The following is a 55164-nucleotide window of genomic DNA, read 5'->3' as shown; positions in this document are numbered from 1 at the left end:
TCATCCACGAGGCCGACCAGGTCAGCGTGCTTTACGACCTGGTCGATTCCTGCCCCGACGCCGACCTGCTCTTGCTGGACCTGGACATGCCCGGCTCGTCGGGCCTGGGGCCGCTGAAACAGTTGCGCGGCCAACATCCGCAACTGCCGATCGTCATTGTGTCGGCGCATGAAGATCCGCTGCTGATACGGCGGGCGCTGGATCACGGCGCGATGGGCTTCATCCCGAAATCGTCCGATGCGCAAATGCTGCGCGCGGCCCTGATCCACGTGATGGACGGTGGCGCCTGGGTGCCAGGCGCCACCCCTGCCGCCCGGGCGTCGGCGGCACGCGAACCCATGATGGCGGCCAGCGTACGCGAACTGACGCCACAGCAGTTTCGCGTGTTGCAGATGGTGGGCGCCGGGCTGTTGAACAAACAGATCGCACATGAATTGCAGGTGTCCGAAGCCACCATCAAGGCGCACATGACGGCCATCATGCGCAAGCTGCGCGTGTCCAACCGGACGCAGGCGGTATTGATTGCCGAACGCCTGGGGCTGGGCACCTGGCGTTGCGGCATCAAGGTTTGAGCGTGGCCTGAGCGCGCAGTTTTGCGGCCAGGAAGGCGCGCAGCGACGCGGGCTTGACGGGCTTGGCCAGCACCCGATAGCCGCGTAACCGCGCAGCCTGCTTCAAGGCGCTATCGCCGTCCACCGACAGCAACGCGCCTCGTACGGACGGCGCGGCCGCGCGCAGCGCATCCAGGCTGTCCAGGCCGTCAAGGCGGTCGCGCAAGTGATAGTCCACCAGCAGCACGTGCGGTTGATGCCGCATCATCGACAGCGCCTCGTCCAGCGTGGTGGCGCACAGCACGCTGGCCTGCCAGCGGCCCAGCAGCGCCTGCATGCCGCCAAGCACGTCGGGGTCGCTATCCAGGCACAACACACGCAGGCCTTGTAGCGAGCCATGCGACAGCGGGCGTTCCAGGCGCGGCGGCGGCCCTTGCAGGCACGTGTTTGATCGCGGCACGCTGATCGAAAACACACTGCCGCGCCCAACGGCCGATCGCGCGTCCAGCGGATGCCCCAGCAGCGAGGCAAACCGCCGGCAGATGGACAGGCCCAGACCATACCCGCGAAGGGGCTCGTCCTGCTCCGGGGCGTGGCGCTGAAACTCGTCGTAGACGGTGCGTAGCTGATGGGGCGCAATCCCCGGCCCGGTGTCCCAGACCTGCAAGCGCACGTGCCCGCCGCAGGGCCGCGCGCTTAACAGGATGCGGCCGCTGCGTGTGTAGCGCAGCGCATTGGCCAGGAAGTTCTGCAAGATGCGGCGCAACAGGCGCGGGTCGCTGCGCACCGGCAGCGGGCGCCTGGCATGCAGGCGCAATTGCAAGCCCGCCCGCAGCGCGACCAGGCCGTACTGGTCCGCCAGTTGGCGCAGCAGCGGTTCGACGTCGAAGTCGCAAGGCTCTGCCTGCAACATGCCGGCGTTCAGGCGCGACACATCGAGCAAGCCGTCAAGCAGCTCTTCGGCCGCGCGCAGTGACGTGTTGATCCGCCCGGCCAGGTAGCGCTGCGCCTCGGGCTCATGTTCCTCGTTCAGCGCCGACGCAAACAAGCGCGCCGCGTTGATCGGTTGCAGCACATCGTGACTTACCGCCGTCAGAAACTGCGTGCGTGACTGCTGCGCCGCCTCGATCTGGCGGGTGCGCGCGCTGACACGCCGCTCAAAGGTGTCATGAATGTCGCGCAGTTGAAGCTGCACGCGCTTGAAGTCGGTGATGTCGCGGTAGCTGGTGACGTAGCCGCCTCGCGGCAACGGCCGGCCCCGAAGCTCCACCACCCGCCCACACCGCAACGTGCGCTGGCCGCGATAGACGGTGCCCGCCCGCATGAAGCCGACCCGCTTGCGCACGACCGCTTCGATATCCAGCCCAGGTCCCGAGCCAAATTTGCCACGCCGAGCGTTGAAGCGGATCACGTCCGCGACGGGTCGGCCGACTTTGAGCAGGCCGTCCGGATAGTCAAAAAAATGTTGATATTGCCGATTCCACGCCACCAGCCGCATACGGGCATCCACCACGCTGACGCCCTGATCGATGCTGTCCAACGTGGCCAGCAGGTCGGGCACGCGGGGCAGCGCCCCCGCGCCGGGCCGAAAGCGTCCCGCCCACCGAAGCGCGGCAACCGCGAGCGGGGCAAGGGCGAACAAGGCAAGCGCAAGCCAGCCCAGCGTCATGGCGCAAGTCTCCTGCATAGGGCGTGGGCCGAGGGCGCAAGTTGTAATTGTGATGATGCCCGGCGGCGTTGCGCATTATGACGCGGGCGCGGCGGCGAACGCGCTCCGGGCTGACGTCTGGCCTGCAATATCAGACAAGTACGAAGCCGTCGGGCGGGCAAGCCCGCCATACCCTTTGCACCGGCCGCCGCCGGTGGCTGTACGCCGCTGAAGGCCCAAGGCAGTGATAAACTCTGGCCCGGTCGCCACCCCATGCGCGACCCCAGCCTGACCGTCTCGCCGTAGTTAAATGGATATAACCGGCCCCTCCTAAGGGTCAATTGGTGGTTCGATTCCACCCGGCGAGGCCACCCTCCGGCCTCGATTCCCACGCCAATTTGCTTCCCGCCATGCCACGCGTTCAGCCAGATGAGGGTTAATCCGGGCTACGCTCACGCGCCTTGCGCCGGTAGCTTCTCATGTCGCTCCTTGTGACGAATTGAATCTTCGTCAATACGTCACCGATATTTTTTTCGGGCAAGATGGCGAATCGCCTTGCGTGCAACTTGATGTGCTGTTTAAATTCGACGCGTAAGCCCCTAATTCATCTGGACTTTTCCTGAACCGACGTCACGCCGGCTTAAGAAATACTTTTTCACAGACTGACAAGCCTGCTCAACCATGGCATTTTCCTGGAAACGTGCAATTGCGAACGCGGTAGCGCCGGCGGCGCTGGCGCTGTGCGCGCTCCTGCCCCCCGCCGCGCAAGCCGCGAAAAATTCTGACCCTTGCAAGACCAACGCCAAATCGGCGGCTTGCAAGGCGCAACAAGCCAAGAAAGCGCCTGCTCCCAAGGCCAGCGCCGGCAAGACGTCGGCGGGCAAGCAAGCCGCGCCGAAGTCTTCGGCCTCTGCCAAGCAAGCCGCACCCAAATCTTCGTCCACCGCCAAGAAAGCCCCGCCCAAGTCTTCGTCCACCGCCAAGAACGCCGCGCCCAAGGGCGGCAAGCAGGTGGCCGCCAAGGCCACGCCGCCTAAGAAAGGCGCCGCCGCCACGGGCAAGAACGGCAAGCCGAACAAGCCCGGCCGCGCCCAGCGCCTGGCTGCGGCCGGGGCTGCGTCGGCAGCCATGCCGCCGCCAGCCTCGTCGGTACGCGCGGAAGCGGCGGCGCTGCGATCCAGCACCGCCTATGTGCAAGACCTGGAAACCTCGACCGTCCTCTTTGCCAAGAACGAAAACGTGGTGCGCCCCATCGCTTCCATTTCGAAGCTGATGACCGCCGTGGTCGTGGTGGACGCCAACTTGCCGATGGATGAAATGCTTGAGATCACCGACGACGACGTCGATGGCCTGAAGCACACAACGTCGCGTCTGCGCGTGGGCACCAAGCTGTCGCGCGGCGACATGCTGCACCTGGCACTGATGTCTTCCGAGAACCGCGCCGCCAACGCGCTGGGCCGCCATTACCCGGGCGGCCTGCCGGCGTTCGTGGCCGCCATGAACGCCAAGGCGCAATCGTTGGGCATGACCAGCACGCGCTTTATCGAGCCCACCGGCCTGTCCAGCAACAACGTGTCGTCGCCGCACGATCTGGCCCGCCTGCTGCGCGCGGCCTCGCAGCGGCCGTTGATTCACCGCTACTCGACCGACACCGAGTACGAAGTTGAAATCAACAACCGCACGCAAACCTTCCGCAACACCAACCTGCTGGTGCGCAAGCCCGACTGGGACATCAAGGTGTCCAAGACCGGCTACATCAACGAAGCCGGCGAATGCCTGGTGATGCTGGCTCGCATCAATGGCCGCGACCTGGCCATCGTGCTGCTGGATTCGCAGGGCAAGCTGTCACGGATTGGCGATGCGGTGCGCATTCGCCGTATCGTGCAGAACGAAGTGGCGCTGGCGTCGATTCAACCGGGTGGCTGAACGCCTGACCCGCTAAGCGCTGCGCAATGAAAAGGCCCGATCTGATCGGGCCTTTTCTTTTGGATGCGCGGCGCTTGAATGCGCTACGTTCGCCGGCGCAATTCGGTCTTGCTACGCGGCGGCGCGGCGTTTGGCGCGCAGCGGCTCAGCGTCGTACATGGAAGCGGGCAGGCCTTGCAGCACGGCTTGCGGGTTCAGCGATTGGATCGGCACGGCCGCGTCGCGCGGAATCCGGCCATCGGCTTGCAGCAGTTGATAACGCAGGCAGCACACGCGCAGGAACGACGTGAAGTTGGCGGCTTCGCCCCGATATTCGACCAGTTCGTCGTACAGGCGCTCAATCAGTTGCGTAACGCGCATGCCGTCTCGCCCCGCGATTTCTTCCAGGGTTTGCCAGAACAGCCGTTCCAGCCGCAAGCTGGTTGCCACGCCGTGCAGGCGCAAAGACCGGGTTTCGGGCGCGTACGACTGCTCGCTTGCGCGGATGAAGATTTCACACATGGGGGGCTCCTGCAAGGTCGGCGCGCCATGCCAGACGGCGCGCCTGCGGTGGACCACTGTACGACGTTTGGCGCGGCGGCTGCAAGATGCCACGCCGCCGCCATGCGCCGCGCCCTGCCCCGTCCCGTTGACCCTTGAATACGCGGCCCGCGACCCCGGCATTTTGGGGCCAGAGCCTAACGATTCTGCAACGACACGTTTCCTATCGCCTTCCATCAACTACGGGTTGATATAAATCATGGATTAAAAGCTGTCCGCGTTCGAGCATGGTGAAACAGACCTGACTTCGGAGGTAGAGATGGATAAAACCATGAAGGCCGCAGTAGCGCGCGCATTTGGTGAACCCCTGGTGATCGAGGAAGTCGCGGTGCCGCGACCCGGGCCGGGCGAATTGCTGGTCAAGATCGAGGCCTGCGGGGTCTGTCATACCGACCTGCATGCCGTGCAGGGCGACTGGCCCGTCAAACCCAACCCGCCCTTCATTCCCGGCCACGAAGGCGTCGGCCACGTGGTGGCGGTGGGCGCGGGCGTGACCCATGTGAAAGAAGGCGATCGCGTCGGCATCCCGTGGCTGTATTCCGCTTGCGGCCATTGCGAACATTGCCTGGGCGGCTGGGAAACCCTGTGCGAACAGCAACAGAACGCCGGCTACTCCGTTAACGGCGGCTTCGCGCAGTACGCGCTGGCCGCCGCCGACTACGTGGGGCTGCTGCCCAAGAACGTTGGCTTCATCGACATTGCGCCCGTGCTGTGCGCGGGGGTGACCGTCTACAAAGGCTTGAAGATGACGGACACGCGGCCCGGCAACTGGGTCGTGATTTCGGGCGTGGGCGGGCTGGGTCACATGGCCGTGCAATACGCCCGCGCAATGGGCCTGAACGTGGCCGCCGTGGACATCGACGACGCCAAGCTGGATCTGGCTCGCCGCCTGGGCGCCGAAGTCACCGTCAATGCCCGGACGACAGACCCGGCGGCTTACCTGAAGCGTGAAATTGGCGGCGCCCATGGCGCGCTGATCACCGCCGTGTCGCCCAAGGCTTTCGAACAGGCGCTGGGCATGGTGCGGCGCGGCGGCACCGTGGCGCTGAACGGCTTGCCACCGGGCGACTTCCCGCTGTCCATCTTCGACATGGTGCTCAACGGCGTGACCGTGCGCGGTTCCATCGTGGGTTCGCGCTTGGACTTGCAGGAATCGCTGCAATTCGCCGAAGAGGGCAAGGTCCGCGCGACCGTCTCCACGGACCGGCTGGAGAACATCAACAGCGTGTTCGACCGCATGAAGCAAGGGCAGATCGAAGGCCGCGTCGTGCTGGACTTTGCCTGACCCGACCTGACGGAATCGGTTGAACACAAGGGCTTTCGGGGCGTGATCCCGTGATCCCGTGATCCCGTGATCCCGTGATCGCTTGATGGCTTGATGGCTTGAACGCAAAGGCTCCCCGGGGCACTCCCATGCCCCGGGGAGCCGTTGCGCGCTCGTCGCGTCAGTGCGTGATCTTCGTGCCCAGCACCGCCAGGAACTGCGACAGCCATGCCGGATGCGCGGGCCACGCGGGCGCGGTCACCAGGTTGCCGTCGGTATAGGCCTGGTCGATGCCGATCTCGGCATAGGTGCCGCCCGCCAGACGCACTTCCGGTGCGCACGCCGGGTACGCCGAGCAGGTGCGGCCTTTCAGGATGCCGGCAGCGGCCAGCAACTGCGCGCCATGGCACACGGCAGCGATCGGCTTTCCGGCTTGATCGAAATAACGCACGATCTCCAATACCTTTTCGTTCAAGCGCAGGTATTCCGGTGCGCGGCCGCCCGGAATGACCAGGCCGTCATACGACGCCGGTTCGACGCGGGCAAAATCAAAATTCAGCGCAAAGTTGTGGCCGCGCTTTTCGCTGTAGGTTTGGGCGCCTTCGAAGTCGTGGATGGCGGTGGCAATGGTGTCGCCCGCTTTCTTGTCCGGGCAGACCGCGTGCACGGTGTGCCCCACGGCCAGCAGCGTCTGGAACGGCACCATGGTTTCGTAGTCTTCGGCGTAATCGCCGACCAGCATCAACAGTCTTTTGCTCATGGAAGTCTCCTTGGGATGAGGGCAGCCGGTTGCGCGCCCAGCGTGGTGGGGCCCGGTTCTTGATGTTGTAGCGGCCATTGTGCCCCCGCCGCGAAGACGGATGGTGGTAATGGGATACCACGCGCGCGGCAGGCAAGCGTGGCATCCCGCGTGGTGCCGCAAAGGCGTTCAGCGCGGCAGCGATGCGCCGCCGCAGATCGCGATGTCCTGGCCGGTGATGGCCGCCGCCTCGCGCGACATCAGAAAGTGCACCAATGCCGCGATTTCGTCGGGCTGGATCAGCCGGCCGATCGGCGGCATGCGCGGCGCGCTGGCCGCGCGCGCCGGGTCATCCAGCATGGCCGTCTGCGTGGCGGCCGGCGACACCACGTTCACCGTCACGCCCTGCGGCGCCAGTTCGGCGGCCCAGCTGCGCGCCAATGCCACCAGCGCGGCCTTGGACGCGGCGTACTGGCTGCGACCCGGCATGCCCTGCGCCACGCGGCTACCGATCAGCACCACACGGCCATCACCGCGCGCGGCCATCTCGGGCGTCAGGATCTGCGCCAGGCGAACGGCGACATCCACGTGCAGCTTCCACATGCGCTCGCCGTCGGCCGGGTCCATCAGCGCCAGGGGCCCGACCCGCAATATGCCCGCGGCATGAACCAGCGCGCGCGCATCCTTGAGCGTATCCAGCGCGCGCCGCGTTGCCGCCTCGTCGCACAGGTCGACGGTAATGTGGCGATAGGCATCGTGCCGCGCCACGGCCGGCCCGATGTCCAGGCCCGCCACCTGCCACCCCGCCTTCAGCAGATGCTGCACGATGGCAAGCCCGATGCCGCCCGTGGCGCCTGTCACCACGGCCAGGCCGGCGCTGCGTTCATTCGACATGAATGCGCCCCTCTTGCACGATCTTGAGCGAGCGCGCCATGTCGTCTTTCTGGAATTGCGCGAACGCACCGGCGGACCCCGGCGTCAAGGTCACCCCCAGCTGTTCGTACTTAGCCGTCATGCCCGAGGACAGGGCCTTGTTGACCTCGGCGTTCAACTTCTCGACAACGGGGGCGGGCGTGCCGGCCGGCGCCCACAGCCCGTACCAGCTATAGAACTGATAACCCGGCAAGATTTCGCTGACGGTGGGCACGTCGGGCAGGTTGGGCAAGCGCGCCTCGGACGTCACGGCCAGTATCTTCAGCATGCCGCTTTTGTAGTACGACACCGCGCCCAGCACGGGGTCGATGAAGCCGTCGATACGCCCGCCTACCAGGTCTTGCAGCGCGGGCGACGTGCCGCGATACGGGATCACCGTGTAGTCCAGGCCGCCTTGGCGCTTGAGCAGTTCTGTAGCCAGATGGCCGGCCGACCCGATCGAGCCCACGGCAAAAGTCAGGCGGCCCGGGTTCTGCTTGGCATACGCCAGCAGGCCGGCCAGGTCCGTCACCGGCAGGTCTTTTTTCACGGACAGGGACAACGGCGCCTTGCCCGCCAGGGCCACGGGCACAAAGTTCTTGTCGACGTCGTAAGGCACCGACTTCATCGTCATCGGCGCCGTCGTGAAGGTCGACGCGTTAAATAGCAGGGTGTAGCCATCGGCCGGCGACTTGGCCACCACGTCGGCGCCGATGATGCCGTTGCCGCCCGAGCGGTTCTCCACGATGAAGGTTTGCCCCGTCTGCTCGCTGAGCTTCTGGGCCAGATCGCGGCCCAGCATGTCCAGCGTGCCGCCAGGCGGAAAGGGAATCACAAACCGGACCTGATGCGACGGATAGCTGTTCTGGGCCTGGGCCTGCGCCAGACCCTGCACCCCGGCGCCGGCAAGACCAACGCACAGCGCAACCAGGCCGCGCAACACGATTCTTTTTTGCATGATTTGCCTCCTCTTATTGATTATCCGTTGCGGCATCGTGCGGCGGTATGGCCCCAAAGCCATCCGCCTGCTTGCGTGCCGCCACGCGCGCAATCGGTGCTAGCGCGCTAGCAACTTCGCGTTCGACAGCGCCGCGCGCAGTGCGTCCATGTCGGCGTCGCCGGGCGCCTCGGTGGGCGGGCGCACGGTGGCGTTGTCCAGCACTCCGGCCAGGTACATGCCGGCCTTCATGCGGGCATGCGCCTCGCCAGTGGGCTCGCCGCCGCCGTAGACCGCATCTTTCAGCGGCGTGATCAGCGCCTGCACCTGCTGGGCGCGCTTCAGGTCGCCCGCCTTGACGGCTTCCCACAGGTCAATGATGAGTTGCGGGATGAAGGTGGCGAAGCCCACCAGCGCGCCGTCCACGCCTTGCACCATCGAGGCCAGCAGGTATTCGTCGTGGCAGGTCAGGATGGCCTTGGACGCATCCGCGTCGCGCAGCGCCTGGATGTCGCGGGCATATTTGTTCATGTCACGCTGGCCCACCTTGAACGCCTGCACGTAAGGCAGGCGGGCCAGGTCCGCCAGCAGCTGCGACGAATACGAGGCGCGCGTCCACGCGGGATATACGTGGCACACCAGGTCCAGGTCGGGCGCGGCGCGGTGTATGGCGTCGAAATAATCCAGCGCGTGCCCGGGCGTGAAGCCAAAGCGCAGCCAGTGATGAGGCGGCATGACGTCCAATGCGGCGGCGCCCGCTTCCCGCGCGGCGCGGGCATGTTCCGTGGCCTCGGCAATGCCTTCGCACACAATCGACGAAATCACCGGCAGCTTGCCGCGCAGCTCGTCGGCCACGATACGGGTGACCTGCGTGCGTTCGGACGGGGTCAGGGAAAACACCTCGCCGGTGTGGCCGTTGGTCATGACGGCAACCACGCCTTCATGGCCGGCCAGCCACGACGCCAGGCGGCGAAGCGCGGGTTCGTCGATGCGGTGGTCGGCGGTAAAGGGGCAGGAAATTGCCGGGATGATGCCGCGGTAATTCGAGATGGAAGCCATGCTGCGTCTCCGTATCTTGTACGTGTTGGAATGGCTTTATGATCGCGGTAGCCCCTTGCGGCCGTCCAATACTCGAATTGCATAGAATTATTTTTGCTGCGGCGCACACACCTCATGGGACCCGGAAATCGACCTTTGGACATGAATTGGCTGGAGGACTTTTGCGCCCTGGCCGAGACAGGCAGTTTTTCGCGCGCGGCGGAAGCTCGCGCCATCGCACAACCGGCATTCAGCCGACACATTCGCGCGCTGGAAGAATGGGTGGGCGCCGACCTGTTCGACCGCAGCACCCACCCCACCGAGCTGACCGCGGCGGGCCAGAAATTCCTGCCGCTGCTCAAGCAGGTGATGGCCGACCTGGAGGCCGCGCGCATCAAGGCCATGGCCGCCCACGCGCAGCACGGCGCCAGCCTGCGCTTTGCCGCGACGCATCTGCTGGCGTTGTCGTTCTTCCCCAAATGGCTGACGCGGCTGGAAACCAGGATGGAAGTCGGCGCCATCCAGATGATGTCCGACAGTTTCCAGGCCTGCGAAGACCTGATGGCGCAGCGTCGCGTGCAGTTCCTGCTGTGCCACCGTCATCCTCAGGTAGCCAGCCGGCTGGATGAATTCGCCTATCCCAAGGTGTGCCTGGGTACCGACGTGCTGGTGCCCGTCAGCGCGCCGGCCAAAGGCGGCGCGCCGGACCAGCCGGCGCATACGCTGGACGGCGACGGCGCGGTGCCCTTCCTGGCGTATGGCACCACGTCTGGCCTGGGCCGCATCGTGGCCAGCCAGTTGCGGCACCAGCCCGTGGCGGCCGAACGCATCCAGCCAACCTTTGTGGGACCGCATGCCACGCTGCTGCGGTCCATGGCGGTACAGGGCCGGGGCGTTGCCTGGCTGCCCGACATGCTGGTGCGCGACGATTTGCAGCAGGGCATGCTGGTGCGCGCCGGCGGGCCGCAATGGGATATCCCGCTGGAGATCTGCCTGTTTCGGCAGCCGACGGACATGGCGCCGGTGGCCGAAAAGCTATGGGCGCTGGTGCGCGGTTAAACCAAGGCAAGCAGCCGCTACATCAGCAGCTGAATCGCCGGCAACGAGGCATCGGCGTTCAGCAACACCACTTTTTTCATCCGCAATTTGAACGCGCCCGGCCGGCCTTCGACCGCGTGATACGCCGTCGCGGCCAGCATGCGCTGCGCGTCGCCTTGCGTTTCCACGTACAGAAAATTCGTGCGTGTGTGATGGACCGTCGCGCCCGGCTCGCCATCTTCAACCCGCGGCGCTTGCAATATGCGTAGGCCGCGCACGGCCGGATGCAGCGAATGCGCGCGCGGGTTGCGATAGCGTTCGACCCGCAGGCGCAGCAGCAACAGGTCTTCATAGAGCAACGACGGCGACTCGTCCCGCATGGGCTGGTCTGCCGACAGGGGCATCCAGTACAGGCCGTCCGGCGCGTATAGCGACAGCCAGTCGTCATAGCGCTGCGTGTCCAGCAGCATGGCCTCGTGGTACACGAAGGCGCTTAAAGCCGAGTGCAGGGCCGGCTGCATGGCCGCCGGCTCCGGTGGCATCAATGCGGTATTCATGCCGCGTCTCCCATCAGGTTCAGCCAGCCGCGATGCTGGTTGCGGATGACCCATTCGTTATTGCCGCTGTCCATCGAACTTGCGCCCGCCTGGATCTCGCCCTCGCGATAACCGCGATGCAGGCTCAGCCATTCATTGCCGTCGCAGGCCAGGCCGCGCTGCTGGCTTTCGAACAGGTGCACGTCGTCATGCGCCACGATCGACATGGGCGAGAACACCAGCCGGGCGTAGGATGCGGCGCGCTGGCGCAGCCGCGCCGGGGCATTCCGGGGCGCGAACGCCCAAGTTTCAATCAAGGTCTCGTTGACCGACAGCGGGCGTAGCACGCGCAGGATCATGGGCGATGCCTTGGCCGCCAGGCTGGGATACAGCACGGTGTTCTGCGGCGAGAACGCCAGGATCTGTTGCGCGCCCTCTTTGCCATGGCGCGCTTCCAGTTCGGCTTGATAGTCGGGCAGCGGCGCGTAGCCGGTATGGATGCTGAACTTGGTGCCCAGGATGCTGTGGCCGTGCGGCAGCACGCGCGCGCCCATCTCGGAATAAAAGCTGTAGCCCGCGCCAAACGGCAGCAGCTGCTCCATCGCCAAGACGGCGTCGCCGTCTTCGGGCAGGCTTTGCGACACGTGCTTGGCGGCGCTGGCGGCCGACTCGTGCGTCGAGATCGGGTGCACGGTGTCGTTGACGTTTTCCAGATAGAGCTTCCAGTTGCATCCGATCCGGTTGCGCAGCGGCGCGCCCAGCACCGACAACTGGCCGTCCGGGGACCGCGCCACCATGTTGTCCAGCGTGGCCAGCGCCTCGCCGAAATAGCTGGCAAAGTCCGGCCCGTCTTCGCTGATCCGCGCAAAGACAAAGCCCTTGTAGTTGACGCAGCCCCCCGGCGATGCCAGGCCCTTTCCGGACGGGCATGCGGACAGGTTGGTGCCTTCGTAATCGTTCTTCAGCGGGATGGACAACAAGCTTCCGTCCAGCCGGTACGACCACGCGTGATACGGGCAACGCAGCACCTTGCCGCAATTGCCCTGGCGTTCGTGCACCAGCTGGCTACCCTTGTGCGCGCACCGATTCATCAACACGACGACCTCGTCGGCACTGCTGCGCAGCATGATCATCGACTGTCCGGCGATGTCGGTAGTGGTGTAGTCGCCCACGGCGGGCGTCTGGCTTTCATGGCCGACATACACCCAGGCGCGCGTCCACAGCCTCGCCTGCTCGGCGCGATACACCTCGGCGTCCGTGTACAAGTCGCGGTGCACTTGATCCGGCGCGACCAGATGCCCGAACCCTTGTTGAGCGGAATCGTTCGTCATAGCGTCTCCTGCGTTCCGTTGTGCATTTCGGTTTGCATTTCGTTGTGCGTTTCGTTGTGCGTTTCGTTGTGCCGTTCGGCTTTGCGGTCAAGCCGCGGCGGCCTGCGCGGCGTTCGGCTCGCGCATGGCGCCAGCGGGTATCGGCGCCCACGCGCGGCTGGCGGAATCCGGGGGCACCGCCGCGATCAGCGCGCGGGTATAGGCGTGCCGTGGCTGGTCAAAGACGTCGTCAACCGGCCCCTGCTCCACGATGCGCCCTTGGTGCAGCACCAGCACGCGGGTGCACAGGTAGCGCACCACGGCAAGGTCATGCGACACGAACACCAGCGCAATGCCCAACTCTTCTTTCAACCGCAACAGCAGGTTCAGGATCAGCGCCTGCACGGACACGTCCAGGCCCGACACGATTTCGTCCGCCACGATCAGGCGCGGTGTGACGCATAGCGCGCGCGCGATGTTGACGCGCTGCTTCTGACCGCCCGACAGTTGCGAGGGCAAGCGGGTGACGGCGTCCGGCGGCATGCCCACGGATGCCAGCAAGCGCAGCGCGGTATTCAAGCGCGCCGCGCGCCCCGTTTCCGATGTCGCGCCCAGCGGCGCGGCTTCCAATATCTGCGTCACCAGCGACCCGACGGTACGGCGGGGGTTCAGCGCAGAATCCGGGTTCTGAAACACCAGTTGCACATCGCGCGGGTCCGCCAGCGGAACCCGCACGGGCGCGGCGCGGGGGGTACCCGTGGACGCGGCATACGCGATGCGGCCCGACGTGGGCGGAATCATGCCGGCGATCAGCCGCGCAAGGCTGGTCTTGCCGCTACCGCTTTCGCCCACGATGCCCAGGAATTCCCCGTGCGCGACCGACAGCGACAAGGGATGCAGGATTTGCAGCGGCGTGCTGGCGCGGAACAGGCGCGCGCGGCCGGGGTAGCTCAACGCCACGTCGTGTAGCGTCACGACAGGCTCCGCGCGCGTGGCGGGCTTGGCGCGCAAGTGCAGGAATGCCGCGCCGTCCTCGTCGGTGGATGCGCCCAATGGGGGGATGGACGGCAGGCAGCGCGCCGCGCGCTCACCGCCACGGTCCAGCAAGCCGATGGCGCGTTCGCTGCATACCGCTTGCCGCGACGGGCAGCGCGATGCAAACCGGCAGCCGCGCAGCGTGGCAAAGTCCCGCAGGCCGGGCATGAAATCCGGCAAGGTGCGCAGCGGCCGCGTTGGCGCCATCATGCCGGGCGCGGATTCCTTCAGACTGCGCGTGTAGGGATGCAGCGGCTCGTCCAGCACCTGCCGTGCCGACCCGACCTCGACCACCTCGCCCGCGTACAGCACGGCGATGGTGTCGCACACGTGCGCGGCCAGCCGAAGATCATGCGTGACCAGCACGACAGACGTCTTGTGGCGTTGCTGCTGATCGGCCAGCACCCGCATGATCTGCGCCTGCGTGATGACGTCCAGCGCGGTGGTCGGTTCGTCGGCGAAGATCAGCGCCGGGTCGCCGCAAAACGCCATGGCGATCAGGATGCGCTGACACTGCCCGCCCGACATCTGGTGCGGATAGCGGGCCAGCATGGCCGTGGCATCGGCCAGGCCCACTTCCTGCAAGCGCGCGCAGGCATAGGCGTCGCGCTGGGCGGCCGGAATGCCGACATGGCGCAGGTGCTCGAACAACTGCTGGCGCACCGTCAGCGCGGGATTCAGGCCCGACAGCGGCTCTTGCGGAATGAACGCAATCTGCCGCCCCAACATCGCGCGGCGCTGCGCGGGCGGCAGGCGGTTCAAGTCCTGCCCCCGAAAATGAATCGTGCCTTGCGTGATCTTGAAGCCGGGCGGCAAGTTGCCCGCCACCATGCGGCCCACCATGCTTTTTCCCGCGCCGGATTCGCCGACCAGGCCCAGCATGCGGCCTTCGGGAATGTCCAGGTCGATACCGCGCAGCACGGCGGCGGGCAGGCGCTTGCCGTCCACGTCGACGTCCACGGTCAGGGTCAGGTTCTGCAAGCTCAACAGCGACATGAGATCAGTTCCTTGCACGCTTGCGCGGATCCAGCATCTGGCGCATGCCGTCGCTGAGCAAATTGAATCCGAACACCGTCAACACAATGCCGGCAACCGGCGCGATCAGGGTCCAGATGGCTTCCTGCATGGTGCTGCGCGCGTCGGCGATCATCACCCCCCACGCCACCACGTCGGCGGGCACCGACAGCCCGACGAAGCTCAGGATGGCTTCGACAATGATGGCAATGCCGATCTGCAGGCTGAACAACGTCAGGATCAGCGGCACCAGGCCGGGCAGCATCTCGCGCAGCATCACGCGCATATGACCGAAGCCCATCAGCCGCGCCGCCGTCACATAATCGTTGCGGCGGATCTTGAGCGCTTCGGCGCGCACCACGCGGCAGAACCGCGTCCAGTCCACCAGCACAATGGCCAGGATCACGTTGCCCACGCCGGTTCCCAGCCCCACCATCAGGATCAGCGACAGCACCACGGGCGGAAACGACATCCACAGGTCAACCAGATAACCGATGGCCTTGTCCACGCGCCCGCCGAAGTAAGCGGCCACCAGCGCCAGGACACAGCCGACCAGCATCGCGCCCGTGGCCGCGCACAGGCCCACCCACAAGGCCACGCGCGTGCCGAAGATCAACCGCGACAACACGCAGCGGCCCAGGCTGTCGGTGCCCAGCGGGTATTGCGCCAGCCCGTCCGGCGCCCATGCCGGCGGCAGCAAGGGCGACAACAGGTCTTGCGACAGCGGATCGTTAGGCGCGATGGCGGGCGCGAAGATCGCGATGGCCAGCAGCGCCAGCACGATGGCGCCGCCCAGCGCGGCCTTGGGCGATGCGCGCAACGCCGCCCACCAGCCCGACAGGCGGGCAGCGACCGGGGCCGCTTGAATATTCAGCGTCGTCATCAGTGGTCTCTCAGACGGGGGTCGATTACGGCATACAGGCAGTCCACACTGGCATTGATCAGCAGGATCACCGCGCAGAAGACCAGCGAAATACCCTGGATCAGCGGCAAGTCATGGTTGCGTACGGCCTGCACCATCATGTTGCCCATGCCGGGGAACGAGAAGATCATTTCGATCAGCAAGGTGCCACCGAACAGAAAGCCGAACTGCACGCCGATCAGCGTCAGCGTGGGCAGGAACGCATTGCGCAGCATGTGCCGCAGGATGACGCGCCGTTCCGGCTGGCCGCGCAGCCGCGCGACCGCCACGTATTGCTCGTGGCTGGCTTCCAGCAAGCTGGCGCGCAGCACGCGCACGATCAGCGGGCTGAAGCCCAGCGCCAGCGCCAAGGACGGCAGCACCAGGTGCGAGGCCGCGTCCGCCCAGGCGTGCCAGCGCCCCTGCAACAGGAAGTCCATCAGCACGAAGCCGGTGGGCCCTGCCAGCTCCACGTCGGAACTGAAGCGGCCCGAGAATGGCAGTAGCGGCCAATGCACACCGAAGGCCAGCATCAGGAAAATGCCCCACAGGAAGCCGGGAATGGATATGAGCAGCACCAGCCCCGTGTCGGCGACCAGTTCGCCGCGGCGGTCATGCAAGACGTACAACAGCAGACCGCCCGGCACGCTGATGGCCAACGCCATGATCAGCGCCACAATCGATAGTTCCAGCGTGGCGGGCAAGGTGGTGGCGATCAACTGCGTGACCGGCGCCCCCGAACTGATGGACCGCCCCAGATCGCCGTGCAGCACCTGCCCCAGCCAGATGCCGTACTGCACGACCAGCGATCGGTCCAGCCCCATGGTGTGACGCAGGGCATCGACCTCGGCGCTGGTGGCGCTGGGCGGCAGCATCATGCCCAGCGGGTCCGCGGGCAACAGTCGCAGCACCACGAACACGACGACGGACAGCGCCAGCATCGTGGGCACCGCCACGGCCAGGCGGCGCACAAAGTGGGATACCAGCGCTGCCCACATCAGCGGCTCCAGCGGTACGTCGCGGGCAGGATGTAGCCGGTTTGGTAGACCTTCATGTCCACCGACTTCTTGGACGCTACGGTGGCCACCGATTGCAGCAGCGGCAGGCTCCAGGCATGTTCCGTGGCCTGACGCGCCAGATCGCGATAGCCCTGCATGCGTTTGTCAGGGTCGCCCTGGGCGGCCAGCGCGTCGATGGTCTTGGCCAGCTCGGGTTCTTTCCAGGTCGAGAAACGCAAGCGGGGGTCCAGGATCTTGCCCGCGAAGATTTCCGGGTCGCCCGTGGCATTGGCCCAGCTGTACAGCATCACGCCCGGCACTTTCGACGAATGGCTCAGTTCCAGATACTTGGCCAGGGTGATTTCCTGCAAGTTGGCCTGGACGCCGATCTGCGACCACATCTGCACGATGGCGCGCGCCATCTCGTAGTCGCTGGGAAACGTGTTGTTGGTGGACAGGAACTGGATCGTCAAAGGCTTGTCCGGGCCGTATCCCGCCTTGGCCAGCTCGGCCTGCGCGGCCGCCTTGTCGAACGCATAGTTGAAACCGGCCACGTCGCCGGCAGAGCCCGGCGTGGCCAGCACGGAAAGCGGCTTGGCGACGCTGGCGTAGAAGGCCTTGGAAATGGCCTGCTTGTTGATCGCAAGGTGCAAGGCGCGCCGCACGTGCTCATTCTGAAATTCCGGCACGTAGCTGGGAATCTGAAGAATGAAGATTTCGCTATACGGATAAACCTCGGCCTTCAGCGCGGGCTGCTTGTTCAGGCGATTGACCTCGCGCAGTGGAATCTGCACCGCCACGTCGGCGCGGCCCGATTCCAGCATGGCGACGCGCGCGGAAGAATCGGGCACGAATTCAAACACCACGCGCTTGATGGCGGGCTTGGGTCCCCAGTACTTGTCATACGCTTCAAGCACCACGCGCGACCCGCGTTCATAGCGCACCACCTTGTACGGCCCCGCCCCGATGGGCGCCGCCTGGAAGCCGTCTTCACCGACTTTTTCCAGGTAGGCGCGCGGCAGGATGTACGACGTCAGGAAGCCCAGGTAGTTCGGCGCCGTGGGCGTCGGCGTGGAAAACACCAGCGTGGCCTCGGTGGGGCTGCCGATCTGGATGTCTTGCAACGCGCCGAAAAAGCCGTTGATGGCCAGGCGCTTGTCGCGTTTGGGGCGGTCCAGGAAACTGAACTTGAAATCATCGGTGCTTAGCTTGGAGCCATCATGAAAGGTGGCGTCGTCGCGCAGGACGATGGCCAGCCGCATGTTTTTGTCGTCCAGCCAGCGCCAGCTTTTGATCAGCGCGGGTTGCAGCTTCAAGTCGCCATCGATGAACAAGGGCGAATCGAAAACCGCCTTGTACAGCGACTGCCCCGCCGGGAAGGTGACGGCGGTGGGGTCCCACGACGGCACGTCCACCGGATACGCGATCTTCAGTTCTTCCGACGGCGGCGGCTTGTCGGCCTGCGCCCCGGCGGACGTTGCAAACAGCGTGCCGCACACCACCAGACAGGACGCCAGCGTCCTGCCCACCCCCCGTACCCACCATGCGTGAATCATGAACGGCCTCCGATCTCGGAATCGTTGCAAAGGCGCCCGGCACCGCCGTGCGAACAGTATACTGTTGTGAATTTAAGCACTAGTACTTGAACTTTAAACTAATTATTTACCCTAGTATCAGAGGCTTATAGCCACCAAAAACAATATATTGTTTAGGGTAACCCCGGGGTAAGACGCTGCATCGCGACGCCCCAAAACGGCGCGATCGGCGCGAACCACGTGGGAATAACGCAATGGGACAACTTCAAGAACGGCTGGTGTGGGACCACGACGCGGGCGCCATCCTGGATGCCGACCGCCGCTACGTCATGCTGCGCGCCGACGTGCTGATGGGGCTGTTCACCGCCCTGCCCCCGGCCCAGCGCGAACAGGCCCTGGCCAGCTTGCAAGCATCGGTACGCGACCATGGCGGCGCCTCGGCGCGCGCCTATCAGGCCAGCGGCGCGCGGGACCCTGGCCCTTTCCTGCAAGTGATGGCGCAGGCGGCCGCCGATCTGGGCTGGGGCGTCTGGCAACTGCGGCTGGACGAGGCAGGCCTGCCCGTACTGACGGTAAAAAACAGCCCTTTTGCGACCGCCGTGGCGGGGTCTGACCGCCCGGTCTGCCATGCGATTACAGGTATGCTGGAGGCCGTCAGCGCACTGGTCGCGGGCCACGCCAACACGTATCGCGAGACGCGGTGCGCCAGCATGGGCGCGCCCTGCTGCGAATTCCAGGCAAGCCGCGATGCGAGCCCGGGGCTACGCAAGTAAACAAACCGACGATTCAGCGAACAAAGGCCGTCAAGGCAAAGCGGATGGCAATGAAGGCGACAAGCAGAACCAGAGACGAGGCGCGCAAGCCGAACCTGCGCGAGCGGGTGTATGGCATCGTCCGCGAGCGCATACAGATGGGGCTGATCCGCCTGGAAGACCGGCTGGTGGATCACGATATTGCTGAAGAGCTCGAGGTGTCGCGCATGCCGGTGCGCGAAGCGCTGATGCAATTGAAAAGCGAGGGCCTGCTTGAAGGCACGGCGCGCGGCTTCGTGCTGCGCCGCTTCACGCTGGCGGAAATGAACGAGATCTTCGAGATCCGGACGCTGCTGGAACCCGCGGCGGCGGCGTCGGCCTCGGTGCACGCCGGCCCCAAGGGCCTGGCAGAAATGAAAGAGGCGCTGGAGCAAGCCGAAGCCGCGCACGCGCGTACCGACATCGACGAATTCATGCGGCGCAACGCGCACTTTCGTTGGGCCTGGCTGACCATGGTGCCCAACCGCGAACTGGCCGTGGTGATATCCCGCTACATCGACCACGTGCAGGTGGTGCGGCTGGTGACAATGGACGACGAGCAGGTCCGCAGCATCATCCTGCAAGGCATGCGCGGACTATACGAAGCCTTTTTATCCGGCGACACCGAATTGGTGCGAGTCCGCATGCTGGGCCACGCGCGCGCGGCGGCGGCCTGTTACTACAGCGCCTACCAAAAGATGCTGGAGCCATCGGCATCGGAACCAAGCGCCGCGACCAGGGCGTTTTGACCGGCCGGCCCGCAACGCCCTTCCCCGCTTTATTCCAACGCCACCGACACCGGCTTTGCACCCAGCACCGTGACCAGCACGTTGGGGTCGATACCGATCAGGTAGCCGCGCCTGCCGCCGTTGATATAGACGACCGGGTACGTCAGCACATCGGCTTCGACCCACACCGGCATTTTCTTGCGCGTGCCGAAGGGCGACGTGCCGCCCACCTGGTAACCAGAATGCCGTTGCGCCACCTCGGGCTTGCAGGGCTCGACCTTTTTCAGGCCGGCCTGACGCGCCAGGTTCTTCGTGGAGACCTCGCGGTCGCCGTGCATCACCACGATCAAGGGCTTGGCCGATTCGTCTTCCATCACTAGCGTCTTGACGACGGCATGCGGGTCCAGGCCCAGCTGACGCGCGGCCTCACCGGCGCCGCCATGGTCGACGTAGTCGTAGGTGTGCTCGGTGTAGGGCACCTTGTGCTGCTTGAGGAGCTGGGTGGCGGGGGTTTCCGAAACGTGGCGGGCTTTGCTCATGGATAGGCCGGGTTGAGATGGGGAAGAAGAGGAACAAGAGCAGGGCTAAAAACAAGGCTAAATACAAGGCAAAGAACGGGCGTCCGCCAGTGGCTATCCGCGCGGGTGGTGGGCGGCGTGCAGCGCCTTGAGGCGCTCGCGTGCCACGTGCGTGTAGATCTGCGTGGTGGAAATATCGGCGTGGCCCAGCAGCATCTGCACCACGCGCAGGTCTGCGCCATGGTTCAGCAGATGCGTGGCAAAGGCGTGGCGCAGCACGTGCGGGGATAGCGGTGCGTGGATGTCGGCCAGCAACGCGTATTTTTTCACCAGCTGCCAGAACGCTTGCCGCGACATGGCTTCGGCGCGGCCGGTAATGAACAGCGCGTCGCTCTGCCGGCCCGCCGCCAGTTCGGGGCGCGCCGTCTTCATGTACTGGTCGATCCAGTGGGCGGCCTCGGCGCCCAGCGGCACCAGGCGGTCCTTGCCGCCCTTGCCCAGCACCACGCGCACCACGCCTTCGTTCAGGCTGACATCCAAGGCGCGCACGCCCACCAGTTCGGACACGCGCAGGCCGGTGGCATACAGCGTTTCCAGCATGGCGCGGTCGCGCAGGCCGCGCGGTTGCGTGGCATCCGGTGCGCGCAGCAACGCATCCACCTGTTGTTCAGACAGCGTCTTGGGCAGGCGCGGCGGTTGCTTGGCGGCAATCAGGGTCAGGCAGGGGTCGCGTTCGGCGCGATGCTCGCGCAGCGCCCAGGCGAAAAAGCGCCGCAGCGCGGCCAGCCGGCGGTTGGCGGTGGTGGCGCGGGTTTCTTCGTGGCGGAAGGCGAACCAGGCTTCGATGTCGGCCTTGTCGGCCTTGGACAGCGGCTTGGCTTGCCCGACGGGCAACGCGTGCGCGCCGGCCGCATCGCCATAGCGGTCGGCCATTTCTCGGGCGTAGGCTTCGGGGTCTTCCAGCCAGCGGGCGAAACCCGTCAGGTCGCGGCGATAGGCGGCCAGCGTGTTGGCGGACAAGCCGTCTTCAAGCCACACGGCGTCGATGAAGGCGTCGATATCGGCTTGGGAAGCTAAGGGCGGGCGGGAAGTCGACATAGGGATGCGGCATTCTAGAACGTTCGGAAGACGGCGGCAGGCTCGAAAGCCGAGGGCGCGTCGGGCAGCCGGCGGTTATCGTTCCCCGACGCCCGCCGCCGCGGACTTCAGCCAGGCTTCAAACAGCTTCAGTGCGTCAGAGCGTTCGCTGCGCTGTGGATAGCCAAAGTAATACCCCTGGCTGACGGTCAGCGACTGCGGCACCGGCATGGCCAGCGTGCCCTGGTCCAGCGCGGGCTGCGCCAGAAAGCGCGGCATCAGCCCCACCCCCAAGCCGGCCTGCACCGCCGCCATCACCATCGTGAACAGCTCATAGCGCGGGCCGCCCGCCGCCTGCGGGCCATAAAGATGGTTATTGGCGCCGTACCACTGGCGCCAGGCGTCCGGCCGCGAGGCCAGGTGCAGATGCGTCATGCCCGCCAGCACGCTGACCCCGGCTTGCGCCGTCTTGGCGGCCCGGGCGGCCAGCGCCGGCGCGCACACCGGCACCAGTTCGCGCTCGGGAAACAGCAACACGCCCTGGGTGCCGGGCCACAGGCCGTCGCCGTGATACAGCGCGCCGTCAAACGGCTGGTCCTTGAACTGAAACGGCAAGGTGCGCACCGACAGGCTGACGGTGATGTCCGCGTGCGCGTCCTGGAAATCGGCCAGTCGCGGGATCAACCACGTGGTGGCCAGCGTGGGCACCACCGCGATATGGATGCTGCGCCCCATGCCGGTGCGGCTGACCAGCCCGAAGGTGTCTTTTTCGATCTGGTCCAGATGGTGACGGATGCGTCCCGCGTATTCGGCGCCGTGATCAGTCAGCACGATGCGCCGGCGCACGCGGGTGAACAGTTGCACGCCCAGGCGTGCTTCCAGGCTGGCCACCTGGCGGTAGACCGCGCTGTGAGTCAGGGACAGTTCTTCGGCCGCCCGGGAAAAGCTGCCCAGCCGGGCCGATGCCTCGAACGCCTGCAAGGCGGTCAAATTGGGGATGCCGTTTCTCATGGACCAAACTGCCTGAAAGCCAACAGGGCACTACGTGCCGGGGAATCAATAGATTGTGCAATTTTATCAATTGCGTTGTGCGGCCAGGGCACATATCCTCGGGAGTCTTATCCTCGGCTACCCACGACACCCCACCATGTCTCAGCAAGATTCCCGCCTTGGCGGTCACATTCTGGTCGACCAACTGGTCGCCCAGGGCGTCAAACACGTTTTCTGCGTTCCCGGCGAGAGCTACCTGGCGGTGCTGGACGGCCTGCACGACGCGGACATCAAAGTGACGGTGTGCCGTCAGGAAGGCGGCGCGGCCATGATGGCCGACGCGCACGGCAAGCTGACCGGCGAACCCGGCATCTGCATGGTGACCCGTGGCCCGGGCGCGTCCAACGCGCTGGCCGGCGTGCACATTGCCAAGCAGGATTCCACGCCGCTGATCCTGTTCGTGGGCCAGATCGAACGCGGCATGCGCGAACGCGAAGCCTTCCAGGAAATGGACTACCGCGCCGTCTTCGGCACGCAGGCCAAGTGGGTCACCGAGATCGATCAGGTCGAACGCATCCCCGAACTGATCTCGCGCGCGTTCCACATCGCCACGTCGGGCCGTCCCGGCCCCGTCGTGATTGCGCTGCCCGAAGACATGCTGGTCGAAGCGGCCAAGGTGGCTGACGCCCCGCGCTATGAGTTGATCGAATCCTCCCCCACGGCCGGCCAGTTGGCCGACCTGGAAAAGCTGCTGGCCGACGCCAAGAACCCCGTCGCCATCCTGGGCGGCACCCGCTGGGACGCCCGCGCGGTGCAGCAGTTTGCCGACTTCGCGCAGCGCCATGCGCTGCCCACGGCCGTGTCGTTCCGCCGCCAGATGTTGTTCCCGGCCGACCACCCGTGCTTTATCGGCGACGTGGGCCTGGGCATCAACCCGGCACTGCTCAAGCGCGTGGCAGACGCCGACCTGATTCTGCTGGTGGGCGGCCGCATGTCCGAGAACCCCAGCCAGGCCTACACGCTGCTGGACATCCCTGTCCCGAAGCAAAAGCTGGTGCACGTACATCCCGACACCGCCGAACTCGGCCGCGTCTACCGCGCCACGCTGGCCATCAACACGTCGCCCGCCGCGTTCGCCGAATCGCTGGGCAGCCTGAAGGCGCCGGCCAAGCCCGTGTGGGCGGAAGGCACGCAGGCCATGCGCGAGTCGTACCTGAAATGGAGCGACCCGGAAACCATCACGACGCCGGGCGCGCTGCAAATGGGCCAGGTCATGGCCTATCTGGAAAAGACGCTGCCGGCCGACGCCATCATGACCAACGGCGCGGGCAACTACGCCACCTGGCTGCATCGCTTCCACCGCTTCACGCGCTTTGGCACGCAGCTGGCGCCGACGTCGGGCTCGATGGGCTATGGCCTGCCCGCGGCAGTGGGCGCCAAGCGCGTCTGGCCCGACAAGACGGTTGTCTGCTTTGCCGGCGACGGCTGCTTCCTGATGCACGGCCAGGAATTTGCCACCGCCATCCAGTACGACCTGCCCATCATCGTGGTGCTGGTCGACAACGGCATGTACGGCACCATCCGCATGCACCAGGAAAAGCACTACCCCGGCCGCGTGTCCGCGACCGAACTGAAAAATCCGGACTTTGCCGACTACGCGCGCGCCTTTGGCGGCCACGGCGAACGCGTGGAAACCACCGAACAATTCGGCCCGGCTTTCGAACGCGCGCTGGCCAGCGGCAAGCCGGCCATCCTGCACTGCTTCATCGACCCCGAAACCATCACCCCGTCGACGACCTTGGAAAAGATCCGCGACGCGGCGCTCAAAGCCCAGCACTGACACCCCTGATCCGGCCGGCAATCCGGCGGCGCGCTCCCCCGCGCGCCGCCCTCGGAAACCCGAACTTGCCGCCCGAATTATTTTAGGTTTAAACTTTCTAGATTCCGAATACGGAAATCCATAGCGGAGACCCAGCATGTCCTCGAATCCTTCTTTTCAATGGCAAGATCCCCTGTTGCTGGACCAGCAACTGACCGAAGAAGAACGCATGGTGCGCGATGCCGCCTATGCCTATTCGCAGGACAAGCTTGCCCCCCGCGTGCTGAACGCCTTCCGCAACGAGAAGACCGATCCGGAAATCTTCTCTGAAATGGGCGAACTCGGCCTGCTGGGCGCCACCATTCCTGAAGCCTACGGCGGCGCCGGCATGAACTATGTCAGCTACGGCCTGATCGCCCGCGAAGTCGAACGCATCGACTCCGGCTACCGCTCGATGATGAGCGTGCAGTCGTCGCTGGTGATGGTGCCGATCAACGAATTCGGCAGCGAAGCGCAAAAGCAGAAGTACCTGCCCAAGCTGGCTCGCGGCGAATGGATCGGCTGCTTCGGCCTGACCGAACCCAACCACGGTTCCGACCCCGGCGGCATGGAAACCCGCGCCGTCAAGACGTCCGACGGCTACAAGATTTCCGGCAACAAGATGTGGATCACCAACTCGCCCATCGCGGACGTGTTCGTAGTGTGGGCCAAGTGCGTTGGCGGCGACTTCGACGGCAAGATCCGCGGCTTCATCCTGGACAAGGGCATGAAGGGCCTGTCGGCCCCCGCCATCCACGGCAAGGTCGGCCTGCGCGCGTCGATCACCGGCGAAATCGTCATGGACGAAGTGGAAGTGTCCGAAGACCAGATGATGCCCGGCGTGTCCGGCCTGAAGGGTCCGTTCACCTGCCTGAACTCTGCCCGCTACGGCATCGCCTGGGGCGCTGTCGGCGCCGCCGAAGCCTGCTGGCATACCGCCCGCCAGTACACGCTGGACCGCAAGCAGTTCGGCCGCCCGCTGGCCGCCAACCAGCTGATCCAGAAGAAGCTGGCCGACATGCAAACCGAAATCACGCTGGCCCTGCAAGGCTGCCTGCGTTTGGGCCGCATGAAGGACGAAGGCACCGCCGCCGTCGAAATCACGTCCATCATGAAGCGCAACTCCTGCGGCAAGGCGCTGGACATTGCCCGCCTGGCTCGCGACATGCTCGGCGGCAACGGCATTTCGGATGAATTCGGCGTGGCCCGCCACCTGGTGAACCTGGAAGTGGTCAACACCTACGAAGGCACCCACGACGTGCACGCCCTGATCCTGGGCCGCGCGCAAACGGGCATCCAGGCGTTCTATTGATCGCTTGATCCGTTGATGGATCGATCGCTTGCCGGTTCGCCGGCTTGAATGCAAAAACCGCCTTCGGATGAAGGCGGTTTTTTTTGGGGCACACGGCACACGGCGCGCGGACCCGTTGTTTTAGTTTTCGCCCGACAGATCAAACAGGCTTGTCGCGTCCAGTTCCAGCACGCCTTCGTCGTGCTGATTGATGACCGTCCAGGCCCACGTGATGATGCCCAGGTCCGGGCGCGATGACGACGTGCGCGCGCCTTGCACGCGCGCTTCCAGGCGCAGCGTATCGCCGGGGCGCACCGGCGTGCGCCAGCGCACTTCGCCCAGGCCGGGCGAACCAAACGATTCGGAGTCGTGCAGCGCGGCGTCCACCGCCATCCGCATCGCCAACGCGCACGTGTGCCAACCGCTTGCGATCAGCCCGCCCCAGCGCCCTTCCGCCGCGCGCTGCGGGTCGGTGTGGAACCATTGCGGGTCGAATTTGCGAGCAAACTCCAGGATCTCGGCTTCGGTGACGGTGATGGGACCGGCCTTGATCAGCATGCCGTCCTTGAATTCAGCGAACTTCATTTGTTTTTTTCCCCCGGAAAAACAAGCGGCGCGCTCAAGGCGCGCCGTGGTCTTCACGTATGTCACGCTGGTGAATGACGCTAATAGGTCTCGAAATGCAGGCGCCCTTCGCGGCGCAGCACCTCGTGCAGGATAGACCAATCCTGCCCCGATTGCATCGTCACATCACGCAAGGCGTCCAGCACGCCGACTTCCATTCCCTTCAAGCCGCAGACATAGATACAGGTGTTGCGATCCGCTAGCAAATCGCACACTTGCGCCGCCCGATCGCGAATCAGATCCTGCACATAACGCTTGGGCTGGCCGGGTTCTCGCGATAGCGCCAGATTGATGTCGATGAAGTCGCGCGGCAGCTTCATCAACGGCCCGAAGTACGGCAGCTCGCGCTCGGTGCGGGCGCCGAAGAACAGCATCAGCCTGCCGTTTTCGCCGGAGTCAATGCGGCGCCGGTAGCGCTCGGTCATGGCGCGCATCGGCGCCGAACCCGTGCCGGTGCAGATCATGATGAGGTTGGCGCGCGGGTGGTTCGGCATCAGGAACGTATGCCCAAAGGGGCCGATGACTTGCACGGTATCGTTCTTGGCCAGGTCGCACAGGTAGTTGGAACACACGCCGTGCGCCGCCGCGCCGCCGTGGTCTTCGGTAACGCGCTTTACCGTCAACGACAGATTGTTGTAGCCCGCGCGTTCGCCATCGCGCGGGCTGGCCAATGAATACTGGCGCGCATGATGCGGGCGGCCCTGGGCGTCGACCCCGGGCGGAAGAATGCCGATCGATTGCCCTTCCAGCACGGGAAACGGCAGTTCGCCAAAATCCAGCACGATGTGGTGAATATCGCTTTCGGTATCGGCGCCCGTCACGCGGTAGTTGCCCACCACCGTGGCCGTCATCGGCGCCTTGTGCGTGTACAGGTTGACGTAGGGATGCGCCGCCGACCACGGCGGCACGGACGCACCGGCCGGGGTGAAGGACGCTTGCACGGGCGCTGCGGCAAGCGTTTCGGCGGCCTGCGACAACGGCGAATCCAACGAGGTGTCGGCGCCTTCGATCGGGGTCGATGTCGGGCTTGCCGCCGGCAGCGCCTTTTCCTTGGGCAGCTCTTCCCAGCCGAACTGCTCTTGCACCGAATACGCTTCGCTGCGCACCATCAGCCGCCAGTTATCGATGGACCCGGTGGGGCACGGCGGCACACAGGCCATGCAGCCATTGCAGATGTCCGGGTCCACCACGTAGTTGTTGGAATCGTGCGTGATGGCGTCGACCGGGCAGGTTTCTTCGCACGTATTGCAGCGAATGCAGATCTCGGGGTCGATCAGGTGCTGCTTGAGCACATCTACGGGTAATGGGGCGTTCATCGCGGTCTTCCCAATGCGCGGGCGGGCGGCACGCGCGCGCCGCCCCCTTCGCCTTCAGTTGAAACGGACGTAGTCAAAGTTGACCGGCTGGCGGTTGATGCCCATGACGGGCGGCGCGATCCAGTTGGCGAACTTGCCCGGTTCGGTGACGCGCCCCATCAACGACGCCACAAAGGCGCGGTCCTCGGGCGTGGGCAGCCACTTGTGGCTGTTGGCCTGCCATTGTGATTCAGACAGGATTTCGCCTTCGGGCGACATGCGGATGCCGGCCAGCGTGCCGATCTGGCGGTTGAACGCCTTGTGCGGCACGTGCAGCCGGAACGGGATGCCGCTTTTCTCGATGACCTTGTTCCAGCGGCCGATCCCCGCCACGGAGTCGCGGATGAAATCATCGCGCAGCACTTCGTTCAGCGCATTCAGCATGGGCACCTCGACCTCGTTCAGCTTGCCGTTGTTCACGGTCAGCACGCGGTAGGTGTCGTTCTTCAGTTGATGGTCGTCGGTGCGCTTGGATTCTTCGTAGCGGCCCTTCAAGCCCGAGCCATAGAAGATGGCGGCGTTGGAAGACTGGTCGGCGCCGAACAGATCGATGGTGACGCTGTAGTGAAAGTTCAGGTAGCGCTGGATGGTGGGCAGGTCGATCACGCCGGCGGCGCGCACGCTTTCCGGGTCGTCCGTCTTCAACTGGTTCATCACTTCGCAAGTGCGCTGGATTACGCGCGAAATGCCCGATTCACCCACGAACATGTGGTGCGCTTCTTCCGTCAGCATGAACTTCGTGGTGCGTGCCAGCGGGTCGAAGCTGGACTCGGCCAACGCGCATAACTGGAACTTGCCGTCGCGGTCGGTGAAATACGTGAACATGTAGAACGCCAGCCAGTCCGGCGTTTTTTCGTTGAAGGCGCCCAGGATGCGCGGGTTGTCGGCATCGCCCGACGTGCGCTGCAACAGCGCATCGGCTTCTTCGCGGCCATCGCGGCCAAAGTAGCGATGCAGCAGATACACCATGGCCCACAGGTGGCGCCCTTCTTCGACGTTGATCTGGAACAGGTTGCGCAGGTCGTACTGCGACGGCGCGGTCAGGCCCAGATGGCGTTGCTGCTCAATCGAGGCGGGCTCGGTGTCGCCCTGCGTAACGATGATGCGGCGCAGGTTGGCCCGATGCTCGCCGGGCACGTCCTGCCAGACGTCGCGGCCCATGTTTTCGCCAAAGTGAATCTTGCGCTGGCCGTCTTGCGGCGCCAGGAAAATGCCCCAGCGGTAATCCGGCATGCGGACGTGGTTGAAGTTGGCCCAGCCGTCGGGTTCAACGCTGACGGCGGTGCGCAGGTACACGTCAAAACCGTGCGAGCCGTCCGGCCCCATGTCTTGCCACCATTGCAGGTAGTTGGGTTGCCAGTGTTCCAGCGCGCGTTGCAAGGTGCGGTCGCCGGACAGGTTGACGTTATTGGGGATCTTATCGGTGTAGTTGATTCCAGACATGTCTCGCTCCTTGTTTGTTTTCGGGTCCGCGCCTTTGGTCCGCGCTGTTGGTACGCGCGTTTGGTACGCACTGTTCGTACGCGCTTTTAGCCCGCATCCCAAGCCCGTGCAGGCTCAGACGCGATTCCAGTCGAACGTGGCCTGCTCGCCCTTGCCGTAAAGCTTCAACGCGCCCTTGTCGCCGGCCGCGTTGGGGCGGTTGAAGATCCAGTTCTGCCACGCGGTCAGGCGCCCGAAGATGCGCGTTTCCATCGTTTCCTTGCCACCGAAACGCAGGTTGGCTTCCAGCCCCGTCAATGCGTCGGGCGATAGCGCGCGGCGCTCTTCCAGCATCATTCGCACTTCGTCGTCCCAGTCGATGCTGTCCGGCGCGTAGGTCACCAGGCCCAGGTCCAGCGCGTCGGTGGCGGACAGCGGCTGGCCGGCCCGGCCGCGCACGGCTTCCAGCGGCGCGGTCTCTTCATAGAAACGACGTTGCAGGCGGCTTTGGCCATTGACCATCGGATAAGCGCCGAAATTGCGTTCGCCCACGACGATGTGCGCGTTGGGCGCATCCGGTTCGGCGTCGTTGTCCAGCATGTAGCCGCGGTCGGCGGCCAGCGCCAATTCCAGCAAGGTGCCCACAAAGCAGGAGCCCGGTTCGATCAGCGCGAACAGACTGCGCGACGTGACATCCAGCCGGGCCAGCGTACGGCGCAACATGCCCGCGGTTTCGCGCACAAACCAATGCGTGGCGTGGCGTTGCAGCGCGGCGTCGGCGGCCAGCACGGCGTCGGCGTCGCCCTCGGTCTTGAAGATCCAGGTGCCGATGTCCAGCTCGTTGGTGCGCATGGACAGGATGGCGTCGTCCAGTTCGCGCGCCATTTGCAGCGGCCACCACGCGGCGCCCGCCGTAACAATGTCGTCCAGTTCGGATTGCACCGGTTCCTGCGGCGCGCGCACGGTCCAGGTGGCCAGGCGCTTGTCGCGATCTAGGTGGATATCGACGTAGCGATACGACAGACGATCGGGGGTTTCGGTGCGTTCGATGGGCGTCAGCGCAATGCCGTGCTCGCCTGCCTGGCGGTCGCTGGTGTCGGCCAGCGCCAGCGCGCGCTCGCGCACCGCTTCTTCAAAGCGGGCGGGCTTGACCACGTCGTCCACCAGCCGCCAGTCCTTGGCGCGCTGGCCACGCACGCCTTCAACCAGCGTGCAGAAGATGTCGGCGTGGTCATGGCGCACTCGGCGCTTGTCGGTCACGCGGGTCAGGCCGCCGGTGCCGGGCAGCACGCCCAGCAGCGGCACTTCGGGCAAGGCCACCGACGACGATCGATCGTCCACCAGCAGGATTTCGTCGCAGGCCAACGCCAGCTCGTAGCCGCCACCCGCGCAGGCGCCGTTCAGCGCCGCAATGAATTTCAAACCGCTGTGGCGGCTGGAGTCTTCAATGCCGTTGCGCGTTTCGTTGGTGAACTTGCAGAAGTTGACCTTCCACGCGTGCGACGACAAGCCCAGCATGAAGATGTTGGCACCCGAACAGAAGATGCGGTCTTTCATGCTGGTGACCACCACGCTTTTCACTTCGGGGTGCTCGAAGCGAATGCGTTGCAGGGCGTCGTGCAGTTCGATGTCCACGCCCAGGTCGTACGAATTGAGCTTGAGCTTGTAGCCGGGGCGCAGGCCGCCGTCTTCGGCCACGTCCATGGCCAGCGTTGCAACGGGGCCGTCAAACGTCAGGCGCCAGTGGCGGTACAGGTCGGGCCGGGTGCGGAAATCAACGCGGGCCTCGGGCCGGGTTTCATGGCCGTTTGCGGTGCTGCTCATGGTGTGTCTCCTCGTACGCCCTGCCTGGACAGGAAAAATACTGCATCACATGAATTATTGTGCAGATTAGTTCAGGCAAAAACGCACGTCAAGCGAGACATGCATAAAAGTGCAGATTTATAGCGGCAGGCCGCAGGCCTTTCGAACCTGGGTGCGCAGGCCGGCAAAGCTTTCCTGGACTTCCAGGTTGCTGGTGACCCACGTCAGGTCGGCCTTCGCGTAGAAGGCTTCCCGCCCGGCAAGGATGCGCTTGAGATCGGCCATGGCTTCGTTGTTGCCAGACATGGGGCGGAAGTCGCCTTGCGCCATGACGCGGCCCATGTGTTCTTCGGGCGTGGCGCGCAGCCAAACCGTGTAGCAATGGGCCAGCAGCAGGTTCAACGTGGCCGGTTCGGATACCAGCCCCCCGGGGGTGGCCAGCACCATTTCGGGATAGATCTGCACGGCCTCTTCCAGCGCGCGCCGTTCGTAGCGGCGATAGGCGTTGGGGCCGTACAGGTTATGGATTTCAAGAATGCTGCACCCGGCTACGCGTTCGATCTCGCGGTTCAGCTCGACAAAGGGGTAGCCCAGATCGTCGGCCAGCATCTGGCCCAGGGTGGACTTGCCCGCCCCACGCAGCCCGATCAGCGCGACACGCTGCGTGCGGTTGGGCCGCTGCGCGCCCGCGCCCACGCCAAACAGCTGGGTCAGCGCCTCGCGTGCGCGTTGCAGGTCGGATTCCGTGCGGCCGCTGAGCAGTTCGCGGATCAGCAGCCAATCGGGCGACTCCGTGGTGACGTCGCCCACCAGTTCGGCCAGCGCGCAATTGAAGGCGCGCGCAATCTGCAACAGCACCAGGATGGACGCGTTGCCCACTCCGTGTTCCAGATTGGCCAGATGCCGTTCGGACACCCCCGTCACCTGCGACAGACCCTTGCGCGTCATGCCGCGTATGGCTCTAAGGCGGCGCACCCGCTCGCCTAAAGCCACCAGGAAAGCTTCCCGCCTGGGTTCGGTTGGCGCCGCATCTAGCGCTTGATTCATGTTTGGCTGACTCCGCAAATACCCTGATAAGCCTTGTTTTATGCACTATAGTGCTTGACCCTTTCGTATGGAAGCACTATTTTTCCTTCCAAGCAGTTCCAAGCGGTCATCGCGCATTAAAGCGGCAATAAAGCGCCATTGAAGCGGCACTGAAGTTCATGCCGCATTCCAAAGCGCCGACAGTGTAAAGGAGGAGTCCCGGTGAGCACGCCAGATCAATTCCATGCCCTGATGCAAGCGGCCACGCGGCTGGTGGCCGACGAGCCGCTGGATGCCGGGTTGCAGGCGAAGCTGAACCGCGAGGCCGGCCCCACCAGCGCGCTGTACCAGCAGATCTTCGCCGCCTGTAAGCAAGGCGTGGCCGACGGCTGGATGTGCAACCGCGAAGGCGGCGGCATCCGCTACGGACGCGTCATCAAGCCGGCCGACGACCTGGGCGGCTGCTCGGTCGATGTCGTGGACATGGATGACCTGGCCGGCCCGCACCACGCCCATCCCAATGGCGAAATCGACCTGATCATGCCGCTGACCGCCGGCGCCCGCTTTGACGGCCACGGCGCCGGCTGGCTGGTCTACGGCCCCGGCAGCGCGCACAGCCCCACCGTAACGCAAGGCCGCGCACTGGTGCTGTACCTGCTGCCCGGCGGCGCCATCGAGTTCACGCGGCCCGGCAGGTAGCCCCCGCTTGCCGCCCGGCGACAAAAAAACATAGCCCGGGCGCGCCCCACCAGGACATCAGGAGACAACCGTGAACACCTGCCCCGCAGAATTGAACTTTGCCAGCCATCTGGCGGCGCTGAACGCCTCACGCGCCGACAAGCCCGCCTACATCGACGACACCCGCCAGCTGACTTACGGGCAGCTGGCAGAACGCGTGGCGCGCATGGCCGGCGCCTTGCGCGGGCTGGGCTTGCGCCGCGAAGAACGCATCCTGCTGCTGATGCAGGACACGGTCGATTGGCCCGTCGTGTTCCTGGGCGCGCTGCACGCGGGCGTGGTGCCGGTGGCCGTCAACACCTTGCTGACGCCGGATGACTATGCCTACATCGTGACGCACAGCCGCGTGCGCGCCGTGTTCGTGTCGGATGCGTTGCTGCCAACGCTGCAAGCCGCGTTGGCGCAATCGCCGGCAGATGTGGAGCATGTGGTGGCCACACAGGACATTGACGCCCTGCTGGCCGACGGCCCGCGGGCCGACGCCCCGCTCGCCCCCGCCGTGCGCACGCTGTCTGATGAAATCGCCTTCTGGCTGTATTCGTCGGGCTCCACCGGCAAGCCCAAGGGCGTGGTGCACACGCACGGCAACCTGTGGCACACCGCCGAACTGTATGCCAAGCCCGTGCTGGGCATCCGCGAAGACGACGTCGTGTTTTCCGCCGCCAAGCTGTTCTTCGCCTACGGCCTGGGCAACGGCTTGACCTTTCCGTTGTCGGTCGGCGCCACGGTCATCCTGATGGGCGAACGCCCCACGCCGCAAGCCGTTTTCCAACGGCTGACGCGGCACCGCCCCACCGTGTTCTACGGCGTGCCCACCTTGTACGCCAGCATGCTGGCATCGCCCGACCTGCCGCCGCGCGATCAGGTCGCGCTGCGTGTCTGCACGTCGGCCGGCGAAGCCTTGCCGCGCGACATCGGCGAACGCTTCACGCGGCACTTCGGCTGCGAGATCCTGGACGGCATCGGTTCCACCGAGATGCTGCACATCTTCATCTCGAACCAGACCGGACAACTGCGCTATGGCACCACCGGCAAGCCCGTGCCGGGATACGAGGTGCAACTGCGTGACGACAACGGCGCGCCGGTCGCGCCGGGCGCCATCGGCGACCTCTACATCAAAGGCCCCAGCGCCGCGCTGATGTACTGGAACAACCGCGACAAGACGCGCCAATGCTTCCTGGGCGACTGGCTCAAAAGCGGCGACAAATACACCTGCGACGCCGACGGCTACTACACCTACGCCGGCCGCAGCGACGACATGATCAAGGTCAGCGGCCAATACGTGTCGCCTGTTGAAGTCGAGAACATTCTGGTGCAGCACGAAGCCGTGCTGGAAGCCGCGGTGATCGGCGTGCCCGACCACGACGGCCTGGTCAAGACCAAGGCGTACGTCGTGCTGCGCCCCGGCTTCGAACCCGACGCCCAGACCGGCGCCGCGTTGCAGCACTACGTGAAGCAGCATCTGGCGCCGTTCAAGTATCCGCGCCAGATCGACTTCACCGAAGAACTGCCCAAGACCGCCACGGGAAAAATCCAGCGCTTCCGGCTGCGTCAGCTGGAAGAAGCCACGCTATGAAGTCCGCTTGCCGACACTCTCGGCGCGCGGACTAACCCCGGCCGGCCTTGCGCCAGCCCATGATAAGCACGGAGACAAACCATGAACCACGCCCTGACCCAGGCTGCGATTGCCGCGGCCTTGACGCTAGCCGCCACCAGCGCGCAAGCCGCCGACAAGCTCAAAGTGGGCTTCATGCTGCCCTATAGCGGCACCTACGCCGCGCTGGGCAACGCCATCGAAAACGGCTTCAAGCTGTACGTTGCCGAGCAAGGCGGCAAGCTGGGCGGGCGCGACATCGAATACTTCAAGGTCGACGATGAATCCAATCCGGCCAAGGCCGCTGAAAACGCCAACCGGCTGATCAAGCGCGACCAGGTCGACGTGCTGATCGGCACGGTGCATTCGGGCGTGGCGATGGCGCTGGCCAAGGCCGCCAAGGACAGCGACACCACGCTGATCGTGACCAACGCGGGCGCCAACGCCATCACCGGCCCGCTGTGCGGCCCCGGCATCTTCCGCACGTCGTTCACCAACTGGCAGCCCGCCTACGCCATGGGCCCCGTCGCCTACGCCAAGGGCCACAAGACTGCCGTCACCATCACCTGGAAATACGCAGCGGGCGATGAAGCCATCGGCGGCTTCAAGGAAGGCTTTGAAAAAGCGGGCGGCAAGGTCGTCAAGGAACTGAGCCTGCCATTTCCCAACGTGGAATTCCAATCGCTCCTGACCGAGATTGCCGCCACCAAGCCCGACATGGTGTTCACCTTCTTTGCGGGCGGCGGCGCGGTGAAGTTCGTGCAGGACTATCACGCCGCCGGCCTGGACAAGACCATTCCGCTGTATGGCTCCGGCTTCCTGACCGACGGCACCTTGCAGGCGCAGGGCGCTTCCGCGCAAGGCCTGCTAACCACGCTGCACTATGCCGACGGCCTGAACACGCCGCGCGACAACGCGTTCCGCGCCGACTACGCCAAGAACTACAACGCCCCGCCCGACGTCTACGCCGTCCAAGGCTATGACGCGGCGCAGCTCATGCAATCGGGCCTGACGGCCGTCAAGGGCGACTTTGCCAAGAAGGCGGACTTTCGCAGCGCCATGCGCGGGGCGACGGTGGACAGCCCGCGCGGCCCGTTCACGTTGTCGGCGGCCGGCAACCCGGTGCAGGACATTTACCTGCGGCGCGTGGACGGCCTGGAGAACAAGGTGGTGGACGTCGCCGTGAAGAAGCTGGCCGACCCGGCCCGCGGCTGCAAGCTCTGACGCGACGCGGCCACAGGAGGGCCCCATGGACATCAGCATCCTGCTTATTCAAAGCCTGAACGCATTCCAGTACGGCTTGCTGCTGTTCCTGGTGGCCAGCGGCCTGACGCTGATCTTCGGCATCATGGGCATCATCAACCTGGCCCATGGCAGCTTCTACATGATCGGCGCCTACATGGCGTTTGCGCTGGGGCCGGTGGTGGACCGCTGGCTGGGCGGCGGATTCCTCACCACGCTGGCCGTGTGCGTGGTGCTGGCTGGCGCTTTGGGCTATGTGCTGGAAGCCGCCTTCTTCAGCTACCTGTACCACCGCAACCACTTGCAGCAGGTGCTGATGACCTACGGGCTGATCCTGGTCTTTGAAGAACTGCGCAGCATTCTGGTGGGCAACGACGTGCATGGCGTGCCGCTGCCGGCGTGGCTGCAAGGCAGCATTTCCCTGGGCGGCGTGATGACGTATCCGGTCTACCGGCTGTTCATTTCTGCCGTCGGCATTGCGGTAGCGCTGCTGCTGTATTGGGTGATTTCCCGCACCCGGCTGGGCATGATGTTGCGCGCCGGCGCCAGCAACCGCGAGATGACGGGGTCGCTGGGTATCGACGTCAACAAGCTGTACCGGCTGGTCTTCGCGGCCGGCGTGGCGTTGGCCGCGTTGGCCGGCACCATCGCCGCGCCCGTGTCGTCGGTGTACCCGGGCATGGGCAACGGCGTGCTCATCATCTGCTTCGTGGTGGTCGTGATCGGCGGCATCGGCTCGATACGCGGCGCCTTTTTGGCCGCGATGCTGGTGGGCTTTGTCGAGACCTTTGGCCAGGTGCTGTTTCCGTCGGCGGCGGGCGTGCTGGTGTATCTGCTGATGGCATTCATTCTTCTATGCAAGCCCGAAGGGCTGTTCAAACAGGGCTAGCCATGCAGAAACTACTTCCCGTCGCAACGCTGCTGGCGCTGGCCGCCTTCGCGTTCAGCGGCAGCGACTACTACACCGGGCTGGCGATCAAGGTGATGATCTACGCCATCTTCGCGCTAAGCCTGCAATTGCTGGTGGGCGGAGCCGGCTTGGTCAGCCTGGGGCACGCGGCGTTCTTCGGCATCGGCGCCTACGTGGCGGCGTTGCTGTCGCCGGAATCCGAGGCGGCAAGCCTGTGGTGGCTGCTGCCGGCGGCCCTGCTGGCGGCAGCGCTTTATGCGGTGGTGACGGGTGCGCTGGCGCTGCGCACGCGCGGCGTGTACTTCATCATGGTGACGCTGGCGTTTTCGCAGATGGCTTACTACGTCTTTCACGACACCAAAGTGGGCGGCGGCAGCGACGGCATCTATCTGTATTTCCGGCCCGAATGGGCGCTGGGCAGTTGGATGCCGTTCGACCTGGGCAACGCCACCACGTTCTACTTTTTTGTACTCGCCTGCCTGGCCCTGACCTGGGGCTTCCTGGCGCTGCTGCGGCGCTCGCCGTTCGGGGCGGCGCTGGCGGGCATCCGCATCAACGAGCAGCGCATGCGCGCGGCCGGGTATTCCACGTATCCCTACAAGCTGACGGCGTATGTCGTGGGCGCCACGTTGGCGGGCCTGGCGGGGTTTCTGTTCGCGCTGAAAGACGGTTTTGTCACGCCGGAACTGTTGGCCTGGGAACAATCGGGGCTGGTGCTGTTGATGGTGATCCTGGGCGGCATGGCCAGCCTGGGCGGGGCGGTCATCGGCACCGTAGCGCTGGTGCTGATGCAAGAGCTGTTTCAGTCGCAAGCCTTGTTTGGCGACTACGCGCGCCATTGGCATCTGCCGCTGGGCATCGCCATCATCGCGCTGGTGGCCTTGCTGCCCAACGGCATCGCGGGCCTGCCCGCGCAATGGCGACAACGCCGCGATGCGCGACTCGCGGCCGCACATGCCGCAAGGGCGCCTGCCGCAGGTTCGCCTGCCGCAGGTTCGCCTGCCGCAGGATCGCCTGCCGTCTCTACGGTTCGCCTGCCGCAGGGACGCCTGCCGCAGGATCGCCCGCCGCAGGATCGCCTGCCGCAGGATCGCCTGCCCGTCCAAGGGGAACCTCATGTCTGATCTTCTGCTTGCCGCCACGGGCGTTACGCGGCGCTTTGGCGGGCTGACCGCCGTGAACGGCGTGTCCCTGTCGCTGGCGCGCGGGCAAGTGCACGCCGTCATCGGCACCAACGGCGCGGGCAAGTCCACGCTGATCAATATCCTGTCCGGCGAGCTTGCGCCCAGCAGCGGGCAGGTCATGCTGGGCGCACAGGACATTACCGCCTGGCGCCAACCGCAACGAGCCCGCGCCGGGCTGGGCCGCAGCTACCAGCGGTCCACGTTATTCCCCGAATTAAGCGTGTTCGAAAACTGCCGCCTGACCGCGCAGGCGGCACGCCAGCGCTTCTGGCATTGGTGGCGTCCAGCCGCCGATTGCCGCCGCAGCGCCGAGCTGGCACACCACGCGCTGGAACGCACCGGCCTTGCCGGCGATGCCACGCGCACGGCCGGCCTGCTGCCACACGGCCGCAAGCGTCAGCTTGAAATCGCCATGTGCCTGGCGGGCGAGCCGCAGGTGTTGTTGCTGGACGAGCCCCTTGCCGGCATGGGGCCGGAAGAAACCGACCGCATCCTGGACCTGCTGCAAACATTGAAGACGGGCCACGCCATTCTGCTGGTCGAGCACGACATGGACGCGGTTTTTCGTATCGCCGAAACCATCACGGTAATGGTCAACGGCACCGCCATCGCCAGCGGCCCGCCCGAGGCCATACGCGCCAACGCCGACGTGCGCACCGCCTACCTGGGTGAAGACGCCCAGCCCACCCACGCACCAGGAGCCGCCGCATGCACGCCATCGCAAACCACGACGCGCTGATCGAGGCCGGCGGCCTGCACGTGTACTACGGCGCCAGCCATGTGCTGCGCGGTGTCGACATGCACATCGCGCGCGGCGAATCCGTTGGGCTTGTCGGCCGCAACGGCATGGGCAAAACCACCTTGATCCGCAGCCTGATGGGCCAGGTCAAGAGCTCGCGCGGCCAGGTGCGCGTGGCCGGGCGCGATTGCACACGGGCGCCCGCCCACGCCATTGCACAACTGGGCGTGGCCTACGTGCCCGAAGGCCGAGGCATATTTCCAAATTTGAACGTACGCGAAAACCTGCAAGTGGCGGCGCGTGCCAGCGTGCGCGGCGGGCGCGATTGGACTTACGCGCGCGTGCTGGAGACCTTCCCCCGACTGCGCGAACGGCTGGGCCACGGCGGGCAGCAACTATCAGGAGGCGAACAGCAGATGCTGGCCATCGGACGCGCGCTGATGACCAACCCCGATCTGCTGATTCTGGACGAAGCCACCGAAGGGCTGGCCCCGCTGATCGTGGCCGAGATCTGGCGCATCATCCGCGAGATCCGCTTGACCGGCATGTCCACGCTGATCGTCGACCGCAACTATCGCGCGGTGCTTGAACACACCGACCGGTGTCTGGTGATGGAAAAAGGACTGATAGTCGAAGACGGCAATAGCGCGTCGCTGGCCCGGCAACCGGAACAGCTGACGCGCTATCTGGGCGTGTAGACGTACGCGCCCCGCCGTACTTCAGATGATGGCTTCGATCAGGAAGGGGCCACGGCGCTCGAGGCCGTCGGCCAGCGCGCGCGCGAAGCCTTCCACCGTATCCACGCTGACCGCCTCCACGCCCATGCCGCGCGCCAGGTGCGTCCAGTCCAGGTAGGGTTCTTCCAGATCCAGCATGCGGCGCGCATTGCGGCCCGGTTCTTTCACGCCCACGTTTTTCATCTCGCCGTGCAAGGTGGCGTAGGAACGGTTGGCCAGGATCACTGTCAGGCAGTCCAGGTTTTCGCGCGCCTGCGTCCACAGCGCCTGCAAGGTGTACATGCCGCTGCCGTCGGCTTGCAGCGTGATGACCTTGCGGTCCGGGCACGCCACGGCCGCGCCCGTGGCCAGCGGCAGGCCGATACCGATTGCGCCGCCCGTCAGCATCAGCCAATCGTGCGGAGCGCTGCTGGCGCTATAGATCGGAAATTCGCGGCCCTGCGTGATGGACTCATCGCACACGATGGCCTGCTCGGGCAAGGTATGCGCGATCAGGATGTTCACGGCGGCGCCCGTCAGCTTGCCCGAGGACGGCACCTCATAGGCGGCGGCCGGCGTGGCCAGGCGCGGTGCATCGGCGGCAATGCCCAGTTCGTCGGCCAGCCATTCCAGCGCGTGGGCCAGGTCTTGTTCGGCCGAGGCCAGCACCACCTGATTGCTGTCAGCCGGGGCCAACAGGCTGGGCTTGCCGGGGTAAGCAAAAAACCCCACCGGCGCCTTCGCCCCTGCCAGCACCAGATGTTTGACGTCTTTCAGCTTGGCCACCGCAAGATCAATCGGATACGGCAAGCGATCGACCGGGGTGCGCGCGCCGCCGCGCTCGATGCGGCGGTTGGACGTTTCCGACATCAGGCGCACACCCGTCGCGCGTGCGATGCGCCCGGCGGCGTTCAGTGCGCGTTCGCGCAGCGCGGCGCCCCCCAGCATCAGCACGGTCACTTCGCCCGAACGGATCGCCGCGGCCGCCGCGCGCACGGCGTCCGCCGAAGTCTGGGCCAGCGCGGCATCCTTGACTTGTACGGGCGCGGGCGCGTTGTCGGGCAGATCGGTCCAGGCAGTGTCGGCCGGCAGGATCAACGTGGCGATATTGCCGGGCGCCTGCCGCGCCACGCCAATGGCTTCGGCGGCGTCCGCCGACACGGCAGCGGCCGTCATCGTGCGTTTGACCCAATGCGACATCGGCCGCGCCACGCCTTCCACGTCGCTGGTCAGCGGCGCGTCGTATTGCACGTGATAAGTGGCGTGGTCGCCCACGATATTGACCATGGGCGTACGCGCGCGCTTGGCGTTGTGCAGGTTGGCCAGCCCGTTGCCCAGGCCCGGGCCCAAGTGCAGCAAGGTGGCGGCCGGCTTGTCGGCCATGCGCGCGTAACCGTCGGCAGCGCCCGTCACCACGCCTTCGAACAGACCCAGCACGCACCGCATCCGGGGCTTGCGATCCAAAGCCGCGACGAAGTGCATTTCAGACGTGCCGGGGTTGGCAAAACACACGTCCACATCGTTGGCCAGCAAGGTATCGCAGAGACTGTCAGCGCCGTTCATGATTTTCCCTAGTCGTTTTCAATGGCGATGCGGGCGCATCCGCGCCCGCCTGATATGCATGATAGGTAGCGTATCAAAAACGCGATAGACCCATTTCAGCTTGCGGGCATGGAACCATTCCGGGATATGGCCGCCGCGTTCCGCCAGCCGGAATTAGCGCTGGCGTGACGGCAGGCATGAGCGCTACCCACATCACCCCAGGATCTGCCCCAGGAATGCCTGCGCCCGCTCCGATCGGGGGGCATTGAAGAAGTTCTCCGGCGTGTCGGCTTCCACGATGGCTCCCTGGTCCATGAAGACGACGCGATCCCCCACTTCTCGCGCAAAACCCATTTCGTGCGTGACGCAGACCATGGTCATGCCGTCTTTGGCCAGCGCGACCATGGTGTCCAGCACTTCCTTGACCATCTCGGGGTCCAGCGCCGACGTGGGTTCGTCGAACAGCATGATCTTGGGCTGCATGCACAAGGCGCGCGCAATCGCCACGCGCTGCTTCTGGCCGCCCGAGAGCTGGCCGGGATACTTGTCAGCGTGCTGCGGAATGCGCACCCGTTCCAGATATTCCATGGCGCGCGACCGGGCTTCGTCCGCCGGCACGCCCTTGACCAGCAGCGGTGCCAGCGTGCAGTTCTCAAGCACCGTCAAATGCGGAAACAGATTGAAGTGCTGGAACACCATGCCGACTTCCGCGCGGATGCGCTCGATGTTCTTGACGTCTTCATTGAGCTCTATGCCGTCGACAACGATGCGGCCCTTCTGGTGCTCTTCCAGCCGGTTCAGCAGGCGGATCGTCGTGGACTTTCCCGAGCCCGACGGCCCACAAAGTATCAGCTTTTCTCCGGGCAACACTTCCAGGCCCAGGTCGTTCAGTACCTGGAAGTCTCCATACCATTTGCTGACGCCCTGCATCGTGATGATGGGCGCCAAGGCAGTCGTTACATTCATCGTCTCAAGCCTTGGAAATGTCGTGGTTTTCGCCGGCGCCGCTCCAGTAGCCCGGCACCGTCAGACGCTTTTCAGAGCGTCGGAACAGGTACGACAGCACGCTGCACATGGCGAAGTAGATGACCCCCACCATCGTGTAGACCGTCAGTGCCTGGAAGGTCGCACCGGCCAGCATCTCGCCCGCCCGCATCAACTCGTACACGCTGATAACGGCCACCAGCGAAGTCTCCTTGATCAGCACCAGCGCGTAGTTGCCCAAAGCCGGGAAGACCGTGCGCAGCGCTTGCGGCAATACGATGCGACGCAGCCGCTGCACCTTGCGCAGACCCAATGCGCGCGCCGCCTCGTACTGACCCGTGTCCACCGACTGGATGCCGCTTCTGAACAGTTCGGCCAGGTACGCGCCGAAGTTCAAGGTCAGGCCCAGCACCCCGGCGACAAAGCCATTGATCACGACGCCCATCTCGGGCAGGCCGTAGTAGATGTAGAACAATTGCAGCAGCAGGGGCGTGCCGCGAATCACCTCGATGTAGAACCGCGCGCCACGGCTCAACAGGCGCGAAGGCGACAGGCGGCACAAGCAAACGACCAGGCCCAACGCCACCGCCAGGAAAGCCGAACAGAAAAACAGCGCCAGGGTCCAGACCGTGCCCTCGGCCAACGGGGTCAGGTACATGCGCAGCGTAGCGAGATCCAAGTCGTGCTCCTTATCCGTGCCGTAACGGCGCTTACTTGCTGATGAGGTCGGACACGCCCCACTTCTTGCCAATGGCGGCCATTTCGCCGTTCGCCTTCATGTCGGCAATCGCCTTGTTGACGGCTTCAAGCAGCGCGGTATTGCCTTTTTGCACGGCCATGCCCACTTGCCACGTGCGTTGCGGCTGGTAGCCCGTATCGAGCTTCACGCCCGGGATGTTCTTGGTCTGGATCTGGTAAATGATGCTGGGGGGATCCACGATGCCAAGGTCGACGCGGCCAGCGCGCACGTCAGCCAGCAAGGTTGAATAGTCCTGGTACGTCGTGACTTTGGTGCCCGGCATGTCCTTGATCATGTTGAACTGGACAGAATCCACCAGCACGCCTACCCGCTGCCCCTGCATGTCTTCGAATTTGGCGTACTTTTTGGTCGCTTTGTCGCTGACTACCACGCCCTCTCCCCATCCGTAGACCGGGACTGAAAAGTCGATGGCCTTGGCGCGTTCTTCGGTAATGAACAGCGGCGCCGACATGACGTCCGCCCGCCCCGACGTCAGCGTGGGAATAAGGCCGGAAAATGGCACGTCGGACAGCTTGTCCGATACCTTCAGATGCTTGGCCACGCCCGCCGCCACGTCCACCATGATGCCTTCCAGCTGGTTGGACTTTGGATTCTTGAACCCGTGCGGCGGCGCCGATGCGGTGGTGACGACGGCCAGGCTTTTATCGGCGCGCACTTCGTCCAGCGTGCGCGCCTGGGCGCCGGTTTGAATCAGCAGGCCGGCGGCCGCCAGGCCCAGCAGAATGGCTTTGAATGTCATCGTTTTTCCCCTTGGATGAATGATTGCCGCGAACATGGATGATGCGAACGCCTCGGCTCAGGCCGGACGCCCTTGCGGATACTGCTGTACTGCCACCGCCGCCAGCGCGAAGAATTCCTGCATCACGGTGGCAGCCAGGAAGGCTGTCGCTCCCTGCACGTCTTGCGGCGGCGACACGGTATTGATGTCGAACGCCACGAAGTTCAGGCCGGCAAGCTGGCGCACCAGCGCCAGCCCTTCCTTGGCCGACAAGCCCCCCCACTCCGGCGTGCAAACTCCTGGCGCGCAGGAGGGGTCAAAGATGTCCATGTCGAAGCACAGGTACACGGGGCGCTGGCCGATACGCTGCTTGATGTCCGCCAGCGTGGCTTTCTGGTCCTGGTCGAAGTCGTCGTAGGGCACGATCGTGTAGCCGACCTCGCGCCCGAACTCCAGCACCCCGGGCATGAAAGAACTACCTCGCGTGCCCACGTGAAAGCTGGCCGCGACGTCCAGCAGACCCTCTTCGGCGGCGCGCGTGAACGTGGTGGCCGTGTTGTAGCCGGGGATGGGATAGGTGTCGGTGTGCGAGTCGAAATGCAGCACGACGAAATTCGGATGGCGGCGCCCCACGGCACGCAACTGCGGCAACGTCACCGCGCCGTCACCGCCCATCGAGATGGGGATGGCACCCGCGTCCAGGATGGCACCGATGCCGGCTTCGATCAGCGGGTACGAAGCGTCGGGGTCTCCTGGGTGGCACGCCACGTTGCCCACATCGATGGCGCGCAGGAATTCAGGAGGACTGTCGATGCCATGGCGGCGAAAGATGTCGACGGGGCGCAGCAAACGGGATTGCTCACGGATCGCGTCCGGACCCTGCCGCGATCCCACGCGAAAGGGGTGCGTGCCGCAATCGAACGGAATGCCCACCACGCAAGCGCGTGCCCGGCCCGCTTCAGACTCGCGGGCCGATGGCAAACCCATGAACCCGGCTACGGGATGGAAACTAACTTCAGATGACTGCGGCACAGCGCGGCTCCCTGGATTTGCCCCGTCGTTGATAGGCGGGCGTTGCTATATTTAGATTCAGCCGCATCGCTATGCGATACGAGTGTGTCGTAAATAGATTAGCAGGCAAAAACTTGGCCGGCCTATTAGGGTGTTCCCCCTACAGGCGTGGAATTACTTGATCTGAATAGTCGGGATTAAAAAAGAATGCGCCCCGTCATGGCGCGCCGCGTGCACCGAAAACGGGCGTGCGAAAGGGATCAGACCTCGTCGTCTGGCAAGGGCATCGCCCCGCGCAACGCGCCACCTGGTGGTTCCATCAAGTAGAAGGGATGCGTACGGCCCAAGGTGCGTGATGCACTAATGGCGTGCGCGGTCTCCACCACTTGCGGGCCGAACACGGCTTGCGCCTGTTCAAAAGACCAGCGGCTGGAAGGCACGGACACGTTCACGGCGCCCAACGGGGTACCGCCGGCATCCAGGACCGCCGCGCTGACCGTGATGTCACCGGGGTAAAACTCGCCGTTGGACCTTGCATAGCCGTGGCGCCGGGCGAACTCCAGTTCGGCCAGCAAGGCGTCCATGCTGGTGATCGTATTCCCCGTGAAAGGCTTGCGGTCGCAGCGTTCCAGCAAGTCTTGCGCAACGCCGGGGTCCAACTTGGCCAGCACCGCGCGCCCCGCTGCCGTGCAATAGAAAGGCAAGCGCATGCCGACCGGCATGTTCACAAACATTTCCTTGTGCGTGGCAAAGCGCGCCACATAGACCATGTCCAAACCGTCGGGCTCCGCCAGGCTGCACGTCTCCTGACTGTTGCGGTTCAGCGTGTGCAGGAACGGGTTTCCGCCCAGAACGAGCGGGCTTGTCTGCACGTAGTGCATGCCCAGCTCCAGCGACCAGGGCGCCAGCGAGAACTTCTTGGTGACGGGATCCTTGCGCAGGTAGCCCAGCGTCCAGAGCGTGTGGGTAAAGCGCTGAACCGCGCTTTTACCCAGGCCCGTGGCTTCCGCAAGTTCCGGCAGCGTCATGGCAGGCTCGCCTTCGTTGAACGCCCTTAATACGGAAATGCCGCGCGCCAGCGCGGCAATGAACAAAGGCGAATCTTCGGGATGTGGCGTCTGGGTCATGGCGCAGCGCATGCAGGATAAAGCGCATAGCGTACCGTATAACGGTTCGCTTATATCGCATGGCGATTGGGGCGACAATCCGACCTCGGATCGCCGTCACCGCGCTCACAAGAAAAACGGCCTGCATGCGCAGGCCGTCTCGTCAGTGTGGCTGCGTCAGCGGATCGGCCATGGGTACATGGCGCCGCCGTTGGTCCACAGTGCATTCGTGCCGCGTTGCAGGCCCAGCTTGCTGTCCTTGCCGACGTTTCGCTCGAACACTTCGCTGTAATTGCCCACTGCCTTGATAGCGTTGTAGGCCCATTTTTCGTCCAGCCCCATGTTCTTGCCCGCGCCCGGCGTCACGCCCAGGATGCGGGACACGTTGGGGTTGTTGCTCTTGAGCATCTCGTCCACGTTCTTTTGCGTGATGCCGTATTCCTCGGCTTCCAGCAGGGCGAACAACGTCCAGCGGACGATGCCCAGCCAGTTTTCGTCGCCTTGGCGCACCATCGGCCCCAGCGGTTCCTTGGAGAAGCGTTCTGGCAGGATTTCGTAGTCGTCCGGCTTGGCCACCTGCGTAGCGCGCACGGCGGCCAGTTGCGAGGCGTCGTCGGTGAAGGCGTCGCAGCGGCCGGATTCAAAGGCGCGCACCACCTCGGTTACCTTGTCGATCACCACGGGTTTGAATTCGATTTTGTTGGCGCGAAACCAGTCGGCCAGGTTCAGTTCGGTGGTGGTGCCCGGTTGCACGCAGACCGTGGCGCCGTTCAGTTCCTTGGCGCTTTTCACGCCCAGCTTCTTGTTGACCAGAATGCCCTGGCCGTCATAGAAGCTGGCGGCCACGGCGGACAGCCCCAGCGACGTATCGCGCGTTTGCGTCAGCGTGACGGTGCGCAGCAGCACGTCGACTTCACCCGACTGCAAAGCGGTGAAGCGTTGCTGCGTGGACAGCGCGGTGCCCTTGAATTTGGTGGGGTCCCCGAATACGGCTGCGGCGACGGCGCGGCAGATGTCCACGTCCATCCCTTCCCATTCACCCTTGCTGTTGGTGGCCGAAAAGCCGGAGACGCCGTCGGTCAAACCGCATTGCACGAATCCCTTTTTCTTTACCGCATCCAGCGTGGGGCCGGCAAGCGCCGCCTGGGACACACAAGCCAGGGCCAGGGCGCCGGCTGCAAACAAAGTTGACCGCTTCATTGATGCCTCTCCTGAGAGTGATGTCCGTGCCGGCTTGTAAGACGGCGGCGGCTGAAACCAGGCCCGGCTTTACAGGGCCGGCCGCCAGATTACGCCATGTCCACGGCGTGAACAACGCGGCTTTCCCTAGAGGAAACCCCAAGGATGACAAGCTTGATAGATTCCGGGCATTTGTCCGATGACCGAACTTTATCGAATCCTTGCGCCCCGTATGGCAGGCCCCTGCATGCCATACTTTTTTTGCGTCGATGTCCGATACGCGGCATCGCCGCCCCAGCCCTAAAACGCCGAGCGCGCCACATAAAAAACCCGGCGCGCATCGATATTCGGTCGATTCATGGAGGAGACAAATCCATGGCACATGTTTGCAATTCGCAGCCCCGCCGCAATGCCGTCGCCCCGCGCCGCCTTGCCCTGAAAACCGTGCTGTGCGCAGCGCTGGCCGCCGTCGGCATGATGGCCGGCCCCGCGCATGCCGCCGATGACTGGCCCACCAAGCCCATCAAGATCATCGTGCCCTACACGCCAGGCGGCTCCACCGACATCGTCACCCGCATCGTGGTGGAAAAGCTGGCGCCGCGCCTGGGCCAGACCATCATTGTGGAAAACAAACCCGGCGCGAACAGCAGCGTGGGCTCTGCCATGGCGGCCAAGGCCGACCCCGACGGGTACACCTTTCTGGCGATGCTTCCCGCTTACCTGGTCAATTTCCACCTGTACAAGCTGAACTTCAAGCCCACCGACCTGGTGCCGGTTGTGCAGATGGCCGACCTGCCGCTGTTCCTGTTCGTGGCGGAAGACGTGCCCGTCAAGACGGTGGCCGAGCTGGTCGACTATGGCCGCAAGCACCCCGACAAGCTGACGTATGCCTCCAGCGGCACGGGGTCGAACGCGCACCTGACCGGCGCCATGTTCGCGTCGCAGAACAAGATTGCAATGACGCACGTGGCCTACAAGGGCAGCGCGCCGATTTTGACCGACCTGCTGGGCGGGCGCGTGTCGATGGTGTTCGACCCGATCCTGGTGCCCATGCAGTACGTGAAGCAGAACCGGCTGAAAGCGCTGGCCTTCACCGGCAAGGAACGCTGGCCCGACGAGCCCTCCATTCCGACCATGGGCGAAGCCGGCCAGCCGGGCTTTGAAACGGGATCATGGGCGGGCCTGCTGGCGCCGGCCAACACGCCTCAGCCGATCATCGACCGCATGGCGCGCGAGATCGCCGAGGTGGTCAAGGATCCCGAGGTCAAGCGCAAATTCGTGGACGTGGGCTTCATGCCGGTGGGCGGCACGACCGCGCAATTCGCCGACCTGATGCAGAAAGAGTCGGCCCGCTACGCCGAGGTCATCAAGCAAGTCGGCATCACCGCGAACTGAAAGGCGGCGGGCGGCGGCATGGCCGGGCGCCCGCCCGATCGGAGCTTCACCATGATCAACAAGTTCATCGACACCCCCGAGGCCGCGGTCTCGGATATCCACGACGGCGCCACGGTGCTGATCAGCGGCTTCGGCGGCGCGGGTATGCCCACCGAACTGATCCACGCGCTGATCGACCAGGGCGCGCGCGAGCTGACCGTGGTCAGCAATAACGCGGGCAATCGCGAAACCGGGCTGGCCGCGCTGATCAAGGCGGGCCGCGTGCGCAAGGTGATCTGCTCGTTTCCGAAGGCCTCGCACTCCTGGGTCTTTGATGACCTGTACCGGCGCGGCGGCATCGAACTGGAATGCGTGCCGCAGGGCACCATCGCCGAACGGCTGCGCGCGGCCGGGGCTGGGCTGGGCGGGTTCTTTACGCCCACTGCCTACGGCACCGAACTGGCCGCAGGCAAGGAAACGCGCATCATCAACGGACGCGGCCACGTATTCGAAATGCCGCTGCATGGCGACTTTGCGCTGGTCAAGGCCGACCAGGGCGACCGCTGGGGCAACCTGACTTATCACAAGAGCGCGCGCAATTTCGGCCCGATCATGTGCATGGCGGCCAAAACCACCATCGTGCAGGTACGCGCCAAAGCCGACCTGGGCGAGCTGCCGCCCGAAGCCATCGTCACGCCCGGCATCTTCGTCAAGCGCATCACCGAGGTGGCGAACGCCGCCTTTTCCAGCTGAGGCCCACGTATGTACCAACCCCTGACCCGCGAGGCCATGGCGCGCCGCCTGGCCCTGGATATTCCCGACGGCAGCTACGTCAACCTGGGCATCGGCATGCCGGTGCTGGTGGCCGCTTGCCTGCCCGATGATCGCGAGATCGTGCTGCACAGTGAAAACGGCATCCTGGGCATGGGCCCGCCGCCTTCGGAAGACGCCGTTAATCTGGACCTGATCAACGCCGGCAAGCAGCCGGTGACGCTGCTTGCCGGCGGCGCATATTTTCACCACGCGGATTCGTTCGCGATGATGCGTGGCGGCCATCTGGACATCTGCGTGATGGGCGGCATGCAGGTCGCGGCCAACGGCGACCTGGCCAACTGGTCGCTGGCCAAGCCGGGCGAAGCGCCCGCCGTGGGTGGCGCGATGGACCTGGCGGTGGGCGCGCGCAGCGTGTTCATCATGATGGAACACAACAGCAAGAACGGCGATCCGAAAATCGTCGAACGCTGCACCTATCCGCTGACGGGCGCGGGCGTGGTTGACCGCATCTATACGGATTTAGCCGTGATCGACGTGACCCCGGACGGCTTGGTTGTTCGAGATATGATCGACGGCATGACGCTGACCGAACTGCAAGGACGCACCGGCGCGCCGCTGCGCGCGGGCTGATGCTGCCCAACCTGCCCCCACCCGGCTACGCGCTGCCGCTGGCCGAGGACGAACATCCCGACCAGTTTCGTGGCGACCCGGACTACATGCTGACCCTGGCGCGCGGCCTGCACGTGATCCGCGCATTCGGCACGCGCCGCCATCCGCAAACCGCCGCTGAACTGAGCCGCCGCGCCGGGCTGCCGCGTGCCGTGGTGCAGCGCTGCCTGCACACGCTGGTGCTGCTGGGCATCGCGGAACAACACGGCAGGCTGTTTGTGCTGACGCCGCGCATCCTGGGCCTGGGCTACGCGTATTTCTCGTCCACGCCGTTCGTCTCCCTGGCCCAGCCGGTGCTGGAAGAGCTAAGCGCCACGGTCAACGAGACCTGCGCGCTGGCCATCATGGAAGGCAACGAAATGCTCTACCTGGCGCGTTCGGAGGTGAACCGCCTGCTGGCCACGTCCATGGGGCTGGGCAGCCGCCTGCCGGCGTATTGCACGTCGATCGGGCGCGTGCTGCTGGCGCAATTGCCCGAGCCGGCGCTGGCCCGCTACTTTGCCGCCACGCCGTTGCAGCCCTACACGGAATTCACGCTGACCACCGAAGCCCCGCTGCGCGCCGAACTGGCGCGCATTCGCGAGCAGGGTTACGCGGTGGTCGACCAGGAATTGGAATTGAACGTGCGCGCGATTTCGGTGCCGGTGCGCTCGGCCAGCGGCAAGGCGTGCGGCGCCGTGAACGTCAGCGTCAAAGCAGCGCGCGTGCCGCTGACGCGGCTGACGGACGAGTTCCTGCCGCCGCTGCGTCAGGCGGTGGAACGGATCGGGGAATTCCTGGTGGCGTAGGAAGGTGAACGCGCGGCCGGGGCAAGGCGGCCGCCGCTGTGGGGGAACGACGGCCCGGCGTTCGAGCATCGTTCTGTTTGAGCCCGTTCTGTTCGAGCCCCGTTCTGTTCGAGCCCCGATCTGTTCGAGCCCGTTCTATTCGAGCCCCTTCTATTCGAGCCCGTTCTGTGACGCGCGCCTGTCCCTACGAAGCCAGGTCGGTGGTATCCAGCGTGAACGCCGCCGCCGCGCGGCCGATGCGATCGTTGACGGCGTGCCAGGCGTCGGTGGCAGGCGGCGCCTGCACGACGATGCGCGCATAGCCCTGCTTGTCCAGATCCCGCAGCAAGCCATACAGCGCCTGCGCATAACGCGCCGGGTCCGCCGGCACCGGGTGCCATTGCAGGCGCGCATCCAGCGCGTCGGGCTTGTCGCCATACGCCACCACCACCACCTTGCCGGGCGGCAGGTTGCGGCCTTGCGCCACGTCGCGCAGGCGGTCGTCGGATGCCAGTTCAAGGGGGGTGCGGGGCGCGTAGTGCGCCTTCAGCGTGCCCGAGGCGCGCGGCGCGGCGGCATCCGGCGCGAACACCTGCACGCCCAGCACCGCTTCGATCTGCGCGGCGCTGATATGGCCCGGGCGCAGCAGCACGGGGCCCGCGCCGCGGTCCAGGCGCGACAAGTCAAGAATGGTGGATTCGATGCCCACTTCCGATGCGCCGCCTTCCAGCACCGGCATGCCGGCCGCGACTTCATCAGGGAATTCGGCGCGCACGTGGTCGGCGCGGGTGGGCGATACCTGGCCGAACTTGTTGGCCGATGGTGCCGCCACGCCGCCCTGCCCGTTCGGCTTGCCCGCCGCGAACGCCGCCAGCAGCGCCTGCGCCACGGGATGCGACGGGCAGCGGATGCCGATGCTGTCCTGCCCACCGCTGACGGTGTCGGCGATGTGCGGCGCGCGCTTGAGGATCAGCGTCAGCGGGCCGGGCCAGAACGCGTCGATCAGCAGACGCGCCTCGGTCGGCACGTCTGCCGCCCAATAGCCCACGTCGCCCGAGGGCGCAATGTGCACGATGACAGGGTGGTTCGACGGCCGGCCCTTGGCCGCGTAGATCTTGGCCACCGCCTGCGGGCTTTGCGCATCCGCGCCCAGGCCGTAGACGGTTTCGGTCGGAAAGGCGACCAGTTCACCGTCCAGCAGGCGTTGCGCGGCGTGGGATATTTCCGCGTCGCTGGCGGAGTCGGGCGGGGGCAAGGAAGACATCGGGATCGTCGCGGGTGACTCGGAGTGACTCGGCGTTATTCGGGCGTGACTCGGGGATGGCTCGGGCGCTATTCGGGGGCTTGCATGCCCAGCGCGGCAGCCACGCTCGCGGCATCGCTGCGGGCCTGCTCCAGCGTGGGCGCCACGATGGTGATGTGACCCATCTTGCGGGCGCGACGCGCATCGCGCTTGCCGTACAGGTGCAGCTTGGCGGTCGGCACCGCCAGGGCCGCCGCCCAATCGGGTTCGCGCTGCTGCGTGGCCGTGGGCGATTCGTACCAGATGTCGCCCAGGATGTTCAGCATGACGGCGGGCGCCAAGAGCGCCGTGCTGCCCAGCGGCAAACCCGCCATGGCACGTGCCTGCTGTTCGAACTGGCTGGTGACGCAGGCGTTCATCGTGTAGTGACCGCTGTTGTGCGGACGCGGCGCGATCTCGTTGACGATCAGGCTGCCGTCTTTCAGCACGAAGAATTCCACGCACAGCACGCCGTGATAGCCCAGGCCTTGCGCAATGGATTGCGCGGCTTCGGTCGCGCGGGCCTGCCGTTCGGCATGCGCGGCGTCCGACTGCACGGGCGCGGCGGTGGACACCGCCAGGATGCCGTCGCGGTGCACGTTGCGCGCCACCGGGAAGACGACGCTTGCGCCGTCGAAACCGCGCGCCAGCACCACCGAGATTTCGTAGTCCAGCGGCATCAGCGCTTCCAGCACGCAGGCCACGCCGCCAAACTCGGCGAAGGCGGCCAGCGCTTCGTCGCGCGTGCTGATGCGGGCCTGGCCCTTGCCGTCATAGCCCAGGCGCGCCACTTTCAGGATGCCGGGAAACAAGGCGTCGGGCGCGGCGCGCAGGTCTGCTTCGGTGCGGATGGCGGCGTGCGGCGCCACGGCGATGCCTTGCGAGGCGATGAAGGTCTTTTCGGCGATGCGGTCCTGCACGATGGCGACGGCGTCGGCGGCCGGGCTGACGCGGCAACGCGTGGCTAGCGTACGCAGGCTGTCGGCAGGGACGTTTTCGAATTCGGTGGTGACGGCCTGACAGGTCTGGGCCAAACGGGCCAGCCCGGCTTCGTCGTCATAGGCAGCCTGGATGTGCAGGTCGGCCACCATGCCCGCGGGGCATTCGTCGGCCGGGTCCAGCACCGCGACCTTGTAACCCAGGCTTTGCGCCGCATGGCAGAACATGCGGCCCAATTGGCCGCCGCCCAACAAGCCCAACCAGCCACCGGGAGCGATCATGAAAGAAGTGGATTGGCTCATACGATCGACGCCTCGGGCGGAACCTTCATGTCGCGCGCGGCTTGCGTCTGGCGGGCGCGGAACGCCACCAGCTTCTGATGCAGGTCCGCGTCGGTGCCGGCCAGCGCGGCAATCACGTGCAGCGCCGCGTTGGCGGCGCCCGCTTCGCCGATGGCGAACGTGGCCACCGGCACGCCCTTGGGCATCTGCACAATGGACAGCAGAGAATCTTCGCCGCGCAGGTATTTGGACGGCACCGGCACGCCAAACACCGGCACTTCGGTCAGCGCCGCCATCATGCCCGGCAGGTGCGCCGCGCCACCAGCGCCGGCGATGATGCCGCGCAGGCCACGGCCATGCGCGGCCGCGCCGTATTCGGCCATGTCCTGCGGCATGCGGTGCGCGGAAATCACGCGCGCCTCATAGGCCACGCCGAAATCCTCAAGCATGCTGACCGCGTGCTTCATGACCTCCCAATCGCTGGAAGATCCCATAATCACGCCCACCACGGGCGAGGCCTTGGCCGCTGCGGAAGTCTTGGCTGTCATAACCGGTGTCAAAGAGGGTAAGACCGCGGAAACCTGCCCGCGGAATGTCAATGGACCGCGGATTCAGTCCGCGAAACCCGGTATTTTACCCGGCGCGCGCGGCAGGCTATGGCGCGGTGGCCTTGGGCAGCCACAGATAGCTGTCCGGGTTGTCGGGGCACGGGCCAAAACCGCATTCCAGCGTGGTGCCGCCAACGTTGGCCAGCGTCATGACAAAAAACAGGGCCATGACCAGGATGCCCAGCGCCGACACGGGCTTTTTCAGCATGGTGTCGCCCCATTTGCGGTCGGCCGTCTGCATCAGGACGCAGAAGACGATGATGGCGGCAAACGCAATGAACGCCCAGGTATAGAAATGCATGCCCAGGAACGGCGAGCCATAGCCGGGATCGCCGGGCGCCAGGTGCAGCAGCACTTGCCGGCCCGAGGCGACCATGCCGCCCAGCGACGCCGCGATGCTCATCGCGTAATGCATGGGCGATGGGCCCAGGCGCAGGTTCAGCAGGAACCCCACGCCGGCCAGAATCAGCGCCACGCGTTGCAGCAGGCACAGCGGGCACGGCAGTTCGTCATAAATGAGTTGCCAGGTGAACGCCATGGCCAGGATGCCGGTCACGCCCAGCAGCGCCAGCCCATTGATGACACGCGAGCCTCGCGCCGGATTACCAGAAAAGATCATCGCCCGGCCTTTACAGCGACAACGCCAGCGGCGTATTCATGTGATGCACGCACCAGGCCGCGAAGATCAGCAAGGTCAGCAGCCAGAAGGTCACGCATGGACGGCGACGGCCCAGCACGCCAAACCACACGGCGATCAGGCCAGTCAGAAACGGCAACATCATGATCATGCGACGGGCTCCTGTCGGCGGCGTCCTGTAAGCAACCGAGGAGTATAACGTAACAATCCGACATATTTGTTATCGAAAGCCCGGATGCGCGCGCCGCGGACTTATGCGTCCCCCCAAAGAAAAAACCCGCTCGGTGCATTCACCGGCGGGTTTGTTTTCGTCTAGGCGGCGCCATCGGTCAACTGCGTCAACGGCGTCAACGGCGACAACGGCGCCAGACGGGATCAGGCAATCAGGCGGTCCAGCGCTTCGCGGTACTTGGCGGCGGTCTTTTCCAGCACTTCTTGCGGCAGGCGCGGCGCGGGCGGGGTCTTGTCCCAGGTCTGGGTTTCCAGCCAGTCGCGCACGAACTGCTTGTCGAACGACGGGGGGCTGATGCCCACGCGGTAGCCGTCGGCCGGCCAGAAGCGCGACGAATCGGGCGTCAGCACTTCGTCCATCAAGTGCAGCGTGCCGTTGTCGTCCAGGCCGAATTCAAACTTGGTGTCGGCAATGATGATGCCCTTGGTGGCGGCAAAGCGCGCGGCTTCGGCGTACAGCTTGAGGGTGACGTCGCGGATACGCTCGGCCATTTCCTGACCCACTTCCTTGACCACGTGCGCAAAGTCCACGTTTTCGTCGTGCATGCCGAATTCGGCTTTGGCGGCGGGCGTGAAGATCGGTTCGGGCAATTGGCTGGCCTGTTGCAGGCCGGCGGGCAACTGGATGCCGCAGACGCTGCCGGTGGCCTGGTAGTCTTTCCAGCCGGAGCCGATCAGGTAGCCGCGTGCAACGGCTTCCACCAAAATCGGCTTCAGGCGCTTGACCACGACGGCGCGTCCGCGCACCTGGTCAACTTCGTCCGGCGCCACCACGTCTTCGGGCTTCACGCCGGTGGAGTGGTTCGGCAGGATGTGGGCCAGCTTCTGCAACCAGAATTCGGTCAGCTCGGTCAGCACCTGTCCCTTGCCGGGAATGGGGTCGTCAAGAATCACGTCGAACGCGGAGATACGATCCGACGCGACGATCAGCAACTTGTCGTCGCCCACCGCGTACATATCGCGCACCTTACCGCGGCCCAGCAGCGGCAAGGACTTGATGCTGGATTGATGCAAAGCAGAAGTCACGGGAATGGCCTATGGCAAAAATGAAGATTCCCGCCACGGGCGAGCGCCAGGGCGGGAAGTAGAACGAAATCGAAACTTGCGCAAAAGGCGGCATGGCCTGTGCAAGACGCATAGATTACTGCAAATATGCCCGTCTTGCCGGGCGGCAAGGGCCGGGTTAGCCTCTGATTCCCGACTCACGATTCGCGCCGACCGCCCCAGCCGCGTCACGGCGCAGACCTCACGCCCGGAGACAAAGCCGTATGCAGGATGCTTCCCTTAAACGCCCGTCCGCCGACGCGCAGGTACACCTGACTGGCGGTTGCCAGTGCGGCGCGATCCGTTACGCCGTCACCGACGAACCCATCACCGCCGCGACCTGCCACTGCCGCGACTGCCAATATTCCAGCGGCGGCGCGCCGGCCCATGCGCTGATCTTTCCCGCCGGCTCGATCACGATGCTGCGCGGGCAGGCCAAGGAACACCGCTACAAGGGCGATTCCGGGCACACGGTGATGCGCAGCTTCTGCGCGGCCTGTGGCACGCCGCTGTTCGGCGGCTCGGAAGGCATGGCTTACGAGGTGGTGCGCGCGGGCTCGCTGGATGATCCGGAAGCCTTTCATGCGAAGGTGTCGCTGTGGACGAGTTCGGCGCCGTCCTGGCATCACATCGATCGCAGCATGCCGCACTTTCCGCAAAACTCGCCGCCGGCCTGAACCGCGGGTTGACGCGTCCGCCCAAGAACAAAGGGGCGGGTCCACTACGGACC

53 protein-coding genes and 1 tRNA gene (1 of these 54 only partly in view) are annotated in these 55164 nt (G+C 65.1%); 21 read left to right on the top strand and 33 right to left on the bottom strand.

The window, feature by feature from the left end; all coding sequences use genetic code 11:
* Positions 1 to 572, top strand: partial view of a response regulator gene (locus AC6LJY_RS21190; RefSeq protein ID WP_498136687.1) — the 3' portion only. Its footprint begins 85 nt before the window's first position; 572 of the gene's 657 nt are visible here — the last part of the coding sequence; its start codon lies beyond the left edge, outside the window; its stop codon occupies positions 570 to 572.
* On the opposite strand, the gene AC6LJY_RS21185 is transcribed toward AC6LJY_RS21190, so the two are convergent.
* The gene (locus tag AC6LJY_RS21185; RefSeq protein ID WP_498136686.1) at positions 562 to 2220 is read right to left on the bottom strand and encodes an ATP-binding response regulator; all 1659 of its coding nucleotides are present in this window, start codon (positions 2218 to 2220) and stop codon (positions 562 to 564) included. The two genes, AC6LJY_RS21190 and AC6LJY_RS21185, sit on opposite strands and share 11 nt — an antisense overlap.
* Before the next feature lie 275 nt (positions 2221 to 2495).
* Here AC6LJY_RS21185 and AC6LJY_RS21180 point away from each other — a divergent pair.
* Together AC6LJY_RS21180 and pbpG are read left to right on the top strand one after the other, a co-directional pair.
* A tRNA-Arg gene (locus AC6LJY_RS21180) sits at positions 2496 to 2570 on the top strand.
* A 310-nt stretch (positions 2571 to 2880) separates the two neighbouring features.
* Positions 2881 to 4125 (top strand): D-alanyl-D-alanine endopeptidase, encoded by a 1245-nt coding sequence (gene pbpG, locus AC6LJY_RS21175; RefSeq protein ID WP_046804451.1) that lies wholly within the window; start codon positions 2881 to 2883, stop codon positions 4123 to 4125.
* A 111-nt stretch (positions 4126 to 4236) separates the two neighbouring features.
* On the opposite strand, the gene AC6LJY_RS21170 is transcribed toward pbpG, so the two are convergent.
* Positions 4237 to 4626: a ribbon-helix-helix domain-containing protein gene (locus AC6LJY_RS21170; protein ID WP_046804450.1), complete on the bottom strand. Its 390-nt coding sequence runs from the start codon at positions 4624 to 4626 to the stop codon at positions 4237 to 4239.
* A gap of 298 nt (positions 4627 to 4924) precedes the next feature.
* Between AC6LJY_RS21170 and adhP the strand changes: the two genes are divergently transcribed.
* Positions 4925 to 5950 (top strand): alcohol dehydrogenase AdhP, encoded by a 1026-nt coding sequence (gene adhP / locus AC6LJY_RS21165; protein ID WP_498136685.1) that lies wholly within the window; start codon positions 4925 to 4927, stop codon positions 5948 to 5950.
* A gap of 160 nt (positions 5951 to 6110) precedes the next feature.
* Here the strand turns inward: adhP and AC6LJY_RS21160 are convergent, their stop codons facing one another.
* The 4 genes from AC6LJY_RS21160 to AC6LJY_RS21145 form a co-directional block, all read right to left on the bottom strand.
* On the bottom strand, positions 6111 to 6689 hold the full coding sequence (locus tag AC6LJY_RS21160; RefSeq protein WP_046804448.1) for a DJ-1/PfpI family protein: 579 nt from the start codon (positions 6687 to 6689) through the stop codon (positions 6111 to 6113).
* A gap of 168 nt (positions 6690 to 6857) precedes the next feature.
* Positions 6858 to 7562, bottom strand: a complete 705-nt coding sequence (locus AC6LJY_RS21155; protein ID WP_314359902.1) for an SDR family oxidoreductase — start codon at positions 7560 to 7562, stop codon at positions 6858 to 6860.
* Complete coding sequence (locus AC6LJY_RS21150; RefSeq protein ID WP_046804446.1) at positions 7552 to 8538, bottom strand: Bug family tripartite tricarboxylate transporter substrate binding protein; 987 nt, start codon at positions 8536 to 8538, stop codon at positions 7552 to 7554. Before AC6LJY_RS21150 ends, AC6LJY_RS21155 begins: the two co-directional genes overlap by 11 nt.
* Positions 8539 to 8637: 99 nt before the next feature.
* Positions 8638 to 9576, bottom strand: coding sequence for a dihydrodipicolinate synthase family protein (locus tag AC6LJY_RS21145; protein ID WP_046804445.1), 939 nt, complete (start codon positions 9574 to 9576; stop codon positions 8638 to 8640).
* A 141-nt stretch (positions 9577 to 9717) separates the two neighbouring features.
* On the opposite strand from AC6LJY_RS21145, the gene AC6LJY_RS21140 reads away from it, so the two are divergent.
* Positions 9718 to 10614, top strand: a complete 897-nt coding sequence (locus AC6LJY_RS21140) for a LysR family transcriptional regulator (protein WP_314359900.1) — start codon at positions 9718 to 9720, stop codon at positions 10612 to 10614.
* A 17-nt stretch (positions 10615 to 10631) separates the two neighbouring features.
* Here the strand turns inward: AC6LJY_RS21140 and AC6LJY_RS21135 are convergent, their stop codons facing one another.
* The 6 genes from AC6LJY_RS21135 to AC6LJY_RS21110 form a co-directional block, all read right to left on the bottom strand.
* Positions 10632 to 11150, bottom strand: a complete 519-nt coding sequence (locus AC6LJY_RS21135) for an aromatic-ring-hydroxylating dioxygenase subunit beta (protein WP_314359899.1) — start codon at positions 11148 to 11150, stop codon at positions 10632 to 10634.
* Positions 11147 to 12460, bottom strand: coding sequence for a Rieske 2Fe-2S domain-containing protein (locus AC6LJY_RS21130; RefSeq protein WP_314359898.1), 1314 nt, complete (start codon positions 12458 to 12460; stop codon positions 11147 to 11149). Before AC6LJY_RS21130 ends, AC6LJY_RS21135 begins: the two co-directional genes overlap by 4 nt.
* 87 nt (positions 12461 to 12547) lie before the next feature.
* On the bottom strand, positions 12548 to 14470 hold the full coding sequence (locus tag AC6LJY_RS21125) for a dipeptide ABC transporter ATP-binding protein (RefSeq protein ID WP_314359897.1): 1923 nt from the start codon (positions 14468 to 14470) through the stop codon (positions 12548 to 12550).
* 4 nt (positions 14471 to 14474) lie between these two features.
* Positions 14475 to 15371 carry an ABC transporter permease gene (locus AC6LJY_RS21120; RefSeq protein ID WP_314359895.1) on the bottom strand — a complete coding sequence of 299 codons (897 nt, stop codon included), beginning with the start codon at positions 15369 to 15371 and terminating at the stop codon, positions 14475 to 14477.
* Positions 15371 to 16387 carry an ABC transporter permease subunit gene (locus AC6LJY_RS21115; RefSeq protein ID WP_314359893.1) on the bottom strand — a complete coding sequence of 339 codons (1017 nt, stop codon included), beginning with the start codon at positions 16385 to 16387 and terminating at the stop codon, positions 15371 to 15373. The genes AC6LJY_RS21120 and AC6LJY_RS21115 overlap by 1 nt, the downstream gene beginning before the upstream one ends.
* Positions 16387 to 17943: an ABC transporter substrate-binding protein gene (locus AC6LJY_RS21110; RefSeq protein ID WP_314359891.1), complete on the bottom strand. Its 1557-nt coding sequence runs from the start codon at positions 17941 to 17943 to the stop codon at positions 16387 to 16389. Before AC6LJY_RS21110 ends, AC6LJY_RS21115 begins: the two co-directional genes overlap by 1 nt.
* 233 nt (positions 17944 to 18176) lie before the next feature.
* Here AC6LJY_RS21110 and AC6LJY_RS21105 point away from each other — a divergent pair, with 233 nt between their 5' ends.
* Both AC6LJY_RS21105 and AC6LJY_RS21100 read left to right on the top strand, forming a co-directional pair.
* Positions 18177 to 18695 carry a V4R domain-containing protein gene (locus AC6LJY_RS21105; protein ID WP_310030840.1) on the top strand — a complete coding sequence of 173 codons (519 nt, stop codon included), beginning with the start codon at positions 18177 to 18179 and terminating at the stop codon, positions 18693 to 18695.
* 50 nt (positions 18696 to 18745) lie between these two features.
* Positions 18746 to 19462 carry a GntR family transcriptional regulator gene (locus tag AC6LJY_RS21100; protein ID WP_233214241.1) on the top strand — a complete coding sequence of 239 codons (717 nt, stop codon included), beginning with the start codon at positions 18746 to 18748 and terminating at the stop codon, positions 19460 to 19462.
* 29 nt (positions 19463 to 19491) lie between these two features.
* Here AC6LJY_RS21100 and ybaK read toward each other — a convergent pair whose 3' ends face one another.
* The 3 genes from ybaK to AC6LJY_RS21085 all read right to left on the bottom strand — a co-directional run bounded on the left by ybaK (position 19492) and on the right by AC6LJY_RS21085 (position 22047).
* Positions 19492 to 19980 (bottom strand): Cys-tRNA(Pro) deacylase, encoded by a 489-nt coding sequence (ybaK, locus tag AC6LJY_RS21095; protein ID WP_104144562.1) that lies wholly within the window; start codon positions 19978 to 19980, stop codon positions 19492 to 19494.
* Between the two features lie 93 nt (positions 19981 to 20073).
* Entirely contained in the window at positions 20074 to 21057 is a 984-nt protein-coding gene (gene xerD / locus AC6LJY_RS21090) for a site-specific tyrosine recombinase XerD (protein ID WP_120156706.1), read from the bottom strand.
* Between the two features lie 75 nt (positions 21058 to 21132).
* Positions 21133 to 22047, bottom strand: coding sequence for a LysR substrate-binding domain-containing protein (locus AC6LJY_RS21085; protein WP_046804441.1), 915 nt, complete (start codon positions 22045 to 22047; stop codon positions 21133 to 21135).
* 136 nt (positions 22048 to 22183) lie between these two features.
* Between AC6LJY_RS21085 and AC6LJY_RS21080 the strand changes: the two genes are divergently transcribed.
* Together AC6LJY_RS21080 and AC6LJY_RS21075 are read left to right on the top strand one after the other, a co-directional pair.
* Positions 22184 to 23866, top strand: a complete 1683-nt coding sequence (locus tag AC6LJY_RS21080) for a thiamine pyrophosphate-binding protein (RefSeq protein WP_498136684.1) — start codon at positions 22184 to 22186, stop codon at positions 23864 to 23866.
* A gap of 136 nt (positions 23867 to 24002) precedes the next feature.
* The gene (locus tag AC6LJY_RS21075; RefSeq protein WP_006221118.1) at positions 24003 to 25196 is read left to right on the top strand and encodes an acyl-CoA dehydrogenase; all 1194 of its coding nucleotides are present in this window, start codon (positions 24003 to 24005) and stop codon (positions 25194 to 25196) included.
* A gap of 120 nt (positions 25197 to 25316) precedes the next feature.
* Here the strand turns inward: AC6LJY_RS21075 and AC6LJY_RS21070 are convergent, their stop codons facing one another.
* The 5 genes from AC6LJY_RS21070 to AC6LJY_RS21050 form a co-directional block, all read right to left on the bottom strand.
* Positions 25317 to 25760, bottom strand: a complete 444-nt coding sequence (locus AC6LJY_RS21070; RefSeq protein WP_046804439.1) for a MaoC family dehydratase — start codon at positions 25758 to 25760, stop codon at positions 25317 to 25319.
* 80 nt (positions 25761 to 25840) lie between these two features.
* A complete protein-coding gene (gene boxA, locus AC6LJY_RS21065; RefSeq protein ID WP_046804438.1) occupies positions 25841 to 27115 on the bottom strand; it encodes a benzoyl-CoA 2,3-epoxidase subunit BoxA in 1275 nt (424 codons plus the stop codon).
* 54 nt (positions 27116 to 27169) lie between these two features.
* Positions 27170 to 28597, bottom strand: coding sequence for a benzoyl-CoA 2,3-epoxidase subunit BoxB (gene boxB / locus AC6LJY_RS21060; protein ID WP_006221121.1), 1428 nt, complete (start codon positions 28595 to 28597; stop codon positions 27170 to 27172).
* 114 nt (positions 28598 to 28711) lie between these two features.
* Positions 28712 to 30400, bottom strand: a complete 1689-nt coding sequence (gene boxC, locus AC6LJY_RS21055) for a 2,3-epoxybenzoyl-CoA dihydrolase (RefSeq protein ID WP_498136683.1) — start codon at positions 30398 to 30400, stop codon at positions 28712 to 28714.
* 117 nt (positions 30401 to 30517) lie between these two features.
* Positions 30518 to 31426 (bottom strand): helix-turn-helix transcriptional regulator, encoded by a 909-nt coding sequence (locus AC6LJY_RS21050; protein WP_046804436.1) that lies wholly within the window; start codon positions 31424 to 31426, stop codon positions 30518 to 30520.
* A gap of 201 nt (positions 31427 to 31627) precedes the next feature.
* Here AC6LJY_RS21050 and AC6LJY_RS21045 point away from each other — a divergent pair, with 201 nt between their 5' ends.
* The 7 genes from AC6LJY_RS21045 (at position 31628) to AC6LJY_RS21015 (ending at position 38510) form a co-directional block, all read left to right on the top strand.
* Positions 31628 to 32104: a DUF4863 family protein gene (locus AC6LJY_RS21045; protein WP_498136682.1), complete on the top strand. Its 477-nt coding sequence runs from the start codon at positions 31628 to 31630 to the stop codon at positions 32102 to 32104.
* A 70-nt stretch (positions 32105 to 32174) separates the two neighbouring features.
* Positions 32175 to 33719, top strand: coding sequence for a benzoate-CoA ligase family protein (locus tag AC6LJY_RS21040; protein ID WP_485857989.1), 1545 nt, complete (start codon positions 32175 to 32177; stop codon positions 33717 to 33719).
* 81 nt (positions 33720 to 33800) lie between these two features.
* Positions 33801 to 34961 carry an ABC transporter substrate-binding protein gene (locus AC6LJY_RS21035; RefSeq protein ID WP_314359880.1) on the top strand — a complete coding sequence of 387 codons (1161 nt, stop codon included), beginning with the start codon at positions 33801 to 33803 and terminating at the stop codon, positions 34959 to 34961.
* 25 nt (positions 34962 to 34986) lie between these two features.
* Complete coding sequence (locus AC6LJY_RS21030) at positions 34987 to 35868, top strand: branched-chain amino acid ABC transporter permease (RefSeq protein ID WP_104144568.1); 882 nt, start codon at positions 34987 to 34989, stop codon at positions 35866 to 35868.
* 2 nt (positions 35869 to 35870) lie between these two features.
* Positions 35871 to 37013, top strand: a complete 1143-nt coding sequence (locus AC6LJY_RS21025) for a branched-chain amino acid ABC transporter permease (RefSeq protein WP_498136681.1) — start codon at positions 35871 to 35873, stop codon at positions 37011 to 37013.
* Positions 37006 to 37812 (top strand): ABC transporter ATP-binding protein, encoded by an 807-nt coding sequence (locus tag AC6LJY_RS21020; RefSeq protein WP_219990885.1) that lies wholly within the window; start codon positions 37006 to 37008, stop codon positions 37810 to 37812. The genes AC6LJY_RS21025 and AC6LJY_RS21020 overlap by 8 nt, the downstream gene beginning before the upstream one ends.
* Positions 37782 to 38510: an ABC transporter ATP-binding protein gene (locus AC6LJY_RS21015; RefSeq protein ID WP_219990886.1), complete on the top strand. Its 729-nt coding sequence runs from the start codon at positions 37782 to 37784 to the stop codon at positions 38508 to 38510. The genes AC6LJY_RS21020 and AC6LJY_RS21015 overlap by 31 nt, the downstream gene beginning before the upstream one ends.
* Positions 38511 to 38531: 21 nt before the next feature.
* Here AC6LJY_RS21015 and AC6LJY_RS21010 read toward each other — a convergent pair whose 3' ends face one another.
* The 7 genes from AC6LJY_RS21010 to AC6LJY_RS20980 form a co-directional block, all read right to left on the bottom strand.
* Positions 38532 to 40091, bottom strand: coding sequence for an acetolactate synthase large subunit (locus AC6LJY_RS21010; protein ID WP_498136680.1), 1560 nt, complete (start codon positions 40089 to 40091; stop codon positions 38532 to 38534).
* A 192-nt stretch (positions 40092 to 40283) separates the two neighbouring features.
* On the bottom strand, positions 40284 to 41036 hold the full coding sequence (locus tag AC6LJY_RS21005) for an amino acid ABC transporter ATP-binding protein (RefSeq protein ID WP_498136679.1): 753 nt from the start codon (positions 41034 to 41036) through the stop codon (positions 40284 to 40286).
* 4 nt (positions 41037 to 41040) lie between these two features.
* Positions 41041 to 41733 (bottom strand): amino acid ABC transporter permease, encoded by a 693-nt coding sequence (locus tag AC6LJY_RS21000; RefSeq protein WP_006222809.1) that lies wholly within the window; start codon positions 41731 to 41733, stop codon positions 41041 to 41043.
* Between the two features lie 31 nt (positions 41734 to 41764).
* Positions 41765 to 42553 carry an ABC transporter substrate-binding protein gene (locus AC6LJY_RS20995; protein WP_046804426.1) on the bottom strand — a complete coding sequence of 263 codons (789 nt, stop codon included), beginning with the start codon at positions 42551 to 42553 and terminating at the stop codon, positions 41765 to 41767.
* A gap of 57 nt (positions 42554 to 42610) precedes the next feature.
* Positions 42611 to 43519, bottom strand: a complete 909-nt coding sequence (locus tag AC6LJY_RS20990; protein ID WP_120156717.1) for an arginase family protein — start codon at positions 43517 to 43519, stop codon at positions 42611 to 42613.
* Positions 43520 to 43803: 284 nt separating this feature from the next.
* On the bottom strand, positions 43804 to 44670 hold the full coding sequence (locus tag AC6LJY_RS20985; RefSeq protein ID WP_046804424.1) for an IclR family transcriptional regulator: 867 nt from the start codon (positions 44668 to 44670) through the stop codon (positions 43804 to 43806).
* A 156-nt stretch (positions 44671 to 44826) separates the two neighbouring features.
* Positions 44827 to 45849, bottom strand: coding sequence for an amino acid ABC transporter substrate-binding protein (locus AC6LJY_RS20980; protein ID WP_046804423.1), 1023 nt, complete (start codon positions 45847 to 45849; stop codon positions 44827 to 44829).
* A 354-nt stretch (positions 45850 to 46203) separates the two neighbouring features.
* Between AC6LJY_RS20980 and AC6LJY_RS20975 the strand changes: the two genes are divergently transcribed.
* From AC6LJY_RS20975 to AC6LJY_RS20960, 4 genes are read left to right on the top strand one after another with little or no spacing between them, the layout of a single operon-like run.
* Positions 46204 to 47223, top strand: a complete 1020-nt coding sequence (locus AC6LJY_RS20975) for a Bug family tripartite tricarboxylate transporter substrate binding protein (RefSeq protein WP_046804422.1) — start codon at positions 46204 to 46206, stop codon at positions 47221 to 47223.
* A 51-nt stretch (positions 47224 to 47274) separates the two neighbouring features.
* Positions 47275 to 47955: a 3-oxoacid CoA-transferase subunit A gene (locus tag AC6LJY_RS20970; protein ID WP_498136678.1), complete on the top strand. Its 681-nt coding sequence runs from the start codon at positions 47275 to 47277 to the stop codon at positions 47953 to 47955.
* Positions 47956 to 47964: 9 nt separating this feature from the next.
* Positions 47965 to 48606: a 3-oxoacid CoA-transferase subunit B gene (locus tag AC6LJY_RS20965; RefSeq protein ID WP_498136677.1), complete on the top strand. Its 642-nt coding sequence runs from the start codon at positions 47965 to 47967 to the stop codon at positions 48604 to 48606.
* Complete coding sequence (locus tag AC6LJY_RS20960; RefSeq protein ID WP_046804420.1) at positions 48606 to 49433, top strand: IclR family transcriptional regulator domain-containing protein; 828 nt, start codon at positions 48606 to 48608, stop codon at positions 49431 to 49433. Before AC6LJY_RS20965 ends, AC6LJY_RS20960 begins: the two co-directional genes overlap by 1 nt.
* 184 nt (positions 49434 to 49617) lie before the next feature.
* On the opposite strand, the gene AC6LJY_RS20955 is transcribed toward AC6LJY_RS20960, so the two are convergent.
* From AC6LJY_RS20955 to AC6LJY_RS20930, 6 genes are all read right to left on the bottom strand, one after another.
* The gene (locus AC6LJY_RS20955; protein ID WP_314359864.1) at positions 49618 to 50676 is read right to left on the bottom strand and encodes an L-threonylcarbamoyladenylate synthase; all 1059 of its coding nucleotides are present in this window, start codon (positions 50674 to 50676) and stop codon (positions 49618 to 49620) included.
* A gap of 68 nt (positions 50677 to 50744) precedes the next feature.
* Entirely contained in the window at positions 50745 to 51935 is a 1191-nt protein-coding gene (locus AC6LJY_RS20950) for a 5-(carboxyamino)imidazole ribonucleotide synthase (protein WP_314359863.1), read from the bottom strand.
* Entirely contained in the window at positions 51932 to 52462 is a 531-nt protein-coding gene (gene purE / locus AC6LJY_RS20945) for a 5-(carboxyamino)imidazole ribonucleotide mutase (protein ID WP_498136676.1), read from the bottom strand. The genes AC6LJY_RS20950 and purE overlap by 4 nt, the downstream gene beginning before the upstream one ends.
* A 106-nt stretch (positions 52463 to 52568) precedes the next feature.
* A complete protein-coding gene (locus tag AC6LJY_RS20940) occupies positions 52569 to 53141 on the bottom strand; it encodes a disulfide bond formation protein B (protein ID WP_498136675.1) in 573 nt (190 codons plus the stop codon).
* A 10-nt stretch (positions 53142 to 53151) separates the two neighbouring features.
* The gene (locus AC6LJY_RS20935) at positions 53152 to 53310 is read right to left on the bottom strand and encodes a DUF5993 family protein (RefSeq protein WP_046804415.1); all 159 of its coding nucleotides are present in this window, start codon (positions 53308 to 53310) and stop codon (positions 53152 to 53154) included.
* A 224-nt stretch (positions 53311 to 53534) separates the two neighbouring features.
* Positions 53535 to 54416: a phosphoribosylaminoimidazolesuccinocarboxamide synthase gene (locus AC6LJY_RS20930; protein ID WP_046804414.1), complete on the bottom strand. Its 882-nt coding sequence runs from the start codon at positions 54414 to 54416 to the stop codon at positions 53535 to 53537.
* Between the two features lie 242 nt (positions 54417 to 54658).
* Between AC6LJY_RS20930 and AC6LJY_RS20925 the strand changes: the two genes are divergently transcribed.
* Entirely contained in the window at positions 54659 to 55111 is a 453-nt protein-coding gene (locus tag AC6LJY_RS20925) for a GFA family protein (RefSeq protein WP_498136674.1), read from the top strand.
* The last annotated feature ends 53 nt before the right edge of the window (positions 55112 to 55164 follow it).

The sequence above is a fragment of the Achromobacter sp. RT286_PF genome (assembly GCF_059760425.1).
Note: the sequence above shows the minus strand (reverse complement) of the source record. Positions and strands in the feature narration are given on the sequence as shown.

Excerpts from the sequence above, each read along its gene's own strand:
- AC6LJY_RS21125 (WP_314359897.1), bottom strand. The coding sequence starts at position 14,470 with ATGTCGCTGTTGAGCTTGCAGAACCTGACCCTGACCGTGGACGTCGAC.
- AC6LJY_RS21120 (WP_314359895.1), bottom strand. The coding sequence starts at position 15,371 with ATGACGACGCTGAATATTCAAGCGGCCCCGGTCGCTGCCCGCCTGTCG.
- AC6LJY_RS21070 (WP_046804439.1), bottom strand. The coding sequence starts at position 25,760 with ATGAAGTTCGCTGAATTCAAGGACGGCATGCTGATCAAGGCCGGTCCC.
- boxC (WP_498136683.1), bottom strand. The coding sequence starts at position 30,400 with ATGAGCAGCACCGCAAACGGCCATGAAACCCGGCCCGAGGCCCGCGTT.
- AC6LJY_RS21010 (WP_498136680.1), bottom strand. The coding sequence starts at position 40,091 with ATGAACGGCGCTGACAGTCTCTGCGATACCTTGCTGGCCAACGATGTG.
- AC6LJY_RS21035 (WP_314359880.1), top strand. The coding sequence starts at position 33,801 with ATGAACCACGCCCTGACCCAGGCTGCGATTGCCGCGGCCTTGACGCTA.
- AC6LJY_RS21050 (WP_046804436.1), bottom strand. The coding sequence starts at position 31,426 with ATGAATCAAGCGCTAGATGCGGCGCCAACCGAACCCAGGCGGGAAGCT.
- AC6LJY_RS21185 (WP_498136686.1), bottom strand. The coding sequence starts at position 2,220 with ATGACGCTGGGCTGGCTTGCGCTTGCCTTGTTCGCCCTTGCCCCGCTC.
- AC6LJY_RS21115 (WP_314359893.1), bottom strand. The coding sequence starts at position 16,387 with ATGTGGGCAGCGCTGGTATCCCACTTTGTGCGCCGCCTGGCCGTGGCG.
- AC6LJY_RS21105 (WP_310030840.1), top strand. The coding sequence starts at position 18,177 with ATGGGACAACTTCAAGAACGGCTGGTGTGGGACCACGACGCGGGCGCC.
- AC6LJY_RS21160 (WP_046804448.1), bottom strand. The coding sequence starts at position 6,689 with ATGAGCAAAAGACTGTTGATGCTGGTCGGCGATTACGCCGAAGACTAC.
- xerD (WP_120156706.1), bottom strand. The coding sequence starts at position 21,057 with ATGTCGACTTCCCGCCCGCCCTTAGCTTCCCAAGCCGATATCGACGCC.
- AC6LJY_RS21135 (WP_314359899.1), bottom strand. The coding sequence starts at position 11,150 with ATGAATACCGCATTGATGCCACCGGAGCCGGCGGCCATGCAGCCGGCC.
- AC6LJY_RS20955 (WP_314359864.1), bottom strand. The coding sequence starts at position 50,676 with ATGTCTTCCTTGCCCCCGCCCGACTCCGCCAGCGACGCGGAAATATCC.
- ybaK (WP_104144562.1), bottom strand. The coding sequence starts at position 19,980 with ATGAGCAAAGCCCGCCACGTTTCGGAAACCCCCGCCACCCAGCTCCTC.
- AC6LJY_RS20935 (WP_046804415.1), bottom strand. The coding sequence starts at position 53,310 with ATGATCATGATGTTGCCGTTTCTGACTGGCCTGATCGCCGTGTGGTTT.
- AC6LJY_RS21085 (WP_046804441.1), bottom strand. The coding sequence starts at position 22,047 with ATGAGAAACGGCATCCCCAATTTGACCGCCTTGCAGGCGTTCGAGGCA.
- AC6LJY_RS21025 (WP_498136681.1), top strand. The coding sequence starts at position 35,871 with ATGCAGAAACTACTTCCCGTCGCAACGCTGCTGGCGCTGGCCGCCTTC.
- AC6LJY_RS20970 (WP_498136678.1), top strand. The coding sequence starts at position 47,275 with ATGATCAACAAGTTCATCGACACCCCCGAGGCCGCGGTCTCGGATATC.
- AC6LJY_RS21015 (WP_219990886.1), top strand. The coding sequence starts at position 37,782 with ATGCACGCCATCGCAAACCACGACGCGCTGATCGAGGCCGGCGGCCTG.
- boxB (WP_006221121.1), bottom strand. The coding sequence starts at position 28,597 with ATGTCTGGAATCAACTACACCGATAAGATCCCCAATAACGTCAACCTG.
- AC6LJY_RS20995 (WP_046804426.1), bottom strand. The coding sequence starts at position 42,553 with ATGACATTCAAAGCCATTCTGCTGGGCCTGGCGGCCGCCGGCCTGCTG.
- AC6LJY_RS20990 (WP_120156717.1), bottom strand. The coding sequence starts at position 43,519 with ATGGGTTTGCCATCGGCCCGCGAGTCTGAAGCGGGCCGGGCACGCGCT.
- pbpG (WP_046804451.1), top strand. The coding sequence starts at position 2,881 with ATGGCATTTTCCTGGAAACGTGCAATTGCGAACGCGGTAGCGCCGGCG.
- AC6LJY_RS21100 (WP_233214241.1), top strand. The coding sequence starts at position 18,746 with ATGAAGGCGACAAGCAGAACCAGAGACGAGGCGCGCAAGCCGAACCTG.
- AC6LJY_RS21170 (WP_046804450.1), bottom strand. The coding sequence starts at position 4,626 with ATGTGTGAAATCTTCATCCGCGCAAGCGAGCAGTCGTACGCGCCCGAA.
- AC6LJY_RS21150 (WP_046804446.1), bottom strand. The coding sequence starts at position 8,538 with ATGCAAAAAAGAATCGTGTTGCGCGGCCTGGTTGCGCTGTGCGTTGGT.
- AC6LJY_RS20980 (WP_046804423.1), bottom strand. The coding sequence starts at position 45,849 with ATGAAGCGGTCAACTTTGTTTGCAGCCGGCGCCCTGGCCCTGGCTTGT.
- AC6LJY_RS21020 (WP_219990885.1), top strand. The coding sequence starts at position 37,006 with ATGTCTGATCTTCTGCTTGCCGCCACGGGCGTTACGCGGCGCTTTGGC.
- AC6LJY_RS21005 (WP_498136679.1), bottom strand. The coding sequence starts at position 41,036 with ATGAATGTAACGACTGCCTTGGCGCCCATCATCACGATGCAGGGCGTC.
- AC6LJY_RS21145 (WP_046804445.1), bottom strand. The coding sequence starts at position 9,576 with ATGGCTTCCATCTCGAATTACCGCGGCATCATCCCGGCAATTTCCTGC.
- AC6LJY_RS20985 (WP_046804424.1), bottom strand. The coding sequence starts at position 44,670 with ATGACCCAGACGCCACATCCCGAAGATTCGCCTTTGTTCATTGCCGCG.
- AC6LJY_RS21080 (WP_498136684.1), top strand. The coding sequence starts at position 22,184 with ATGTCTCAGCAAGATTCCCGCCTTGGCGGTCACATTCTGGTCGACCAA.
- AC6LJY_RS20975 (WP_046804422.1), top strand. The coding sequence starts at position 46,204 with ATGGCACATGTTTGCAATTCGCAGCCCCGCCGCAATGCCGTCGCCCCG.
- AC6LJY_RS21030 (WP_104144568.1), top strand. The coding sequence starts at position 34,987 with ATGGACATCAGCATCCTGCTTATTCAAAGCCTGAACGCATTCCAGTAC.
- AC6LJY_RS20950 (WP_314359863.1), bottom strand. The coding sequence starts at position 51,935 with ATGAGCCAATCCACTTCTTTCATGATCGCTCCCGGTGGCTGGTTGGGC.
- AC6LJY_RS21130 (WP_314359898.1), bottom strand. The coding sequence starts at position 12,460 with ATGACGAACGATTCCGCTCAACAAGGGTTCGGGCATCTGGTCGCGCCG.
- AC6LJY_RS21155 (WP_314359902.1), bottom strand. The coding sequence starts at position 7,562 with ATGTCGAATGAACGCAGCGCCGGCCTGGCCGTGGTGACAGGCGCCACG.
- AC6LJY_RS20925 (WP_498136674.1), top strand. The coding sequence starts at position 54,659 with ATGCAGGATGCTTCCCTTAAACGCCCGTCCGCCGACGCGCAGGTACAC.
- AC6LJY_RS20940 (WP_498136675.1), bottom strand. The coding sequence starts at position 53,141 with ATGATCTTTTCTGGTAATCCGGCGCGAGGCTCGCGTGTCATCAATGGG.
- adhP (WP_498136685.1), top strand. The coding sequence starts at position 4,925 with ATGGATAAAACCATGAAGGCCGCAGTAGCGCGCGCATTTGGTGAACCC.
- AC6LJY_RS21075 (WP_006221118.1), top strand. The coding sequence starts at position 24,003 with ATGTCCTCGAATCCTTCTTTTCAATGGCAAGATCCCCTGTTGCTGGAC.
- AC6LJY_RS21110 (WP_314359891.1), bottom strand. The coding sequence starts at position 17,943 with ATGATTCACGCATGGTGGGTACGGGGGGTGGGCAGGACGCTGGCGTCC.
- AC6LJY_RS20965 (WP_498136677.1), top strand. The coding sequence starts at position 47,965 with ATGTACCAACCCCTGACCCGCGAGGCCATGGCGCGCCGCCTGGCCCTG.
- AC6LJY_RS20960 (WP_046804420.1), top strand. The coding sequence starts at position 48,606 with ATGCTGCCCAACCTGCCCCCACCCGGCTACGCGCTGCCGCTGGCCGAG.
- AC6LJY_RS21140 (WP_314359900.1), top strand. The coding sequence starts at position 9,718 with ATGAATTGGCTGGAGGACTTTTGCGCCCTGGCCGAGACAGGCAGTTTT.
- boxA (WP_046804438.1), bottom strand. The coding sequence starts at position 27,115 with ATGAACGCCCCATTACCCGTAGATGTGCTCAAGCAGCACCTGATCGAC.
- purE (WP_498136676.1), bottom strand. The coding sequence starts at position 52,462 with ATGACAGCCAAGACTTCCGCAGCGGCCAAGGCCTCGCCCGTGGTGGGC.